The 57,671-nt window shown below is 32.3% G+C and carries 50 protein-coding genes and 1 pseudogene (1 of these 51 only partly in view); 8 read left to right on the top strand and 43 right to left on the bottom strand.

The window, feature by feature from the left end:
* The 4 genes in view from DW114_RS14895 to DW114_RS14880 are tightly spaced (at most 56 nt apart) and all read right to left on the bottom strand, a layout consistent with a single transcriptional unit that may run on beyond the window.
* Nucleotides 1–160: the 5' end (the start) of a PTS sugar transporter subunit IIA gene (locus DW114_RS14895; RefSeq protein WP_117454533.1), read on the bottom strand. It extends 308 nt beyond the left edge of the window; only the first 160 of its 468 coding nucleotides appear in the window; the start codon lies at nt 158–160; its stop codon lies off the left edge, out of view.
* A gap of 56 nt (nt 161–216) precedes the next feature.
* Nucleotides 217–519, bottom strand: a complete 303-nt coding sequence (locus DW114_RS14890; RefSeq protein ID WP_117454532.1) for a PTS sugar transporter subunit IIB — start codon at nt 517–519, stop codon at nt 217–219.
* A gap of 13 nt (nt 520–532) precedes the next feature.
* A complete protein-coding gene (locus tag DW114_RS14885) occupies nt 533–1,972 on the bottom strand; it encodes a hypothetical protein (RefSeq protein WP_117454531.1) in 1,440 nt (479 codons plus the stop codon).
* A 36-nt stretch (nt 1,973–2,008) separates the two neighbouring features.
* Nucleotides 2,009–3,364 (bottom strand): PTS transporter subunit IIC, encoded by a 1,356-nt coding sequence (locus DW114_RS14880; protein WP_117454530.1) that lies wholly within the window; start codon nt 3,362–3,364, stop codon nt 2,009–2,011.
* Between the two features lie 365 nt (nt 3,365–3,729).
* Here DW114_RS14880 and DW114_RS14875 point away from each other — a divergent pair, with 365 nt between their 5' ends.
* The 3 genes from DW114_RS14875 to DW114_RS14865 all read left to right on the top strand — a co-directional run bounded on the left by DW114_RS14875 (nt 3,730) and on the right by DW114_RS14865 (nt 5,915).
* The gene (locus tag DW114_RS14875) at nt 3,730–4,479 is read left to right on the top strand and encodes a DeoR/GlpR family DNA-binding transcription regulator (protein ID WP_117454529.1); all 750 of its coding nucleotides are present in this window, start codon (nt 3,730–3,732) and stop codon (nt 4,477–4,479) included.
* Between the two features lie 135 nt (nt 4,480–4,614).
* Entirely contained in the window at nt 4,615–5,121 is a 507-nt protein-coding gene (locus DW114_RS14870) for a hypothetical protein (protein ID WP_117454528.1), read from the top strand.
* Entirely contained in the window at nt 5,118–5,915 is a 798-nt protein-coding gene (locus DW114_RS14865; RefSeq protein ID WP_117454527.1) for a DeoR/GlpR family DNA-binding transcription regulator, read from the top strand. The genes DW114_RS14870 and DW114_RS14865 overlap by 4 nt, the downstream gene beginning before the upstream one ends.
* Before the next feature lie 432 nt (nt 5,916–6,347).
* On the opposite strand, the gene DW114_RS14860 is transcribed toward DW114_RS14865, so the two are convergent.
* The 3 genes from DW114_RS14860 to DW114_RS14850 all read right to left on the bottom strand — a co-directional run bounded on the left by DW114_RS14860 (nt 6,348) and on the right by DW114_RS14850 (nt 9,037).
* Nucleotides 6,348–6,932, bottom strand: a complete 585-nt coding sequence (locus DW114_RS14860; protein ID WP_117454526.1) for an SdpI family protein — start codon at nt 6,930–6,932, stop codon at nt 6,348–6,350.
* A 90-nt stretch (nt 6,933–7,022) separates the two neighbouring features.
* Entirely contained in the window at nt 7,023–8,315 is a 1,293-nt protein-coding gene (locus tag DW114_RS14855; protein ID WP_117454525.1) for a GHKL domain-containing protein, read from the bottom strand.
* Nucleotides 8,316–8,332: 17 nt separating this feature from the next.
* Nucleotides 8,333–9,037, bottom strand: coding sequence for a LytR/AlgR family response regulator transcription factor (locus DW114_RS14850; protein WP_117454524.1), 705 nt, complete (start codon nt 9,035–9,037; stop codon nt 8,333–8,335).
* A 194-nt stretch (nt 9,038–9,231) separates the two neighbouring features.
* Here DW114_RS14850 and DW114_RS14845 point away from each other — a divergent pair, with 194 nt between their 5' ends.
* Both DW114_RS14845 and DW114_RS14835 read left to right on the top strand, forming a co-directional pair.
* Complete coding sequence (locus DW114_RS14845; RefSeq protein WP_117454523.1) at nt 9,232–9,933, top strand: ABC transporter ATP-binding protein; 702 nt, start codon at nt 9,232–9,234, stop codon at nt 9,931–9,933.
* A 1,280-nt stretch (nt 9,934–11,213) separates the two neighbouring features.
* Complete coding sequence (locus DW114_RS14835) at nt 11,214–12,602, top strand: ATP-binding protein (RefSeq protein ID WP_117454521.1); 1,389 nt, start codon at nt 11,214–11,216, stop codon at nt 12,600–12,602.
* A 64-nt stretch (nt 12,603–12,666) separates the two neighbouring features.
* Here DW114_RS14835 and DW114_RS14830 read toward each other — a convergent pair whose 3' ends face one another.
* The 3 genes from DW114_RS14830 to licT all read right to left on the bottom strand — a co-directional run bounded on the left by DW114_RS14830 (nt 12,667) and on the right by licT (nt 16,941).
* Nucleotides 12,667–14,082: a glycoside hydrolase family 1 protein gene (locus tag DW114_RS14830; protein ID WP_117454520.1), complete on the bottom strand. Its 1,416-nt coding sequence runs from the start codon at nt 14,080–14,082 to the stop codon at nt 12,667–12,669.
* Between the two features lie 13 nt (nt 14,083–14,095).
* Nucleotides 14,096–15,955: a beta-glucoside-specific PTS transporter subunit IIABC gene (locus DW114_RS14825; protein WP_117454519.1), complete on the bottom strand. Its 1,860-nt coding sequence runs from the start codon at nt 15,953–15,955 to the stop codon at nt 14,096–14,098.
* Nucleotides 15,956–16,089: 134 nt separating this feature from the next.
* A complete protein-coding gene (gene licT / locus DW114_RS14820) occupies nt 16,090–16,941 on the bottom strand; it encodes a BglG family transcription antiterminator LicT (protein WP_117454518.1) in 852 nt (283 codons plus the stop codon).
* Between the two features lie 357 nt (nt 16,942–17,298).
* Between licT and DW114_RS14815 the strand changes: the two genes are divergently transcribed.
* Nucleotides 17,299–19,179: a BglG family transcription antiterminator gene (locus tag DW114_RS14815; protein ID WP_117454517.1), complete on the top strand. Its 1,881-nt coding sequence runs from the start codon at nt 17,299–17,301 to the stop codon at nt 19,177–19,179.
* Between the two features lie 79 nt (nt 19,180–19,258).
* Here DW114_RS14815 and DW114_RS14810 read toward each other — a convergent pair whose 3' ends face one another.
* The 13 genes and pseudogenes from DW114_RS14810 to DW114_RS14750 form a co-directional block, all read right to left on the bottom strand.
* Nucleotides 19,259–20,050, bottom strand: coding sequence for a Nif3-like dinuclear metal center hexameric protein (locus tag DW114_RS14810; protein ID WP_117454516.1), 792 nt, complete (start codon nt 20,048–20,050; stop codon nt 19,259–19,261).
* A gap of 27 nt (nt 20,051–20,077) precedes the next feature.
* Nucleotides 20,078–21,382 (bottom strand): PTS sugar transporter subunit IIC, encoded by a 1,305-nt coding sequence (locus tag DW114_RS14805; RefSeq protein ID WP_117454515.1) that lies wholly within the window; start codon nt 21,380–21,382, stop codon nt 20,078–20,080.
* Nucleotides 21,383–21,401: 19 nt separating this feature from the next.
* Complete coding sequence (locus tag DW114_RS14800) at nt 21,402–21,692, bottom strand: PTS sugar transporter subunit IIB (protein ID WP_117454514.1); 291 nt, start codon at nt 21,690–21,692, stop codon at nt 21,402–21,404.
* 15 nt (nt 21,693–21,707) lie between these two features.
* Entirely contained in the window at nt 21,708–23,102 is a 1,395-nt protein-coding gene (locus DW114_RS14795; RefSeq protein WP_233511375.1) for a glycoside hydrolase family 1 protein, read from the bottom strand.
* 1 nt (nt 23,103) lies between these two features.
* Entirely contained in the window at nt 23,104–23,415 is a 312-nt protein-coding gene (locus DW114_RS14790; RefSeq protein ID WP_117454513.1) for a PTS lactose/cellobiose transporter subunit IIA, read from the bottom strand.
* A gap of 163 nt (nt 23,416–23,578) precedes the next feature.
* Entirely contained in the window at nt 23,579–23,950 is a 372-nt protein-coding gene (locus DW114_RS14785) for a DUF7668 domain-containing protein (RefSeq protein WP_117454512.1), read from the bottom strand.
* Between the two features lie 44 nt (nt 23,951–23,994).
* Nucleotides 23,995–24,744 carry a ChbG/HpnK family deacetylase gene (locus DW114_RS14780; protein ID WP_117454511.1) on the bottom strand — a complete coding sequence of 250 codons (750 nt, stop codon included), beginning with the start codon at nt 24,742–24,744 and terminating at the stop codon, nt 23,995–23,997.
* Nucleotides 24,745–24,765: 21 nt separating this feature from the next.
* Nucleotides 24,766–26,175: a PTS transporter subunit EIIC gene (locus DW114_RS14775; protein WP_117454510.1), complete on the bottom strand. Its 1,410-nt coding sequence runs from the start codon at nt 26,173–26,175 to the stop codon at nt 24,766–24,768.
* A 77-nt stretch (nt 26,176–26,252) separates the two neighbouring features.
* Nucleotides 26,253–27,089, bottom strand: coding sequence for a PRD domain-containing protein (locus tag DW114_RS14770; RefSeq protein WP_117454509.1), 837 nt, complete (start codon nt 27,087–27,089; stop codon nt 26,253–26,255).
* Nucleotides 27,090–27,334: 245 nt separating this feature from the next.
* Nucleotides 27,335–27,964, bottom strand: a complete 630-nt coding sequence (locus DW114_RS14765) for a helix-turn-helix transcriptional regulator (protein ID WP_117454508.1) — start codon at nt 27,962–27,964, stop codon at nt 27,335–27,337.
* Nucleotides 27,942–28,621 (bottom strand): annotated as a pseudogene (locus DW114_RS14760) (DUF3990 domain-containing protein). The gene DW114_RS14765 and the pseudogene DW114_RS14760 overlap by 23 nt, the downstream one beginning before the upstream one ends.
* A 104-nt stretch (nt 28,622–28,725) precedes the next feature.
* Complete coding sequence (locus DW114_RS14755; protein ID WP_117454507.1) at nt 28,726–29,586, bottom strand: DUF362 domain-containing protein; 861 nt, start codon at nt 29,584–29,586, stop codon at nt 28,726–28,728.
* Nucleotides 29,587–29,637: 51 nt separating this feature from the next.
* A complete protein-coding gene (locus tag DW114_RS14750; protein WP_117454506.1) occupies nt 29,638–30,270 on the bottom strand; it encodes a heavy metal-binding domain-containing protein in 633 nt (210 codons plus the stop codon).
* Between the two features lie 589 nt (nt 30,271–30,859).
* Between DW114_RS14750 and DW114_RS14745 the strand changes: the two genes are divergently transcribed.
* Nucleotides 30,860–31,975, top strand: coding sequence for a PD-(D/E)XK nuclease family transposase (locus DW114_RS14745; RefSeq protein WP_158552296.1), 1,116 nt, complete (start codon nt 30,860–30,862; stop codon nt 31,973–31,975).
* 59 nt (nt 31,976–32,034) lie between these two features.
* On the opposite strand, the gene DW114_RS14740 is transcribed toward DW114_RS14745, so the two are convergent.
* The 17 genes from DW114_RS14740 to DW114_RS14665 form a co-directional block, all read right to left on the bottom strand.
* The gene (locus tag DW114_RS14740; protein ID WP_117454504.1) at nt 32,035–33,471 is read right to left on the bottom strand and encodes a glycoside hydrolase family 1 protein; all 1,437 of its coding nucleotides are present in this window, start codon (nt 33,469–33,471) and stop codon (nt 32,035–32,037) included.
* Between the two features lie 118 nt (nt 33,472–33,589).
* Nucleotides 33,590–35,038, bottom strand: a complete 1,449-nt coding sequence (locus tag DW114_RS14735; protein WP_117454503.1) for a glycoside hydrolase family 1 protein — start codon at nt 35,036–35,038, stop codon at nt 33,590–33,592.
* 89 nt (nt 35,039–35,127) lie between these two features.
* Nucleotides 35,128–36,504 carry a PTS transporter subunit EIIC gene (locus DW114_RS14730; RefSeq protein ID WP_117454502.1) on the bottom strand — a complete coding sequence of 459 codons (1,377 nt, stop codon included), beginning with the start codon at nt 36,502–36,504 and terminating at the stop codon, nt 35,128–35,130.
* A 75-nt stretch (nt 36,505–36,579) separates the two neighbouring features.
* Nucleotides 36,580–38,088: a sulfatase-like hydrolase/transferase gene (locus DW114_RS14725; protein ID WP_117454501.1), complete on the bottom strand. Its 1,509-nt coding sequence runs from the start codon at nt 38,086–38,088 to the stop codon at nt 36,580–36,582.
* Nucleotides 38,089–38,173: 85 nt separating this feature from the next.
* Entirely contained in the window at nt 38,174–39,010 is an 837-nt protein-coding gene (locus tag DW114_RS14720) for a PRD domain-containing protein (RefSeq protein WP_117454500.1), read from the bottom strand.
* Between the two features lie 22 nt (nt 39,011–39,032).
* The gene (locus DW114_RS14715; protein WP_117454499.1) at nt 39,033–39,512 is read right to left on the bottom strand and encodes a PTS sugar transporter subunit IIA; all 480 of its coding nucleotides are present in this window, start codon (nt 39,510–39,512) and stop codon (nt 39,033–39,035) included.
* A 260-nt stretch (nt 39,513–39,772) separates the two neighbouring features.
* A complete protein-coding gene (locus tag DW114_RS14710) occupies nt 39,773–40,228 on the bottom strand; it encodes a hypothetical protein (RefSeq protein WP_117454498.1) in 456 nt (151 codons plus the stop codon).
* A complete protein-coding gene (locus DW114_RS14705; RefSeq protein WP_117454497.1) occupies nt 40,221–43,814 on the bottom strand; it encodes a carboxypeptidase regulatory-like domain-containing protein in 3,594 nt (1,197 codons plus the stop codon). Before DW114_RS14705 ends, DW114_RS14710 begins: the two co-directional genes overlap by 8 nt.
* Before the next feature lie 147 nt (nt 43,815–43,961).
* The gene (locus tag DW114_RS14700) at nt 43,962–45,317 is read right to left on the bottom strand and encodes an MATE family efflux transporter (protein WP_117454496.1); all 1,356 of its coding nucleotides are present in this window, start codon (nt 45,315–45,317) and stop codon (nt 43,962–43,964) included.
* Nucleotides 45,318–45,497: 180 nt separating this feature from the next.
* Nucleotides 45,498–46,535, bottom strand: a complete 1,038-nt coding sequence (locus tag DW114_RS22020; protein ID WP_255411923.1) for an ATP-binding protein — start codon at nt 46,533–46,535, stop codon at nt 45,498–45,500.
* Nucleotides 46,484–46,774, bottom strand: coding sequence for an AAA family ATPase (locus DW114_RS21765; protein WP_255411924.1), 291 nt, complete (start codon nt 46,772–46,774; stop codon nt 46,484–46,486). Before DW114_RS21765 ends, DW114_RS22020 begins: the two co-directional genes overlap by 52 nt.
* Nucleotides 46,775–47,006: 232 nt before the next feature.
* Complete coding sequence (locus tag DW114_RS14690) at nt 47,007–47,471, bottom strand: S-ribosylhomocysteine lyase (RefSeq protein ID WP_117454495.1); 465 nt, start codon at nt 47,469–47,471, stop codon at nt 47,007–47,009.
* Nucleotides 47,472–47,473: 2 nt separating this feature from the next.
* Nucleotides 47,474–48,025 (bottom strand): hypothetical protein, encoded by a 552-nt coding sequence (locus DW114_RS14685; RefSeq protein ID WP_117454494.1) that lies wholly within the window; start codon nt 48,023–48,025, stop codon nt 47,474–47,476.
* A 3-nt stretch (nt 48,026–48,028) separates the two neighbouring features.
* On the bottom strand, nt 48,029–49,273 hold the full coding sequence (locus DW114_RS14680; protein WP_117454493.1) for an AAA family ATPase: 1,245 nt from the start codon (nt 49,271–49,273) through the stop codon (nt 48,029–48,031).
* A gap of 107 nt (nt 49,274–49,380) precedes the next feature.
* On the bottom strand, nt 49,381–49,677 hold the full coding sequence (locus DW114_RS14675; protein WP_117454555.1) for a hypothetical protein: 297 nt from the start codon (nt 49,675–49,677) through the stop codon (nt 49,381–49,383).
* A gap of 108 nt (nt 49,678–49,785) precedes the next feature.
* A complete protein-coding gene (locus tag DW114_RS14670; RefSeq protein WP_117454492.1) occupies nt 49,786–50,337 on the bottom strand; it encodes a PadR family transcriptional regulator in 552 nt (183 codons plus the stop codon).
* Between the two features lie 157 nt (nt 50,338–50,494).
* Nucleotides 50,495–51,721: an Mbeg1-like protein gene (locus DW114_RS14665; protein WP_117454491.1), complete on the bottom strand. Its 1,227-nt coding sequence runs from the start codon at nt 51,719–51,721 to the stop codon at nt 50,495–50,497.
* A 196-nt stretch (nt 51,722–51,917) separates the two neighbouring features.
* On the opposite strand from DW114_RS14665, the gene DW114_RS14660 reads away from it, so the two are divergent.
* Nucleotides 51,918–53,474, top strand: a complete 1,557-nt coding sequence (locus tag DW114_RS14660; protein WP_117454490.1) for a glucosaminidase domain-containing protein — start codon at nt 51,918–51,920, stop codon at nt 53,472–53,474.
* 301 nt (nt 53,475–53,775) lie between these two features.
* On the opposite strand, the gene DW114_RS14655 is transcribed toward DW114_RS14660, so the two are convergent.
* The 3 genes from DW114_RS14655 to DW114_RS14645 all read right to left on the bottom strand — a co-directional run bounded on the left by DW114_RS14655 (nt 53,776) and on the right by DW114_RS14645 (nt 57,104).
* Nucleotides 53,776–54,522 carry an NERD domain-containing protein gene (locus DW114_RS14655; RefSeq protein ID WP_117454489.1) on the bottom strand — a complete coding sequence of 249 codons (747 nt, stop codon included), beginning with the start codon at nt 54,520–54,522 and terminating at the stop codon, nt 53,776–53,778.
* Nucleotides 54,523–54,991: 469 nt separating this feature from the next.
* Nucleotides 54,992–56,086 carry an SLC13 family permease gene (locus DW114_RS14650; protein WP_117454488.1) on the bottom strand — a complete coding sequence of 365 codons (1,095 nt, stop codon included), beginning with the start codon at nt 56,084–56,086 and terminating at the stop codon, nt 54,992–54,994.
* A 79-nt stretch (nt 56,087–56,165) separates the two neighbouring features.
* A complete protein-coding gene (locus DW114_RS14645) occupies nt 56,166–57,104 on the bottom strand; it encodes an alpha/beta hydrolase (protein WP_117454487.1) in 939 nt (312 codons plus the stop codon).
* Nucleotides 57,105–57,671: the final 567 nt, after the last annotated feature.

Here is a 57,671-nt window from a genome sequence, read left to right as displayed (position 1 = left end):
GTCCATATTTTGCGATACAAGCAAAAATAGAAACAATATATCCTTGATCAATAATGCCTTTTTCAAGCATTGGCTGACAGCTTGCGGTTATAGAATCTCTCCAATCATCAAAACCATCATAAAAAGAAACCAATCCTTTATCTATAAGTTCTTTAAACATAAAAACCTCCAATCCTTTATGATAAAGTGAAGCAGCGAAAATTCGCTGCTTCTGTTTTATTTGTGCAATTCTTCTGGAAAATGTTCTTTGATTGTATTCATCAATGTTTCACGAACACCCTCAAGATCTACAAGATTCTTTGTCTGAGCCAGAATTGCATTTGTTGGTGGAAGCATTGCTGTCCATTCTGGACTTGTTAACACAATATCTGTATTTTGTAAGTATGCAAGAGCTTCACCAAAAGCACATGATTCAACACTTGCATCAATGTTATTCTCATCACATATTCTTCTTACATTGATTTTTAAAATCGTACTTGTGCCCATACCATTACCACAGACACATAGAATATTCAACATAACGCTGTCCTCCTTAAGCAATCACTGCTTCCATTCCCATCAATTTCGCAAAATCAGCTAAATCCTGTGTATAATCTCCATATACCCATGCGAAGTGATGACCAAAATCTTCTTCTTTACGATGGAAATCTGTAGAATCTTTTACTTTAAATACAACCGCATGACGACATTCCTGAGTTAAGAAATCATCACATCCAGTAATCTCACCTTTTGCGATCATCATCTTATCCATTCTTGGACTTAAATTGATCATGGTAATTGCATTGCCTTTATCTTTTGCGAAGTCATAACGCATAGTTGTTCCCCAGTTTCCTCTTGTAAAGCTTACATAATCAATAGGTAAATCTGGTTCATCATAGCCTTTCATCTTCTTTGTACAAACATCATGTAAAATTCTCATGGTATTGTTTTCTAAGTCCTTCACATTTACCATACAGTTTCCCATATGTGGTGATTTTCTCGTTAAGTTCATTAAAATAGCCAAAGAAACAACAGAACCAACATCTGCGGCGCATGCTGCTGGAATGCCACCATCTTTCAGTAAAGAATTTGTTAAACAGAACGTTAAATGACGTTTATCCAGTTCTCTTGTAGCACACATTTCAAAACATGGAATCGTAAATGCACTACAATTGAATAAATCCAGCATTTTATTTACAGCAACATAGAAACGCGTATCATTTACTACATTTTCAGCAGGCATATGCATACAATTTGCATCTTTTACCAAACCATCCGCAATACGTTTTGCTTCATTGTTTTCTTCATCTGTGAATTCATCCATAATCTTAAAGAATTCTAGTCCATTAAAGTTTAAAATTTCCATTCCAAATCGATCAGTAATATCCTGTAAATTAATAAATGAACTAACACAACCAAATGAAATTACATTATCACGAAGGGCAAATAGCAATTTTGTATCATGAATAGCTTTTCTTGTTCTTAATAAACGGAACATTCTATTCAAATCGTCATAATTCAAAGCGTTATACATTTCTTTAAATCCTAATGCTTTCATATGTGCAGTAGAATCAATACCACCCAAACGTGAATATTTACTTGATGTTAACGGACAGAAGAATAATGGTTTATTTGTTCTTTTTGCCAAAATAGTGGAAACATATGCAATTAATCGTGTACCAGAAATCAAATATGCATCGACCTTCTGATTATTCTCAATTGCTTTTTCGACTTGATCATCAGGAACAGCAAAATCTTCATGCCATTCGATAAATTGAGTATCTAATAATTCCACAAGATTCGGATCGACATTTTCTGCGATTTCAGAATTAAATTCTGCCAAATCTTTTTCTGCTGCATTATGATCAAATTCATAACTCAGTTCTTCGCCAAACCCATAACGGCATGGTCCCATAAAACGATGCTGATGCATTAAACTGACAAATACTGGCTGTACAATCAACTTCTCATTTACTTTACTGTTTTTATGCATAATAACAACCTCCTTTTATTTTTTTATATCTGCAGGTTATGCTCCTACTGGTATACCTAACATAGATCCAATGGCCTTTAAAACACCAATTACTACAACCCAAATGGTTGCGTAGTCTGCACTACCTTGCCACCATGACAAGCCAGTCATCTGAACAGCTAACATAGAACCAAAGATCTGAATGATTCCATTCACTGTACAGATCACACCTGCAGCTTTCCAACCACCAAATTTATTAGCAAATATAGCGATTGTGGCGTTATCAAAGAACAAAGGAATAAATCCTGGAATCAGGAAAATTGGTGATTTAAAGATGATTAACCCTAATAGACCAATGACCTGTCCCAATGTACCAAATATCAAACCAAGAACAACAGATTTTGGTGCGAATGCAAATGTTGCGGCACAATCTACACCAGCAACTGCTCCTGGTAATAACTTTTCTGAAATACCTTTAAATGACATCATAATTTCACCAACAAACATACGAACACCTGCTAATAATACATAGATGTTGGCTGTCAATGTAATTGTGATCCAGAATAAGAATACAATGTTGTTTTTCAAACCTGCCTGCGCAAGACCATCAGCACCTCGCAGCCAGTCAATATTTTTTGAACCAACAACCAGCATAATAATAGCTACAGAAATAAACATAACCAATGCTGTCGCAATGATGTTATCCTGTAAGATATTTAAAGACGCCGGCAGTTTTTTCTTTTCAATATCATCCTTTTCAGGATGACCAATATAAGGTGCTAATTTATATGCCAAGAAGCTGATAAACATCTGTTGATGGGCAACTGTGAAATCTGCGCCGGTAATTAAATGCGTTGGTTTTATCAACATAGTTGAGAAGATTCCCCAATATAATGCTGTAATAATTGAAGCAATGATAATGGTTGGAACCATACCAGTACCTAAAAACTTCCAAACGATATAAGTTGAAATACCAGCCTGTACAATCATGGCATTACCAGTTAAGTAAACTGCTCTGATTTTCGTGAATTTACGTAAAGCGACGAAGATCAAGTTTAAGATAAATGCCACAAGTAATGTATAAATACCCCAGCTGGCTCCTGTTCCTGAGCCCAATATCGCATCCATCTTTTCATAAGCTGCTGTCATCGTAGGATAAGTATTCAGCCCAGCACCTGTGATGCCTGTTGCTGTTTGTATTGCCATAATTAACTTATTGAAATTCGCAATCAAAGCCCCGGAACCCATGCCCATAACAATTACACCGATAGCTGCTTTTAAGGCACCTGTTAAAGCTTTTGAGAATTTTTGATTCATTGCCAGATAACCAATCAGTACGATAATACCAATCAGTATGAATGGCTGTCCAAATATCTGATTTAACACTAAATCCAATAACCAATTGAAATTCATGTTACTCTCCTTTCTGTTTCTAAGCGATGTTATGTTATCTGTAGATCTTCCAAAGAACAATACGCTTAAGACTTTGATAGCGTTTGCAAACACTTTTCACTAAGATTATGCGCTTTGGTTTTTTTACCGTCAATGAATTTTATTGCGAATTATTCACTCTTTATGAACGTTATTTGATTTATTGATAAATTTGATATTTTTATGAAAACTTCAGCTTTTTGCTTGTTTTTCCCCATTTTTAATCAATAAAGCAATATAAATAAAATGAAAAAACTCGTATAATTGTGCGTTTTTATTGACCTTTGCTTCGCAAGGTTTATAATCAAATTAGACAACATATTGATATTTTTTAATTGGAGGCTATTATGAAAAGTGAACAGTCAAATATAGATAAGCGGCAACGCCTGATCATTGAAATATTGAAAACAAAACATACCATTACCGTAAAAGAATTATCTGATATCTTACATATAAATCCAATCACGATTCGCCGTGATTTAAGTGTTCTGGAAAAAGAAGGACATATAGAGAAGTATTATGGTGGTGCACGCCTTATACAAGGTAGCAATCAATATTCATATATAGATCATACAAAAATCGCACTAGCAGAATATGCGGCAAGCTTTATTGATGACTTTGATATTATTTTTATAAACTCCAGTTCTACCGCTTTATTAGTCATTCCATTTATAAAAAGAAAAGCCGTTACGATTATCACAAATAATGCAAATGTCTTGCATATGCAGCATGATGCTAATGTTTCTATTTTCTTAACAGGTGGTATTTTACATAATCCAAAGAAAAGCCTGATCGGTGATTTAGCATTAACCAATCTAAAAAAAGTGATGGCTACAAAATGCTTTATTGGTTGTGATGGTATTTCATATGAACATGGAATCACCACAAATATCTGTGAAGAAAATAATATAAATCAAATGATGATTGCACATAGTAAACAAACCTTTGTTATTACCGAGCATCAAAAAATAGGTAGAAAAAAAGATTTTATCACAAGTACCATATCAGATATTCATCATCTGATAACTGATCATAATTGCCCAACTGATCTTTTAAAGTCATTTGAAAAAGCTTCCATTACACTACATGTCATTTAACAGGTAGTGTTTTTTTGTTTTAGAATAACTTCGTTCATTTTATGTTCATTTATGTATATTTTATATCCTATATGATTGTTATATGCAAATTCCGGTGTTATCATGTCAGTGTACATGATACGAGGAGGAATCTATATGATATATTATTTAAATTTCACAGTTTCAATACTGATTATTCTAGCGTGTTTTTATATTATATATCTTGTATTTAAGCGTAATAAGAAAATCATTGTAAAAGGACATGATGATATATTCACGATTGCTTTGATCATGTTTTTTGTGATTATCATATTCCCAATCACGCAAACGATAACACTTATGGAAATCGTGCGTAATATATGTATTTATACATTCTTATTTTCAACTTTCGCTATAAAACGTGGTATCAGTGAGAAAGGTTTTGAGAAAGTATTCTTCACGGTTCCCTGGTCCACAATCGAAGAAATTGAAATATCCATATGTCAGACAGCAAAATTTCAGGTTGTATGTAATACAGGAAATTTTCACTTTAAGCTGATTTTTAAGAATATACAGCTAAAAAGAGTCCTTTGGGAATTAGATAAATATCATAAGAATATAAAAATTGAAAAAGCGTTACAAGATCTCCTTATCAAAGAGGGAAAGCAAAGGCAAACATTATGAAAACCAAGAAAGTTATCATTGATGCCCGTAGAGATGCTTTATTAAAAGAACTAAAAACGGCTGGACATCTAACTGTAGATGAATTGGTAGAACGCTTGCATGTTTCTCCTTTAACTATACGCAGAGATTTACAATATTTGAATGATCATGGCTTCATCGAAAGATTTTATGGTGGTGCCTCTATCATAGATTTTGTAGGAACTGAACATGACCCTGCATCTTCAAATGAGCCCTATAAACACGCTATCGCTAAATATGCGGCACAATATGTAAAGGATAATGATGTGTTATTTATTAATACCAGTTCTACTGCTTTGTTATTGTTATCGTATATAAAAGGTAAACGCGTGACGGTGGTCACAAATAATGGTAAAGCCATATTTATCGATCATGACCCAATGATAACAATTGTATTATGTGGTGGTGAATTACGTTTTCCCAAAGAATCTATGGTGGGTGATTTTGCCTTAAATAATTTAAATAAAGTAACTGTCAATAAATGTTTTCTAGGGTGTAGTGGGATTGATGTACATAGCGGCATCAGTACTTCCATTATTCAGGAAGTTTCTATCAATGAAGCAATGATTAGACGTTGCAATGGTCCTGTCTTTATACTGGCAGATAGTACGAAAGTTGGTCTTGTTCATCAATTTAATGCATGCGATATTCACGCAATTCAATATTTGATTACTGATAAGCGTCTAAAGCCTGAACAATTAGATGAATTTTTAGATGCCGGCATCAATACGATCTGTCTGGATCCTTTATATAATTTTGATTCAAAATACGCTTAAAATACTACCTCAAGGTATATGATTGATATATCTTATCTAATATACAGATAAACCAATATGAGGAGGTGCTATATACAAATCCTGTTATAGCACATAAGCATTCTCAAAGCAGGGGACAATCACAGTCATACCAGTCCATATGATGAGGCAATTGATTATCTCCCAATGATAGTAAATTAATCTCACAGATTTCTTATTCCTTTCAGTAAAGCTATGCGCAAATTAAGAATCTGCCTGTGTTTGAAGAAACAGCCTGCTTTGGGAAATGCTATATAATAAAATTATATTTCATGAGCACTCAACATAGTGATGATGTTGAATTTTGAGGTGTTGGTGCCTACCTGGATGATGCGCAAGAATCTGATGTGAATTTGTTTATTTAAATTATAAAAAATAACCAAGACGATTTAAGTTTGGTTATTTTTCTTTTAATTAATATTTTGCTTTTAAGAACATTTTGATCAAAGAAGCGATAGCTGGCAAGCCTATCCAAGCAATCATAATACATAATGTAAGCTTATCAAAATCATTGCATAAAGGTATTGCTATCAAATACATAATAGATAAAGGAATCGATAAATATCCTAATAAATGATTCGCCACAAACCATACCTCCTCATCCAACACAGTCCAAGGAAGCCTTAATCCAATGTGTTGATTAAATGGTATGTTTAATGTATAATAGCCTAATCCTATCATTATAACTATCACAAATATTGCAGCAATCCATTTCTCTTGTTTTTCTGTTTTTATAATTTGAAAATGAACCAGCATTGCAGCTATGACACCTAAAATTAACAATACAACACAAAAACGTATACTGCTTTTCATAATATCAAATTGAGGATTACTTTCTTCAATATGAGTTATATTTGTTAAATTTGTGTATAGTATCCATGCACACAATATAGATAAAACAATAAGAAGAACACCTCCTATAGTCGCAGTACCATTTAATAAAAATATGCTATATGCCAACACACTTAAACCTAATATAACAATTCTTTGCCTTGACATGAAAATACCTCCTAACAAACTTATGTTATCATGTTTAAATGTTAGTTGAAGTATTTTTGTTTATCATGCAATTATTTGGTCTATCATGCACTAAGAAACATGATTTTCAGGTAATATGATGGATGTATAAAATGTTTGAAGATTTGGATCATAGTCAAAGAGCATTCTACCGTGATGTTCTTCTACGATATTTTTTACTTTCTTTAAACCAAACCCATGTTGATCTTTATCATTTTTTAATGTTTGAGGAAATCCATCAATGATATTGGCATTTATACAAGAATTTATCATCTTTATGATAATGTATTTTTTATCTTCTTTTAATTTCAGTATTATATTTCGACAGTCTGTACATTTTATACAGCTTTCTATTGCATTTTCTAGCATATTACTGAAAATAATATTTTGCTCAAGAATGCTCAAACAAGACAAGTCAATTTCATCGATATCCAGTTTGATTCTAATATGTTCTTTTTCTAATATATTCACATACTGACTCATGACAATGTTTAAAATTTTTTGACTTGTTTGTACTGTATAATCTGTTTTTTCAACATCATGATTCAGTTCAGTAATATAAGATAAAAGAGCGTTATAATCATTTGATTTAATAAACTGACTCATGATATTAAGATGCTTTTTGATATCGTGAACAAAGGTTCTTGTTGCATCATATTTATTTTCTAAAAGCTGATAATTTAATTCATCGATTTTTTCGTAGGATTCTTTTAACTTCATATTACTGTTTTCTTCTACGATTTCTATAATATCGAAAAAGATATAAAATGATAATATATTAGATACTAATAAACCAATCAAAATCAAAAAGACTGTAAAATAATCACCTGATAATATATTATCAAAATTATCCATACTACTTATAAATAGAACTGAAGTAATTGGCAAGCATAGCAGCAGTATGGTTTTCTTTGGATACTTTGTATTCGATAACGTTTTTAAAAACTTTGAGAACATGGACATAACAATATATAAAAACGTATTGGAGGATATAATTCCAATTAAATTATAGATGTGATTTGCTTTTATATCATTATAATCCATATGAAATATATAATGAATAAGCAATAAAGAAAACATTTCAAGGATCATACCAAAACAAATATAAACGAAGGTTATATATATTTTTACAGACGATTTACCATCGTAACAACTGAATAATATCGCAATATTTATCGCCATCATCATGATTGCATTCAAAAATGGATATGGCAGGCTATTCACAACACACAAACAGATAAGCTCTGCTAAGAATAGGCAATATATACAATTTTGATTTAGCTTGGGTTGAAAAAGTCTGCTGATAATCAAGAAGAAAATGCCAATATTTAAAATATTTGAAACAAATAGATTAAAGAATTCCATACTGTTCTCCTTTCTTTTTAGATGTTATTGCTAATAAAATGAATATAATCATCGATAAAATGATCTTTGTAAAATCTTGATAATGGTATCGTGCTTTGTTGTTGATTCATATAAATTTCCTGATGATTGTAATCTTCGACATTTTGTAGATTCACATAAAATGCTTTATGTGACTGAGAAAAACAATATGGTTGTAATACATCCTTCCAATACGATAGTGTATAAGGTGTGATATACGTTTTATTTTTTGTATGCAAATAAGTTTTTCTTGCCAGTATTTCAACATATAAAATATCTTTGATATAAATCTTCTGCTTTACAACTTTAGGATCTAAAATAAAACTACTATTTCTTATATAATCTTGGATAACTTCCTGCATATCTATTTTGAATTCATTATAATCAATTGGTTTTGTGAAATAGCGTTCAGCTTTCACTTTATAACCATCTTTTAAGTATTCTGTATGCCCAGATACTAAAAACAGTTTATATTCATAATTCATATGATTAATATGTTTCGCAATTTCTATTCCATTTGCATCTTTTAATTCAATATCCAGAAAAATCATCTGATAGCTTGCGGCATTGTTTAATAAATCTCTTGCGGATGTGAACAGACGAATTTCAAAATCAATATTCGATGATTCAAAAAATTTTTTTACAATTTCATTTGTTATAGTGATATCTTTTTCATTATCATCACAAATCGCTATTTTTATCATTATATATAAACCTCCAAATCACTACCTTTTTCATTATGGTATTATATCAAAAAATTTTATGAATAGTGTTATGATTCATCGATTAAATAAATTTCAACTTGCATGATAGACAATAAATTTGAATGATAGACATTGATGTTTGCATTTTATATAGATATTCCATACAATGAAACTAATATGAAAGGAGTCTGTATATGATAGAATTGAAAAACATCTCATTTGCCTATCAAGATGTTTATATTTTAAATGATATCACGCTAACATTAGAAAGCAACAAAATCTATGGCTTGATTGGAAAAAATGGTGTTGGTAAAACCACTTTATTGAAGGTACTTTCCAGATATATCAACACAAATAACGGAAATATTATAATAGATGGTATTTCTATAAATCATACAGATTTTTTAGATACGAATATTGCTTATGTTTTTGATGAGTGTATTTGTTTTAATGAACTTACATTTGTAGAACATCTAATCCTCATAGCGAAATCATCAGGATTAAGCAAAGAATCATGTATGCGTTTCATACATAGCTTTATCATGAACCTCGATTTAGATAAATACAAAAACAATTATCCAAATACCCTTTCAAAAGGTACTTTACAACGATTAAATATTGGAATGGGATTAATTAGGCATGCTTCATACTTGCTTATGGATGAACCATTTAATGGTTTAGATCCTGTACAGACAACAAACTGTATAGCTCTTATAAAAAATTATCAGAAAGAGGTAAAAAACACAATTATTATTTCAAGCCATCAATTAGAAAATCTAAGCACTTTATGTGATGATTACCTGATTATGACTTCTTCGAGGATTTTAAAAATACAGAAAGATCAAATCAACGAGAAAGATATCATAGAGATGTTAAGCCATGACACAGTTGATTAATATTGCACCAGTCTTAATCAAGATACAATGGAGAAAATTTATCGGTTTTATAAAGCGAAGAAAATTAGTACTTTTATTCATTACCGGTTTAATTATCCTCTTGTTTCTGAGTGATAAATTTACACGTATCCATATCACGTTATCAGATGATATATTATTCATTTTTTTATTGATTTCTTTCCAGCCATTATTTCAAGATATTCCCCAAGTCATCATCCATCCTAATCTTGTGCTATTAAAGTTGATTGATTTTAAAGTCTTTAAATGCATCTATTTCTTCAAAGCAATCATAAAACCAGTGATTTTTATCATTTTATCAAGCATATTTCTTCCAATGTTTTTTGATATTCATACAGCATCATTCATCATGATTCTATTGATTCGTTTATCCATAGCAAATCATACCTTTTTGAGATTTCAATTACATCATAAAAATACATCATTATCAATTATTTGTATTGTCTATCTTTGCGCTTATTATTTTCATAGTTTCTTTTTAATTAATACATTTATTCTTATCCAGATACTGTATGTATTGCTAAAGAAACAGTTATTTTATGAAAAAATCATTAGTATCTATCGATCTATTCTACGATTACAGCAAGGCTTTCAAACTGATTTTGAAGGATTCATAAAGGCTCAAGAAACGTTAACAAAAAAAACTTATCATAAACATAGAAATTATCTATTAGAAAATTATGATCATCCTTATTTCTTTTTTAAGATACAATATTCCAGATTTATGGCTGAACACTCCTTATATATATCAGAAAGCTTATTTTCTCTCTTTTTAGCATTATGTTTCCTTATTTTTAAGTTATATAAAGATATTCTCCTGACTGCTATTCTTTTCTTAGTGTTTCATTCATTATCACAATTATTAAATCCAATATATAGTAAGAAAGAACAAGGATTTTACTTAAAACTAAATAGAAAAATGATTTTTCAAATATTTATCCTTCCATCGTTTTTTGTAAGTTTACCATTTACATTATTCATACTGATGATTAGTAAAAATATCTTATGCGTAATCCTGTTACAATTTCTACTTTCTTTATCTTTTCTTATGAAAGAAAAATCTAAGATTATAAAATGTATATATGTAATTATTATGCTATGCCTTGTACTTATTTTATTCTTTCAATAAAAATCTCATCTATTAACAGTTCCTTAGATATTACTAAATCACTGATATTCTAGTATAATTTCGCATAAACTAGTGATATAATGTTAGTGAATCGTAATTATGCTAATCATGATTCGGTAAAGGAGTGAATCTTATGTTTATCGGTAGACAAAATGAGTTAAAACTACTTAATCAGTTATATGAAAGCAATTCTTTTGAATGTCTTATTCTATATGGAAGAAGGAGAATAGGAAAAACTTTTCTATTGGATGAGTTCGCAAAGAAAACAAATTCATTATACTTTCAGGCGCAAGAATCTACGGACCAATATAATCTAAGTCTGTTTTCACAAAAAGTATTAAGTAAATTTCCCGGTCCAAGTTATCTAAAAGAGTTTTCTAATTGGCATGATTGTTTTCAGTATTTATATGAAAACTTACAAAAAGAACCTTGTGTTCTAATGATTGATGAATTTCCTTATTTGGCCTATCAAAATTCTTCAACCCTTTCTTTATGGCAAGAATTTATTGACCACTCATTAAGAAAAACAAAAACTTTACTGATATTATGTGGTAGCTCTATCTCCTTTATGGAAAGTGAAGTGCTGGGATATCAATCACCCCTTTTTGGAAGAAGAACTGCCCAGTTAAAACTAGAGGAACTTACTTTTTTTGATGCGCAACCTTTTTATTCAAACTTTTGTTACGAGGATCAAATCAAGCTATACTGTACGCTTGGGGGCACTCCTTATTATCTTTCCATGATAAAATCTGATGAAAGTGCTGATGATAATATCAAACGACTATTCTTTAGTAATTATGGCTATATGTATAATGAAATGGGGATGCTTTTAAAACAAGAGCTACGCGAACCTGCTGTTTATAATAGAGTCATTCAGGCGATTGCCTGTGGTAAAACAAAAATGAATGAAATATGTGATTATGTAAATGAATCCAGCAGTAAAGTAAGTAAATATCTCAGTAATCTAATACAACTACAAATCATTGAAAAACATCTTCCCTTTGGTGAATCAGAAGGAAAAAGCCGCAAAGGGGTTTATCAATTATACGATTTGGGATTTCGTTTTTACTATCGTTTTGTATTTCAAAAACAAGCATCTATCAATACTGGTTTAGGAGATAATGTTTATGATCAAGATGTTAAACCATTTTTAAGTGATTATTTAGGATATGGCTTTGAGAAAATTTGTATTCAATATTTGGTGAAAGAAAATCTTAAAGGAAATCTACCTATTCAGTTTACACGTATAGGAAATTGGTGGGGAAATAATCCAAAAGAAAAAAAAGAAGAAGAAATTGATATTATGGCAGATGATAATATGAATCTGATCATTGGCGAATGTAAATATAAAAATGAAAAAGTAGAATTTTCTATCCTTCAACAGCAAATAGAAAGATCTAAATTATTTCCAAAATATAAGAACTACCATTATTTCATCTTTTCAAAATCAGGCTTTGATTTTGATATTCATACAGTAGATAAGGCGTTCCATTGTATAACCTTGGAAGAATTATGCAAATAACATTTAAAAACTAGTGAATTATGATTTGGCTAATCGTAATTCACTAGTTTTTTATACTTATATTTTATTTTTCTATCAGATTTAATCCTTGGCTGGCAATGACCTCTTTATACCAATAAAAAGATTTTTTACGATATCTTTTTAAAGTACCACTACCATCATTATTTCTATCTACATAAATAAAACCATATCTTTTTTTCATTTCTGCGGTAGAGGCACTGATTAAGTCTATGCACCCCCAGGCAGTATATCCCATGACATCTACTCCATCATCAATCGCTTTTTTCACTTCTAACAAATGATCATTCATATAAGCAATACGATAATCATCTTCAACACACATGCCCTGATCAGTTTGTACAAGCTCATCCATTGCGCCTAAACCATTTTCCACAATAAATAATGGCTTTTCATAACGTTCATAATACATGTTCAAAATATATCGTAACCCTTGAGGATCAATTTGCCATCCCCATTCACTTTCTTTTAGATAAGGATTTTTTACCCCTGTAGTTAAATTACCTTTCCCTTTTTCATATTGGGAATCATCTTTTGCCATACATTTTGACATATAATAACTAAAAGATAAGAAATCACAAGTATTTTTCAGAATTTCCATATCTTCATCTTCCATTTGAATGTGAATATTTTCCTTTTCAAACATTTGTTTTGTATAAAAAGGATAATGTCCTCTCATATGGATATCCGTAAAGAAAAAGCCTTTTCGATTTTCTTCCATCACTGCGATAATATCATCCGGATGGCAGGTTCTAGGATAATTAACCAGTCCCAGCACCATACATCCAACCATATTTTCAGGATCTATTTCATGGGCTAATTTCACTGTCATTGCGCTGGCAACAAGCTCATGATGCGCAGCCTGATATAAATCCTGTTTACTTAGTTTTTCTTTTGGTGTTAAAATTCCTGCGCCCATGTATGGAAAATGCCATAATGAATTTATTTCATTAAAAGTCAACCAGTATTTAACTTTTCCCTTATATCTAGTAAAGACTGTTTTCGCATAATGCGTATAAAATTCAATCATTTTTCTACTGCGCCAGCCATCATATGTTTTTGCCAGATGATATGGCGTTTCATAGTGAGATAAAGTGATTAATGGTTCTATTCTATATTTTCTGCATTCATCTATGACATCCTCATAAAACTTTAATCCAGCTTCATTTGGCTTCTCTTCATCTCCATTTGGGAAAATGCGACTCCATGCGATAGAAAATCGATAAACTTTAAATCCCATTTCTGCGAATAAGGCGATATCTTCTTTATAATGGTGATAATAATCAATGCCTTCTAGTTTTAGATTTCTTTCTTCTATTGTTTTTCCTGGTGGCTTCATCACGCCATCTGGCATAAAGTCTTGAATCGATAAACCTTTTCCATCTACGTTATAAGCACCTTCGCATTGATTTGCTGCTGTGGCACCGCCCCATAAAAAGTTCTTAGGAAATGCTGTTTTCATGTTTTCTACATCCTTATTTAAAAATTTTCATTAGTTCTTTTTCTGAACTTACTGTTTTTTCATTTGTTTCTATAATATCGATATATTCATCACTATTCGTGATGATCACTGGTGTTACTATATCATATCCTGCCTGTTTAATTGCTTCTATATCAAATGTTAATAATAAATCATTTGCTTTTACTACATCATTGTTTTTTACATGTGTTGTAAAACCTTTACCTTCTAATTCCACTGTATCTAAACCTACATGAACCATCACTTCCACGCCATCCTCACTTGTCATTCCAATTGCGTGTTTAGTAGGAAATACTGCATTAATCGTACCATTAAATGGTGCCCTTACTTCCCCGATGGTTGGTAATACTGCGACACCTTTTCCCATAATTGCTTTAGAGAAAACTTCATCTTTTACTTCACTTAAAGGTACAATGCTTCCTGTTAAAGGTGAAGCAATACTTACAGCTTTATTTAACTCTTTTTTTGTTTTTTCACTTTTGATATCTACTTGCGTCAGAGTTGTATTTTCTTCTTTAAATCCCATAACGAATGTCACAATAAATGTTACTACAAAGGCAATTACGATACAAATACAAGCATTTACCACATTGGAGAAATCATCACAAATATATACAGGTATTGCGGTTAATCCAGCTGTTGCACTGGCATATGTACGCATGTTTGTTAAGCCGCCCCATAATCCAGCAACTCCTCCACCAATCATAACCGCTAATAAAGGTTTCTTTAATCGCATCGTAACTCCGTATAAAGCAGGTTCTGTGATACCAAATAAAGCTGTTGTTCCTGCAGAAATTGCTGTTTGTTTCATATCTTTATCTTTAGAACGAATTGCGACTGCAAAACATGCTCCTGCCTGAGAAATATTACTTGCCAGCATACCTGGTCCTAACAATGTTCCATATCCCAATGTTGCATATTGAGCAAGTTGTACAGGCATTAAACTATAATGCATACCAGTCATGACTAGAAGTGGACAGAATGCACCCATTAATACAGGTATTACCCATCTAGCTTCATTGTTCAAGAAATTAAATACAACATATAATAGATCCCCTACCATAGAACCTAAAGGTCCAATCACGATTAAGGATAAAGGTGCCATAATCAGGAATACAATTAATGGTACTAAGAATACTTTAACAGCATTTGGACTGATTTTTTTTGCGAATTTTTCTACATAAGATTGGATTAAAACAATCAATATTGGTGGAACGACTGCACTTCCATAAGATACCAGACGAACTGGCAATCCTGCAAAAGAAAGTGGCTCCCCTGCTGCTACCAAACCAGTAAATGTAGGATGAATCAATACGGCACCTAAAACTGCCGCAAAATATGGATTACAATTAAATCTTTTTGCACTAGAGAATGCAAGGAAGATTGGCAAGAAATAGAATGCCGCATCCGCAAACATGCTTAATAAAATATATGTTTGTGAATCAGTTGTGACCAAGCTTGTCGCAGTAAGAATTGCCAATACTGCTTTTATCATACCAGCACCGCAAATAGCCGGAATAACTGGTTGGAATATTGCGGTAATTGCTCCTAAAACCTTATTCAAATGGGAAACCTTTTCATCTGTATTACCCGTTACTGTTTCATTAAAATTTCCCATTTTTCTAATTTCATCACAAACAAAAGACACATCTGATCCAATTACTACTTGGAATTGTCCTTTTTTGTTCACAACTCCCTGCACACCTTTCACACTCTGTAATTGTTCAATATTTGCCTTTTTCACATTCTTTAATGTAAAACGAAGTCTTGTCATACAATTAGTGACAGAATCGATGTTATCAATCCCGCCAACATACTCAACTACCTGCTGAGCAATTTCTTCATACTTACTCATAATATTACCTCCTGAAATTTCATCTATGTTTTCTGATGGCCATCAGTGAAAACCAAATTAAAAGCCTAAACCTGAACACTATAAAAACGTGTGTCATCGGTTTAGGCTTTGCCTACTGAAAGTTACAACCCTAATCAAGACGATTGACTAATTGCTCGATTACATACACGATTGATGTGAAGCATGAAATATACCATTTCTTCACGACTAATCGATATATGATAAAGCTCTTCTATATATCTTTTTACTTTAACTGTACATTTATACGACTCTGGATAGCGATCTTTGATTTGTTCAAATAACATTTCATCCTGTGTTTGTGCTATATCATTTGAAAATAATCTTCTGGCAAAATAGCGGATATGTGTCACAAACCGCATATAATTCATTGAATCTTCATCTAATTTAAATTGATAGTGAAACTCTACAATCTGCAATATATCTTCGACAATCTTTGTAACTGCAATTGTCTGGTTCATTTCTTCACCATCATGTTGAGCATTTACAAAATGCATCGCAATATAACCAGCTTCATCTTCATCTAATTGCACATGTGTTTCATATTCAATCATATCTAAAGCTTTCATTGCTAATTTGAATTCTTTAGGATAAAATTTCTTTATTTCCCATAATAATACATTCTTTAATTTCTCTTCTCTTTCATATCGATTTACAGCATAAGATATGTGATCCGTTAATGCGATATAAATATTGGGATCAAGTTTTACCTGAAGTTCATTTTGAACCATATCCACAATACTATCTGTTAATTCCAGATATTTAACTGGTATCTCGTCAAATAATTGTGAGAATTTCTGATTCAATTCTGTTGTATCAAATACAAACCGTTTTTGTATTTTTGTTTCATCAACTTTATCTCCCTGCTTTTTCTGGAAAGCAATGCCTTTCCCCATAAGAATGATTTCATTCTCATTTTCATCTTCAACCATGCAAGCATTGTTATTAAAAATCTTTTGAATAATCATGAAATCACTCCCTTCTACATAAAAAACACCTAAGCAATATTAAAATAATGAATAGCTATAATTCCTTAGTTTAATATCATCTAGGTGTTGCCTGCTTACCAGTTACAATCCTTATCACGCTGTTAGGATATCATGAAAAATATTAGTTGTCAACGATATTTTTTCAATTTTTATACGCTTTCACTAGATTATTTGTAAGCCTTTTCTATATATAAAGGAAAAATTAGTTTTTTACAAAATAATGCATCATACATCTGCATTTATCCTTTTTTGTATTCAATTAAAATCTTGTTCATAGCTTTCAATTTCATCAAAAACCCAGTATAATTTTAGTACATATAGAAAGGTTGAAAACACATGGAAACTTTTACGATCAGACAAATAAAATTGCTACAATGCTTTCATCCAAATGAAATCTTAACTGCCTCTCAACTATCTAAAGAGCTGAAAATTTCTGAGCGAACCATACGTAATGAAATCAGAACCATCAATGAACAATATCCAGAATTAATCCTTTCTATCAAAAGCAAAGGATATATGATAGATGATAAAAATCCAATTCTTTCCTTATTAGATGAAGATGGTTCCACAATTGGAAGGACTCGTTATCTTTATATCATTAAACAAATATTATCACAGAAGGAAACAGACTATTATCAATTATCCGATGAATTATATATTAGTGAAAGCACGCTGGATAAACAATTAAATAGTATTAATCAAATTATTGAACGAAGAAATCCTAACATGCAAATCCGTCGAAGAAACAACAAGCTCATTATCAATGGTAGTGAAGAAGAAAGAAGACAAATTTATACATATCTAATGAATCATGAAATGGACCAATATAACTTTAATTTAAATAATTATACCGAGTTTTTCAATTCTTGTAATATCAATGACTTAAAAGCATATTTTCTTGATTTTAGCGAGCATCATCATTTAAAACTGCGTGACTTTGAAATCATCTCTTTTATTTTACATATTGCGATTATGCTGGAACGTGTAAATAAAGGCAATGAAATAACAAATATTGAAGGTTATCATCCTAGTGCTGAAGCCGAGGCACTGGCTCATGATTTTTATAAAGGGTTATCAGAAAAGTTTCATGTTACTTTATCAGATATGGAATTAACATACTTATCATGTTTATTTTCCGGAAAAATCTCAGATATACAGGATCAAAAAATCCAAGAGTATCGCACCTTTATTTCAGAAATAATGAATGATATTCAACAACAATATGATTTAGACCTACATCAAGATCAAGATTTCCAAGAAAACCTATTAATACATTTTTTAGGTTTAGATAATCGTATCCGGTCAAACAGTTTTTTAAGTAATCCTCTGATTAAAGACATAAAGCTTCACTTTCCATTGTTGTATGACATCAGTGTTTATATTGCGATGAAAATGCAATCACGAACACATACCGTGTTATTAGAAGATGAAATTGGCTATATCACACTTCATATTATGAATGCTGTAGAGAAAATACAACATCATACTTATAAAAAAGTTGTTATCGTAAATCCTATGAGTACTGCTGTGGTATCTTTTCTAAAACAAAGATTGATGCGTTGTAGTGATCTAACGATTGATATCACTGGTACATTTTCTATTTTTGATATTGAGAAAGTGAAAGAATGTCAACCAGATATCGTAATTTCCTTCATTCCTCTTCCTGAAGCTTTAGATATCCCAGTATATGTATGTAAAGGATTTCCTAAAGATGATGATTTAAAACGTATTGTTCATTTACTGAAAACAAATATAACATCAAATCATATTGAACTACAGTCTTTTTTCCATCAAGATTTATTCTTCACAGATATTGATGTAGCAAGCAAAGAGGAAGCAATTCACTTTATTTGTGATAAGCTTCTTCAAAAAGGATACTGTTCTAGTGATTATGAAGAAAAGATTTTAGCAAGAGAAAAAATCGCACCTACAGCTTATGGCAATTATTTTGCTATCCCACATCCTATAGAAAAATGTGCCAAGGAAAATGCTGTATCTGTTTGTATATTAAAACATCCGATTACCTGGAATAATCGAAAAATACGTCTGATCTTCCTTTTTGCACTATCCCCGCAAAAAGATATCGCCTTTGATGAATTATTTGAAAAACTTGTTGGTTTATTAAATGATGCAAGCCGTGTAAAATTATTAATGAAGGAAAAAGATTATTCATCTTTTTTAAAGACCTTCACAGATAATGAAAGTCATGCAATCTAAAAGTAATGCAAAAAGCAACAGCACAAAATTTCTGTGTTGTTGCTTTTTTATATTTTATAGATTTAAGATGAGCGATGTGTTACTCACAAACATAATGTGTAACATCATATCCCTCTTTTAAATAGGAAACATCTAGCATTGGAAATACATGATGCAGATAGTTTTCCATAGCTTTCATACCCGGTATTTCACAACATGAATGATGTACTACAATCATGGGGATATCTACATCAATTGCATATTGTACAGCATCATAGTTTTTAATACCATCATCGCTAACGATCACAGCTTCAGGATGATGTGGAAGCATTTCATATATATTTGTTGCGGCACCTGTACCGATGGTTATTCTTTTCACAATCTTATCTGTGTTGCCAAAAACATAAACCCCTTGTTGTCCATCCTCTTTTAACACATTCATAACGTGATTGGCCAGTTCTTTTACACTCATTTCCGGAATCATGGCACTTTGATAATAAGAAGATACCTTTCTTTCCTCAAATGTAAAACCTAACCTTTTTGCCCATTGATCATGAACACCATATTCTGGTAAACAATCCCAAACATCATGACAGCGATAGACACATATATGATTTTGTTCTAATAACGCTTTCTTATCATTTGCTGCATCGATTGCAGCACTCATCATTCTTGTAGAGCATTGATAAAATGGATTTTCATGTGTAATAATAAAATGAATATCTTTTTTTATAGCTTCTTGGATTACTTGCTTTGTTGCTACCCAGCAAACACCAACACGTTCTATTTCCTGATGACTATCTCCAAATAATATATGATCTCTTGTTTGATATGCTCGATTGACCCATGTTCCCTGCTCTTCTAAATGTTGTATTACATCAATAATTTGCATGTTGCTCATCTCCTGTCACTTTCTATTTTACTCTTCTTCATCTTCCGTTTCCAGTTCCATTGCAACACATTGTTTTTCATGCATCTTAAAGAATGGATAGTAAATCAAAATATCCACAACTAATAGACCACATACAAGGAACATCGCTTTGATATCCATTGTGGATAAAAAGGCTCCGGGAATGTTTGGCATCTGCCAGGATAACATTGCAAATGTTCTTCCTATGATATTACTTTCCATCAAAACAAACGATACAATCGCATTAAATGTAGAAGCACATAAGAATGGTATTAAGTAATATGGGTTCAACATAACAGGAACACCAAATACAATTGGTTCACCAATTCCAAAGAAAGCTGGAATGATACCAATACGCCCTACGGTTTTTAACTGTTTAGATTTAGAACGTACTAATAAAATCGCTAATGCCAATAAAGAGCCACAGCCACCAATCGCTACAAAATATACCCAGAAAGGTGTTGTAAATACATGAGGCAATGCTTCTCCTGCTGCTTTTGCGGCTACATTGATAGATAAATTTCCATCACGAATTGGTGCAAGGATTCCAGATAAGGCTGCATCATGGATACCAAAGAACCAGAAGAAATGTACCAATAAAGTCATAATAACGATAAATAACAAGCTATCTGCAGCCTGTAAAGAAGGTGCCATTGAAGTATAAATAAATTCAGGGAAGGTTGTATCAAATGCATGGAATATCGCAAATATCGCAACATATCCAGAAATAATCACAAAACCTGGCACAAGGGAAGCAAATGTTTCACTTAATGATGCTGGTACACTTGGTGGAAGATTGATTCTTCCCCAATCATGTGAACGCATGAAATGATATGCTTCTACAGTTAGTATAGAAATTAAGATTGCTGGTAAAATACCCTTTCCATCCATATAAGATATTTCCACAACTTTTCCATCCCAGCCAAGTTGCTGCGGTGTCATTACTAACATCAAGAAACCACAAACACTTAACATTGCTGGTACTAGAAAATCATGTTTGAAATGGCGCGTTAAATAATATGTAATTGCGATACATACATAGATAGACATTCCACCTAATGTTAATGCACTGATCCAGTTTAACAGCATACTATTTTGTTGCACAAATGATGCCCAGGCTAATAAGAATCCATTTGTTGTTTCTTCTGTGACAGGTGCTGCACTGATTACTGCGGTTACACCACCCATTAATGTAATTGGCAATAATGAAATAAATGCATCTCGAATTGCTCGTAAATGACGCTGTGAACTAAGTTTATTTGCAATCGGTAAAATATGTTTTTCTATTTTTTCATTCATTGTTTGAAATGACATGATAATTTCCTCCTTTTATTTATTCTCCTAAAATTTTAATAATGTCTTTTAAAACTCCTTTTCCATCCATCATACCATAATGTTGTGGTGCGATTCCTTTTACAGGAATATTTACCTGTGCTTCAATTGTAGGAATCTGATGACGAATCTGTGGTCCTACTAAAATCAATTCTACACCATCCAAATGCTGCATAAATTCAGCTTCTCCATAAGCATGTACCTCAAATGCCCCTTTACTTGCATCCTGAATACGCTTTGCTAATATCCCTGTAGACATACCTGCATTACAAACCAACATTACTTTTTTCATATACGTTTCCTCTCCTTATTTTAAATTTTCTGCATTGCTGTTGATCATATCACGATACCATGTATAGCTTTTCTTTGGTTTTCTAATTCTGTCATGATCAAAATCGACAGCTACCAGTCCATATCTTTTTTCACATCCGTTTTTCCATGAATATAAATCAAAACTACTCCATGCAAAATAGCCTTTTATATTGGCGCCTTGCTCCATTGCTTCAAACATTGCTTTGATATGATCACGCATAAATGATATACGGTATTCATCATCAACTTGTGGAACAGTAACATCTTCATACATACCGATTCCATTTTCTGTAATATATATTGGCAAGCCATATTTCTGATGTACTTCTAATAAGCCATCTTTCAATCCCTTTGGATAAATTTCTGTATCCCATTCTGTATATGTACTATTTGGATCATGCATAACCTGCTCAAACCAGTGTTTCACAATAACTTTACTAGAGCCTTTTCCAGCTTTTCCACTGTTATTCACAACAAAGGTTGTTTCTCCACTTGTATAAGGTTTTACCAATGTTCTTGAATAATAATTTAACCCAAGAAAATCTACTGTATTTTCTTTTATTATCTTTAATTGTTCTGGTTTCATATAAGAAATATCATATTGTTTAGATAATTCACTTAATAGATCAATTGGAATTTCTCCTTTTGCGGCAGTATCTAAAATCCAGTTATTACAATAATTGTCTGCATAACGCATGGCAATCTTTGTTTCTATACGATCATCTACACCATTTACAGGAGTAAAACTATGTACAATACCGATTTCGCCTTCATATCCGCCTTCACGGAATTCTTTTACGCCTAATGCACTTGCATACATCACATGATAAGCAGCTTTGATTGTCTTAGATACATCCTGAATACAAGGAGGATAATTTCCAATCAGATATCCACTGCAAACAAACCATTTTGGTTCATTAAACGTTACCCATTTTCTAATTTTTGTATGGAAGTTTTCAAAGCAAACCTTTGCATACTGTGCAAATGCTGTACATACTTCTTCATTTAGCCAGCCACCAGTTTCTTCCCAATATTGTGGCAAATCCCAATGATATATCGTCACAAATGGCTCAATACCATTTTCATGACAACAATCTAAAATCTTATGATAAAATGCTAATCCTTTTTCATTGATTTCACCTTGTTTATTTTTTATGATTCTAGGCCAAGATAAAGAGAAACGATATGCTCTCTGTCCACCTTCTTTCATCATTCTGATATCTTCTTCAAAATGATGATAATGATCGCTTGCAATATCTCCATTCTCTAATCCTTCTTCGTGTAAGTAGTGATCCCACATGGATTCTACACGTTCATCTAAATCCCAGGCGCCTTCACATTGATAGGAAGCAGTAGCACTTCCCCAAAGAAAGTTTTTTAAATCCATCATATCATCCCTCCATTTTTTGATATAAATAAATAATTTCTTTTGTTAAATCCACGGTGACTGCTGATGAAGCGATGTGATCTTCAGCATGCATAAGAAGCAGATCTATTTTTATTTTTTCTTCATCGTTGGCCATAATGCGCAACATTTCCGCATGAATCTTTTGAGCTTCAATCAACTCCTTTTTTGATTCCTCCATCATAGAAAGACTTTCTTTAATTTGTTTTTCTTTTGCTTTTTCTAATGCTTCATAAGCAATACTTCTAGCATTTCCACTGTGTAAAATTAATTGAAATGCATATTGTTCTGATGTCATATTCCCACTCTCCTTTTGACACCATTATCATAATTAAAATCGCTGCATGTTTAAAATTTTTAATTTCCGTTAAGTAACGGCAAATCACGAAGATTCCTTTAAATACAAAAAAAGATTCATATCTGTCTTAGATATAAACCTCTTTCACAATCATTTATTATTTTTATAACGTACGCAAATCATTCAACACAACGAAATATCCATTTTCTTTTTTTATAAACTCAACTTGAAGCGTTAAATCATTTAGTTCTCCATCAGTCATCAAATCATAATCCATAAAATATCCACTGCTATCATCAAAGGCCTCCAGATAAATATCTTGTTTATTTTTCGTTGATGTTGGATCATCAATTTTCATCACTGGCTGTGTTTCATCTAAGTATCTAAGTGCCAAAATCAAGTCTTTTTTTGATAAACGACTGGTATCAAATAATGATAAGAAAGCATCATCGTCTTCAATAGACAACTTTGCCAGAGCTTGTTCAATATAAGCCACAAAACAATCTTTTTCTTTTCCTGTTTCTACTTTTATCATAAGCAGCCTCCTGATTTTAGCACGTTATTTATAAATGTTTTATCCTATAAATCCTCATAAGTAATCTGCATAACATCCTGTTCCTTTAACCATTGTTTTATTGCAGGATCACATGCCATATCCACTTCCATCGTTCTAGGAATTGTTAGAGATGAATGCTTTAAAATGTATCCATCTAAGTAACCCGGGTGACATACCATAACATCAGCTGCGCCATCATGTGCATGCATAACCATATCCTTTAGAAGTTTTTCAGGATCATAATCTGGATTCATACTATCCATCCACATATAAACCATTGTATTTCCAACCATCATTGGTTCACTTCCCGGAGCCATTCCATTGTATTTTAAACCATGACGATTTGCGACAATCTCTAAACCTTTGAAAAAGTTTTTACTGGAAACGGCATGCCCTTCAAAATATTGCGGTTGTCTACCTGTTAGTTCCACAAAGCGTTCATATTGCGCTTCAATTTCTAAAATCACTTCATCCAATACCACAAAATCTTCTTTGGCACTGCGATATTCTTTTGATGATTTAAACTCACCATGTTCGTTCGTAATGCTAGGGATCAATGATGGATCAACCAAAGGTTTTCCTACACAGATATTGGTATGTTGACCTAAACATACATCTACACCTTCTAATAATTTTAAACCATGTGCCACCGTTGGCATATTACTCATCACACCAACAGATTTAATAATGCCTTCCTTTACACTTTTTGCGATGCCATAGTTTACACCTTCACTATAGCCCAGATCATCTGCACGTATTAAGATTTTTTTCATCAAACTACCATCCTTTTTCTTTTATTTTGTTAATACAGGATCATCTTTTGCATATCCTGTAAAATAAGTTACAACTGCGGCAACCAAAAAACCAATTCCACAGCTGATTACACCATTTATCAAATTAGAAGCAGGACCGCCAGCAAAAGCTGTTAACCCAATAAAGCTTGCGACTGGAACCATAGCATAACATGCGACATGCATGATACCTGCATATAATCCACCAGCAAATCCTCCAATGATCAATCCAATAAATGGACGTTTATATTTTATACCATTACCATATAAACCAGGTTCTGTTACTCCACCTATTATTGAAGCAATGAAGTATCCAAAAGTCAATGATTTTTCTTCTGTATTTTTAATTTTCAAGAAAGAGCCCAACAACATGCCAGCAACAGATAAAGAAGCAATGGCACCACCGACAGACACTAAACTTTCTTGTCCAGCCTGTGCAAATGTCATGACTAATGCTGTGATAAATACAACATGCATACCACTCATAACAACAAACTCCCATAGTGCAGCTATGATTGCTACTGCCAAGAATCCAATGCCAGGAATCTGATCAAGTCCTAATAAGAAATTACAAATATAATTACCTAAGATAGAACCAATTGGTCCTAATACACATAAACAGATAGGAATCATTACTGCGATACTTAGGAATGGTACGAAAATCGTTTTTAATGCTTGTGGTAAAATACGTTTAAAGAATTTTTCTATATAACTCATTACCCAGATAGATAAGATGATTGGTAATAATGTAGATGCATAATTTTGTGCGTTACATGGAATACCATAAACAGTAAATAGTGTTCCTTCCGTAGCAATATTCACAAATGTCGGATGCATCATAATACATCCCAAGAACATACCTACAACTGGTGTTACATTGAACTTTTTAGATGCTGTATATCCTAATACAATTGGGAAGAAATAAAATCCTGCATCCCCAACAAAGGTAAATAGTGTATATAAATCATCTGTTTCTGATAGAACATTCAACATGCTTGGGCCTAAAACTGCGACTAGCATTTTAAACATAGATGCAGCCATCATCAATGGAATCAATGGCACAACACATCCAGATAAAGTTTCAAGAATATTACTTCCAACCTTTTTCAATGTTAGCTTTTCTTTTGTTTTTTCACTTGGTTCTTCAATGGAATCACTTAATGTAAATCCACCTTGTGTACATACTTCTTTATATACGTGTTCTACAGTCTGACCAATGATAACCTGAAACTGTCCACTAGAAAATTGACAGCCTAATACTCCCTTCATACTTTTGATATCATCTAATTTTACCTTACTTTGATCTTTTAAATTAAAACGTAATCTTGTCATGCAGTGTGCTACGAACGTAACATTTTCTTTACCTCCCACACCTGCTAAAATCTCACTTGCCATTTGTTCATATTTACTCATAATTTTATGTTCTCCTTTACATGAAAAACCCCCAACACAAAAACTACTTCTGTAATCTTTGCGCTGAGGGTGATGCTCTATTGATGACAATCCTCTCTTGCACATAATCGATTGATATGTAACATTAAGTATAATAAATCTTCTTCATGAAGACTCCAATTCATTTCATTTTGTAGATATTTTTTGATATGTAAAGCACACGCATATGTTTGCGGATTTTCATTCTTTACATATTCAAACATTTTTTTATTTTCACTGGTAATAGAATCCTTTTTCTCCTGACGTTTCAGAAGATATAAAAGATGTGACGTGAATCGGGAGTAGTTGAAACTGTTTTTATTGATATGAATTTGAAAATCTTCACCAATTAATTCTGTAATTTCCTCAATCACTTCATCGCTGTTTGGCATCTGTTGTGATATCGATGTCACAGTTTCTGCATTCACAAAATGCATGGCAATATTGCTTGCCTCTCCTTTTGGTAATCGAATATTCATCGTTTTCTGTATCAGCTTTACAGCTGTTTCTCCCAGTGCGAATTCTGTTTCATATAAATATTGGATATCGTTGTATAATGGTGCCTGTATATTGATGTTTTTCTTTACGCGTTCAATTGCGAATGCAATATGATCGGCTAATGTAAATACAACGTTAGGACTTAATTCACTTTTGATTTTCATCCTGGCAATATCCACAATTTTCGCAGCAGTTTCTAATACATCCACATCAATTTCATTCAACAGATTGAAATACATTGCATCTACATCATAGAAGGTTCTTTGTATTACATTTAAATCTTCTATCACATATGGACAAGGCTTAAAACCAATCCCTGTACCTACAGCAATTAATTCACGATCATTATCATCAACACATAATGCAATATTGTTGTTTATCTTTTTTATGACTTTCATGACCTGCCAGTTCCTCCCTTTTCTTATGATACATACAGATGTATCATTGTTTCTATTGATATCCCTTCTTTCTTTTATTTTAACATGGCTGAAACAAATAAAAAACTCTGCATATCACAAAACCTCAGTAAACAGAAATATTTGTTTCCTAAAGGTGATGCCTCCCGCAGAGTGACAATCCCGTTGTAGTAACTACATTTTAGCAAGCGGTTACAGCTTTGTCAATGCTTTATTTATAATTCTAATTATTCTAACAAATCTTCTATACTACATCCCAAAACCAAAGATAACGCTCTCACGATATTCACTTGTGCTTTATTGATTTCTGTTTCTCGCTGTTCATAAGCACGAATGGTTCTTTCTTTTACTTCTGCATATTGTGCTAACTGCTTTTGTGTTATTTCTGATTTTTTACGTAGTTTATAAAGGTTTGTAGGCGCTTTTTCTACCCTTTCCATAAGGACATCATAACCTTTTTTCACATCAGCTTCATGAAGTGGGTAATATAATGCAAAGATATCCGATGGCGCTATAGCTGAAAATATTGTAGAAAATTTAAATCCAGATTTCCATTGTACATAAGCAGTTATCCAACCCATCCAATACTCAGGCGTTTTGCCAAATCCTGTATCATATGTTATATAATCTGCTTCTAAATGATGGCTTTCTAAAACAAGCATTACCAATTCACTTCCACCTTTATTGATGTAATATGGATTTCCAATTTCAATACCATGACAAACAGGTGAATCTAAAAATAAAGCACCAAATGTATCAATATCCATATGTTGATTATTGACTGCATAATCAAACATTACAGCGAATTCTTCCATGACATCATCAAGATATACTTCATTGTAGCCTTTGATCATCATTTTTCATCTCCTCACGCAAAATATCAATGATATAAATATCGTTCTTATCAAACTTTTTATTTTTCAAATATGTACGATACTCGCTTCTTGCTTTATTATCCCTTTGTACTCTTCTACTGAAATACGCTTTATGATCAACTTTTTCATAACCTACAAATTTTATCGTTTGAAATGCTTTTTCTGATTTTAAAATAATTTGTTCGTCTAATTTTCCTAACCTCATTGCTTCACCTAATGTCTTTAAAGATATCGTTCCTTGAATGAAATCCTTTGCGAATTGAAAGTATGAATCATCCGCGCGATATCCTATGATTACATCATAATTTCTATAATCTGGAAGAAACGTATCAAGAATATATTGTTTAGCCTGCACCATTAATTCATCATTATTTAATTCAAAGCTTCTATTTTCTAAGAGAATCGCCAACCAATTTAACATATGATAATCATTTGTAAGATTTAAAATAGATAGATTTCTCATATCCAGTTGGTATTGATTTGCATATCCTTCTAAGTTTTCTGTACAAGCCCACTCTTTCGCAAGTTTTCTGTACAATAAAAACCTTGTCCATAATCATTATAATTTTTCCCAAGTCCATAAATTGGTTGAACAATTTTGTCTTTTGAGCCATGATAAATTGTCAAAATATTTTCCATATGCTACCTCTCTTTTCATTCATTATACCATTATATTGGCAGTTTATATCCATTTTGATATAAAAAATATGACCAACCTATCGCCAGCCATATTTTCATATATATTAGATAGAAATTAATTCATATTCTCTAGAACCAACACCTAGTTCTTCTGCTGCTTCAACGGTATGTACACCATTTCTTGATTCAATTCGTTCAATAAGATCTGCTTTACCAGGATCTTCACTTTGATAAACGAAATCTAAACATGCTTGATCAAGAGCAACAGGATCATTAGATGCCAAAATACCAATATCTTTAATTTTAGGATCTTCTGCCACAGCACAACAATCACAATCTACTGACATATTGCACATCACATTGATAAATACGATTTGACCTTTATAATAATCCATAATGGATTTTGATGCGTCGGCCATAGATTCTAAGAAGGCGTCATGATCTGCGGTCCAAAATTCATCTGGTTTACCTACACCATGTATATATGCCTTTCCATAGCTAGACGCAATACCAATAGAAATATTCTTTAATGCTCCGCCAAATCCACCCATAGGATGTCCTTTGAAGTGAGATAAAACCAGCATAGAATCATAATTTTTCATATGTGAACCTACATAATTTGTCTTAATTTGTTTACCATCTACACCTAATTCCATATCGCCATCTTCATCCAAGATATCAACTGGCGCAATATCTGTCCATCCATGAAGTTTCATTGTTTCCCAATGAGCTTTTGTCGTATTTCGTTTTCCTTCATATGCAGTGTTGCTTTCGACAATCGTACCATGCACATGATCAATAATCGGTTTCATAAACGGTGGACGTAAGAAATTTTGATTTCCTACTTCTCCTGAATGTAACTTGACAGCAACCTTGCCTTGAAGTGATACTTGTAAAGCTTCATACATTTTGACCATAGCTTCTGACGTGATTTCTTTTGTGAAATATACTTTTGATTTTCCCATATCATAACCCTCTTTCCAAGAGTTACTATATCACTTAGAGCAAACTCTAAGTCAATCGTTTTCTTTTATTTCTTCAATTTTTTCAATTTTTACTGCCGTTCCTGTTAAGATTACCCCGATCATATTACTATTGAACATAGTATATTCGATATCCACACCAACAATGGCATTTCCACCATTAAACAGGCATCGTTCAATGATACGTTTCTTAGCAGCAACTTTCGCATCCTGAAGTTTGGCGATAAATGCTTCTGATTCAGTACCTGTCATATCCGCAACAGATGCTTCCCAACTGCTGATAAAGCCTGTACCTAATACGCTTTCCCCACTGATGATGCCATGATAGGAAAGGATACGATAGCCTTCAAAAGTTGGACAAGTCGTCATCATAAATCCATCATCTTTTTTCGCATTTTCTTTTGCTTCTTTTTCCTGGATTCCTTCTTTGAACCATGCTTCTACATTATCAATAACATTTTGAGGATAATTGCGTTCTCGCATTTCTTGCATTGCTAAACGATATTTTTCCTTTAATATTTCTGATGTTTTTGCGCCTCTCCCATTCTTAAATGCTTTTAAACTTTCGTAACAATCTGTACACATATAGATATCTTTAAATTGTGTTGGATATGTTCCCAACCCTTCTGCACGTTTTCCGCACACACTGCACATTTTCTTTGCCATAGGAAAACCTCCTTTTCATTTTCTATACTATCATTATAAATTAGAAAGTTTGTTTCGGATACAAGATTTATTAAAAATTTAAACAAAAAGTAGAAAATAATAATCGTTATCATAAATTCTGGTTTCATAGTTACAGAATAGTGAGTTTCTATAATATTTTACTTATTCAAAAACATTAGAAAATCGTCATATTTATGATATTCATAGGATGTTTTACATATCTTTAAACTTTTCTAGTTTGTTCTTTTCAAAAAAGTTTAATAAGCTTTTTAAAGCGTCTTACTTTGAGATAAAAATAGACTTAAACATTAGCGTCATTTATAAGATGAAAATAAAGCCTGCTAGCGATGAAAAGTCTATTTATGAAATTCTTCTTTATACAATCAATAATTGAAATGAATATTGTTAAAATACTACTCTTTTTCTATGGCGCAATTTCACCAAAAGTGAAATATATTAAAGTTATGACAGTGCTTTAAGCTACATATAGGTTTTTTTTAAATTTTTCAAAAATAATTTAGGATTTTCATACCAAAAATACGTATGTAAATAATGTAGGCTTTCATAGCCTAGAAAGATGAGGACCTCTATGGGAAAAGAAAAATCAAAGAAAACAAAAGCTACAGTCACAAATCTTGAAAAGAAAGAAGAATTAAATGTTTTAGCTGAAAAGGAAGCTGTGAATGAGAATAATGAATCATCGGTATCCTTTACCAACGATGTATTTATGAAGTTTAGTTTAATTGGTGAAGATGCCACTTCTAATCTTCTGCGTAACTTCTTTTGTACAGTTGCAACACATTACAAGTACAAAATTGTACACACAAAAGTAGTGAATTCAGAAATTCTTCCTGAACAATTTGGCTTAAAACGTATCGTTATGGATGTTGTAGCGACAGATGATCAAGGCAGACGCCATAATATTGAGATTCAAAATCAATTCAAAGATGTAGATTTTAATCGTTGGGAGTTTTATGGTGCAAAAAATTTAAGTATGCAGTTAAAATCAGGAAATTACTATAATGTAATTCAACCAGAATATCAGATTATCTTAACATTCTTTACAGGTGAAGCAGCAGAAAGAAACAATAAACTAATCAATCATTATGTGATGCGAAATGAAGATGGTGAAGTAGAACAGGAGAATGCATTGATCAATCGTACATATGTTAATTTGAATGTGATTGATCGCATCGTAGAAGAAAAAGGCGTAGAAAACTTAAATGATTTCGAAAAGTTATGTTACCTATTTAAACACAACGAACCTTGTGATACAATAAACACAGGAAAGTTGGTGGATGCGATTATGAAAAAATATGATGATATGAAACAAAATGAAGAAGTATGGACAATGGCACAACGAATTGAAGAAGCAGAATTACGCGAGAAGTATCTTGAAGAAACGGCAAGGATCAAAAATGAAGAAGATCGAAAAAAAGCCCTAAAAGAAGGAAGAGAAGAAGGACTGAAAGAAGGGCTGAAAGAAGGTAAAAAAGAAGGACTAAAAAAAGGTCTAGAAGAAGGTAAAAAAGAAGGTCTTTTAGAAGGTCAGCTAAAAATCGTGAAATGCCAGATAATGAAAAAATATGGTCAGGACGCTTCTACTTGGCTATCATCTTTGACATCATCACAACTGGATAAAATCATTGAACTCATCTTAACATGTGACACATATGAAGAACTAAAACAACAAATACAAAAATAATTAAGCAATAAAAGATGGCTGGTTCTCTTAACGAAATCAGCCATCTTTTTTCCCTTTAATTAATCTAAATCTTTACCATTGCTTTCGATTACCTTCTTATACCAGTAGAAAGAATCTTTTCTGCTACGATCAAATGTACCATTACCTAAATCATCACTATCTACATACACAAAACCATAACGTTTTCCCATTTCACCAGTAGATGCACTTACTAAATCAATGCATCCCCAAGGTGTATAACCAATTAAATCGACACCATCATTTACAGCTTCTTCCATACAACGAATATGCTTTCTTAAATAATCAATACGATACTCATCATGGATGCTTCCATCGCTTTCAACCTTATCAAAAGCGCCTAAGCCATTTTCCACAACCATCAAAGGAATTTGATAACGTGCATATAATTCATTTAATGTATAACGGAGTCCATCAGGATCAATCTGCCATCCCCAATCACTAGATTCAAGATATGGATTCTTCACACCACCCATTAAGTTACCAGCTGTACCTTCTAAATTTGGATCATGTGATACACAATTGCTCATATAATAAGAGAAGCTATAGAAATCTACTGTCCCATTCTTTAAGATTTCCTCATCTCCAGGTTCCATTTTCACATGAATATCATTTTCTTCCCAATAACGTTTAGCGAAGTAAGGATACTCTCCACGAACCTGCACATCCCCACAATAGAAGTTACCCATTTCCTTCAACTTTTGACACTTTAATACATCCTGTGGATGACATGTATAAGGATAATTCTGCATATATGCAATCATACAGCCAATCTTAAACTCAGGATTGATACTGTGTCCTAATTGTACAGCTTTCGCACTTGCGATAAATTGATGATGTAACGCCTGAAAACGAAGCTGTGGAATATCTATCTGCTTTGTGAAATCTCTTGTGCCTTCATTTAAAATGCCAAGACTCAAATAATTTCCCATTGGCATCGTACCACAGTTAATTTCATTAAACGTCAACCAATATGTAACCTTATCTTTATAACGATTGAAGATCACTTCACAGTATCTAACAAACATATCAATGACTTCTCTGCTTACCCAGCTATCATAATTTTCCGTCAAGTAAAATGGCATTTCATAATGTGAAATTGTCACTAATGGCTCAATACCATATTTATGTAATTCATCAAATACGTTATCGTAAAATTTTAATCCTTCTTCATTTGGTTCTGTTTCATTACCTTTTGGAAATATTCTTGTCCATGCGATAGACATACGGAATGTTTTAAATCCCATTTCTGCCATCAACGCAATATCTTCTTTATAACGGTGATAGAAATCACTTGCTTTATGATTTGGATAATATAATCCTTCTTCTAGTGTGCGTGTGATCTGACGAGGTGTTGTATGTGTACCATTGCTCATCATATCCGCAGCACTTAATCCTTTTCCTCCTTCATTCCATCCACCTTCATATTGGTTGGCAGCTGTCGCACCACCCCATAAAAAGCCTTCTTTAAATCCCATAATATAAGTCCTCCTTATTTCCTGAATTGATTATAACATAGGCATTTTTCTTGTAGTTTTCAAAACATGTAAAATTGTGTACATTTAAATAAAAGGCCTGATTTCTCAGACCTCAGCTTTAATCTAAATCTTCACCATTGGATGCGATAACTTTTTTGTACCAGTAGAAAGAATCTTTGCGATAGCGTTGATATGTTCCGTTTCCTTCATCATCTGCATCTACATATACAAAACCATAACGTTTTGTCATCTGACAATCTCCACAACTTACCAAATCGATACATCCCCATGGTGTATATCCCATTACATTGCATCCATCTCCTATTGCTTCTTTTATGGCCTGAATATGGGCTCTTAAATATTCTATACGATAATTATCATGTACATTATTATCTGATGTTAATTCATCATGAGCGCCTAATCCATTTTCTACTATAAAAATCGGTACGCCATAGCGATCATTCATATCATTTAATGTAATTCTCAAACCTGTAGGATCTATTCCCCATCCCCAATCTGTCATTTTAATATATGGGTTCTCCAAGTTTCTGATGAAAGCACCAATTGGTTCTGCTTTATCTGGTTCTGCGCTAATAACTGCTGTATGATAGTAACTAATAGACGCAAAATCTACAGTCCCTTCTTTTAAAATACTTTCATATCCAGGATACCAGTCTATTTCAATACCTTTCTTGCGATAATAATTCAAAATTGATGTAGGATATGTACCTTTCACTTGAATATCCGTTGGGAAATAATTAAATTGACTTTGTTGTTGTGTTGCTAATACATCTTCTGGATTACAGGTATACGCATAGTTTTGAAGTCTACAAATCATATTACCAATCATTCCTTTTGATGTATGCTCACGAAAATATTTGACAGTTAAAGCACTTGCGATTAATTGATGATGTAATGCTTGATGAATACATGCTTCTGGCGTTTTTTTAGATTTCTCTACAAACATGCCTCCTCCTAGATAAGAAGAATTCATGATCATATTGATTTCATTAAAGGTAATCCAATAGTTTACTTCATCTTTATATTCATCAATCAAAAATTTTGTATAATGTAGAAAATAATCAATCATCTTAGGGCTTTCCCATCCATTGATAGTTTCTGTCAAATAAACTGGGATTTCATAATGAATCATCGTAACCAAAGGTTCGATGCCATATTTATGACATTCCTTAAATACATTATGATAAAACTGCACTCCATCTTCACATGGTTTTTCTTCTAAACCTGTAGGAAATAATCTACTCCATGAGATACTCATTCTGAAAGTCTTAAATCCCATTTCGCCTAATAAAGCGATATCTTCTTTATAATGATGATAGAAATCCACACCTCTTCTAAAAGCAAAATTATACTCATCTTCATGCTTTTTATGATCCTCAAACATATCAACTGTCACATTGATTGGAAATACTTTTTCTTTATCTGCTTTTTTTACTCTACGAATATAATCCATATGAGAAAGTCCTCTTCCACCTTCGTTATATCCTCCTTCAAACTGAGAAGCAGATGTTGCGCCTCCCCATAAAAACTTTTCATTAAACGCCATAGTATAGATCCTCCTTTTTTATTCCGCTAGCTTTTACTTCTTATTTTTTAAGAAATTAAAATGTTATACTGTGTATAAATATTTTTCATTTAGTCTTCTTTGAATCCTAAAATCCACGTCATTATAAATGAAATTACCATAGAAATAACTAATCCTATGATTCCATTTACTAAATTAGCACCTGTAGGTCCAATCAATGTAGGTAATACAAATAATCCTGTTGAACCAGGCATTGCATAAATAAATGTATGTGTAATACCAAAATAAGCACTAGCTACTGCATTTCCAATCATTGTGGCAATTAATGGTCTTTTTAATTTCATTAAGACTCCATATAATGCAGGCTCAGTAATACCACCAACTAAAGCTGTAGTGGCACATGTCATAGCAGTTGCTTTTGTATCTACTTTTTTTGATTTCAAAGAAACAGCAAGGCAGGATGCTGCTGAACCAAATACATAACCAATACCAGTAACAAAGAAGAATGTTTCATATCCATTTTCTGCAAAACTTGTTAAAGCAAAAGGAATTAAGGCTGTATGCATTCCAGTAAAAATTAATAATGGACGTAAAGCACCCATTACCGCCATACCAACAAATCCTAAAGTGTTATAAATCCACATCAAACCATCTGCAAGATATTTACCTAAAACTGTTCCTAAAGGCCCTAAAACACAAATTGCTAATGGTGCCATCACTAATAAAGTTAGAGTTGGTACAAGAACAGAGGATAATATCTGTGGAACATATTTTGTAAAGAACTTATGTACATAAGATAAAATCCATGTGATTAAAATAGCAGGCAAAACGCTACTTGCATAAGATGTAGCAGTAATAGGTAACCCAAATATTGTTGTAATAGTCCCTTCTGTTAATCCTGTTGTAAATGCAGGAAGTAAAAGAAAGGCACATAGCAATGTCGCCAATGGTAAACTTGTTTTAAAATGCTTAGAAGCATTTATACCCACATAAATCGGTAAGAAATAAAATCCAGCTTCTCCTATATTCTGTATGACAAGATAAGTTGAATTAGTTGCGTCTAAAATGTGAAATTGAAGTAAGAGCAATGCTATAACTTTAAACATACCAGCACCTATCAAAATAGGTAAAGCTGGCACCATAGAATTAACTACAGCTTGAACTATACCATTGCCAATCCCTTTTAATGAAATAGTTTTTTTCTCATCAAGATTTTCGTTAATTGCGGCTTTTACCTCAAATCCTGTTAAATCACAAAATTCACGATAAACTTCTCCTACATTCTGTCCAATAACAATTTGATATTGTTCACCCTGTATTTTTAAAGCAATAACTCCATCAATTGCTTCAATACTTTCTTTCTTTATTAAGCTTTTATCTTTAAACTCTAAACGTAATCTAGTTATGCAGTGAAAACAATTTGTTATATTGTCTTTGCCACCAACATTTTCTAATATTGCCTTTGCAATTTCTTTATTTCTTTTCATTTTGATTTCTCCTCTCACGTTCTTCAAAAATAAATATTGGGCCCTAAATATTTATTTTTTTTGTAGAAACTACATTTAACGTATATCCTTTCTGTCAGGAACTATATCTCCTGTTTCTACCATCCAATCTAATATCTTTAACTTCATATTTTTTATAATTTCTTGATACTCTGAATGCATTATTAAATTGTTTAATTCTTGTGGATCATTTTCTAAATCATATAATTCATCATTTTCATATAAACGATATACATACTTCCATTTGTCCATCCGACACATAATTGCTTTGGTATGTTCTGGTCCTTCTGAAGCTTGAGATGACAACCTTGGCCAATATTGTGAAGATGGACCATGTCCTAATTCCATCGCCCATGTTTCTCCATGAATCCTTCCACCCTCACTAAAAACTGCTTCTCGATGTTGTTCTTCTTTATCAAATAAATGCACAAGTGACTTTCCAAAATTAACATATTCTGTTTGAATACCTGATATTTCTTCAATTGTTGCAGTAATATCTACAAGTTCTACAAGTGCATTTGAAACACGGGGAATTACATGATATTGCTTTGCTGGTTTTATTAATAATGGAACATTTACAACTGGATCATCGAAACAGTTCTGAACTTTTTCCGCAATATCATAATCACCTGTATAATCTCCATGATCTGAGAAAACAAAGATATTTGTATCATCATATAAATTACACTCTTTTAACTTATCTCGTACCATGCCATAATGATGATCAAATCTAGATACCATCGCCAGATAAGTTGCCCGCATTTCTTGAAAGTTTTCTTCACCCCAATTGGATAAATTTTGTTTTTTAGCTATTTCCTTTAACATACTAGGTTTTCCTTCAAGCGTAATAGCACTTGGTCTTCTTTTTGCGACTTTTTTACGATCAATACTTGAAAACCATGGTTCCTCACACATATATTCTGGATGTGGATACATAAGTGTTATGTATAAGAAAAAGGGCTTGTGATTCTTTTCTTTACTTTTTTCTTCTATATAAGCTAAAGCCTGCTCAATGCAACTCCAATCATATTTAGCAAAAACAGTCTTATCATTGACATCATCTAAATCTACTTTCCCTACATAAAAGGAATAATAACCTGGTTCATCTGGCTTTAATTGTGATTCTTTTTTATTCTTCTTCATCATATCTTGTAAAGCAATAAACTCTCCACCTTTTATATCTTTTGAATCACCTGATCCAAATGGCCGATAATATCGATCACAAAATTCTTCTTTTGTTCTATTCCCTGGAATCACATCGTTTCTTCCTATCCAGATAACTTCATATCCATTATTTTTCATAGTCCTCAGGATATTAGGTTCTCCTTCATTTTGAAGATAATGAATTGTTCTGTGTCCAGTTGTATGAGGATATAATCCCGATAAAAAACTTATACGAGAAGGTACACAAACTGGATTTTGACAATACGCATGTGAAAATGATATCCCCTCTTGACTTAATTGATCTAGATTAGGAGTAATCGAAGCTTGATTTCCTAAATGAGCTAAAGCATCTGCTCGAAGCTGATCAGCTACAAAATACACAATATTTGATTTAACTGCCATAAAATTTTTCCTCCTTTATATAGAAAAACCCCAGCACATAACAAAAAGCAAATTGCTATTGTTATATACTGAGGTAATGCCCGCTTTACCGGTTACAATCCTCCCTACTGCATAATCGATTGATGTGCAGCATTAAATATAATAATTCTTCTTCACTCGGATTCCATTCTAAATGATCTTTTAGATATGTTTGAATATGACTAACACATTGATACGTTTTGCTATATTCGGCTTTCATCGAGTCAAATAATTTTTTATTTTCACTTGTAATTGATATATTAGTTTCCTGTCGTTTCATAAGGTATTGAAGATGCGTCACAAATCTAGAATAATTAAATCCTTCTCGATTTACACTCATTTCAAAATCTTTTTCAATCAAATTTGTGATATCACAAATCACTTTATTTTCATCTGATTCATCATTAGCATTTCTTTGCATATTCTCAGCATTTATAAAATGCAATGCAATACTAACCGCCTCATCCTTTGTTAGATAAACATTCATGCTTTTATTTATTAATTTAATCGCAAATAGTCCAATTTGCATCTCCGACTCATATAAGTGTTGTATATCATATACAAACGGCATTCTTATATCAAGATTTTTCTTAAATCGTTCTATCGCGAAATTGATATGATCAGCTAAAGTAAATACGATATTAGAATTAATTTGATTTTCTATTTTCATCTTTGCAAAATCTACAATTTTAATACTTAACTCGAATACCTCTTCTGGTATATCATTTAACAGTCCTAAATAACTGGGATTAATACCATAATAAGTACGCCAGATTTTACTCAAATCTGTAAGTTCATATGGGGTTTTAGGAAACCCAATTCCTTTTCCGAAAGCAATCAATTCATGACCATCATTATCCAGACAAACAGCAACATTGTTATTGATTTTCTTAATAACCTTCATGATTGATTCTCCCTTCTTTTATTTATTGAAATGTAATAACCTTGTTCTCCCCCATTATAACATGACTTCCTGCTTCTTCGATAACCATGGAAAATTCACTTGTATTTGTTACAACCATTGGCGTTGTTAATACCATCTGCTGTTCTTTCATAAATGCCATATCTATCTGTATCAGTGGCGTTCCTTTCTTAACTTTATCTCCAACATTTACTAGTGCTGTAAATCCTTTACCATTTAAACTTACTGTATCTAAACCGATATGGATTAAAATTTCTGCACCATTATCTGCGGTGATACCCACGGCATGCAATGTATGTGCGACCATAGTAATTTTTCCATTACAAGGTGCACAAATTGTATCCGTTTCTGGCATAAAAGCGATACCATCACCCATCATTTTTTGGGCAAACACTTGATCTGGAACATTTTCTAAAGCAACACTTGTGCCTGTCACTGGGGCATATAGTACTACTGGTTCTTTCTTTTTGAATATTTGAAACATCATCTTCATCCTTTCCACAAATAAAAAACTCTTCAGTTGATTACACAAAAAACAGAACTATTTCTGCTTTTTAGGTAATGCCTCCCGAAGAGTAACAAGCCTTTTTCTATTTGCACATTTATATTAGCATCGGCTGTAAGCGTTGTCAACAATATTTTTCACATTTTTTTATAACTACATTTTTGTGAAAGTCCTCTAAGTTATGAAAAAAAACATGTTATAGGAAAATTTTTTAATCTTTTTCCCTAACATGTTTTTATTTATTTTAAGGCATAAACAGGATATTTTTCAACTTGAATTAATAGTACTTCATCCTGTACATTCATTTTTGAATACATGGATACATCACACTTTGCCTCTATCGTTTCACCATTACGGATAATATCAACATAGTATCCTCTGGCGTTTTTTCCTTTTGTGGCTCTATGGTCTGTATGACGTTTCTTTTCTATAACAACACCATATGTCTTTTCATTCACTTTCCAAGAAAAACTTTTAAACCATCTTACAAAGCAACGTATCGTTAATAAAATGAAAATTACCATACATATGATGCCGAATATGATAGTTGATATTGATTCTCCTTCTAGACTTCCAGGCATCAGAAATAATACCCAAATAACAATCACATCAATGATGACCATTAAGATGCCTATCTGAAGCAAATCTTTTCTACGGATTTTAAACCATCTTTCAATTAATTGATCCTCATTCATTTACTTCACTTGCCACAGCACCATCTAGTGGTTTATCTATCACTTCACTGTTTTCTAAATCATCAGAAGCATTTGTTTTTATTTCTTCTTGATTTTCTACAATCGTTTTATCTTCCTGTACAGGAGCATCGTTTACAGGTGTTTCTGTTTCTTTTACAGGTTCAACTGGTTCACTGTCAGAGTTTGTTTCTTCTTTCTGAATATCTGCTTTTTCATAATCTTTTAACTCTGTTTTATCTTCAAGGCTGAATGTGCTAATGCTAGAATCTGTACCAACATCATACGCGTTTTCTTGATAAGACATGGTGTTGATTGGAATCAGTTTCTTGGTTTTAGCATCAAAATCAAACACATGCCATAAAGTTCCACTTCTGTTTGGTACATTGTATGTCGCAATTAATGTTTGTCCAGCATAAACTTTTACCTGTGCTCCTGAACTTGCCATTGCACTAGAATTATGTTCATATGAATTTGAATAGTTATGTACATAGAAACTGTATTTACCATTCTGATTCATTTTATAAATCGTAGTTGTTTCAGGTCCAGATCCATCCACATCATCTAGGTCTAAGAAAGAATTTATCACACCATTATTTTTATATGCTTTATTATGGAAATAGATATGGAAATTACCATCACCAGCTGCTTTTGGTCCTATTAAATGAGAATCTAAATCGCTTGGTTCCTTTCCCCAAGTCAACACAATTCGTAAGTCACCTGTTGGTATCTCGCTATTTTCATCAGGTACTAAAGTACCATGTTTATCCATATGTATACCTTTTGTGACTGCGATATTGATATGGTTTGTGACATAACCTGAATTTTCCATTAAAACTGTATAGTTGCCTAATGGTAAATCGACTTTATAACCACCAAATGGATCTGTCATTACTGTTTTTACTACATCTCCAGTCGTATGATTCCAGCCTTTTCTAATCGTCAATTTCGTATTCGGAATTGCGCTGCCTGTAACTGAATTTGTTACATGACCACCAATAGTACCAATCTCTTGTTCATCACCATTTACCATTAAATACGTTTCCAGATAAATCTTATTTTTATCCATAACAGTTTCTAAACTTTCAAATGGAATATATCCATCTTTTGAAATCTTCACGATATAGGTTCCACCTGGTACAGTGGCTGTATATTTACCATTTGCATCTGTTTTGACAGTAGCTGCTGTTTTCATATTTTCGCTATTAATAATTTCAATATTCGCATTTTTAATATATTGGGTATGAACATCTGCATCTGCGACGCTGCCTTCTATAGTACCACCATTTTCATATGTACATTCAGGAACAGCCTGCATATTTTCATAATGCTTTGATATCTTTAATGGACTGTTATTTTCATCCCAAATTGTGAATGTCATACCAATATCCAGCCAATCATCAAGAACTGAATATTCAAATGCATTTAATTCTGCATATAAACATAAAGTTACATCTGCACACACTAGACCTGTTGATCTAGCTTTTATGTAGCCACTGGCTTTTCCACCAGCTTCTGCAGAGAAACTGATTAAATTACATCCAAATAATTGTGCGCCAAGCTCTATCTGAGGTCCTACTGTAACGGAACCAGATAATCCTGCAGAGATAGAATTTTGTATTGCGGAAATATTTCTTGGCTTGTTATTAAGTACCTGTACACCAAATGTTCCTGATGAGTTATATTCAACTTCAAATTTGCCTTCTGCACTCATTACAAGATTTACTTCTACAATGATGCCTACGCCATATACACCTACAACTGGAACTTCACCTAATTTAATTCGTTTTTCTATTTTGTTTTCACAAATAAAACTGTCTGGTCCAGTTATTTCTGTACCCTTTCCAAAGCCTACATTTAAATCCGTTGATTCTTGTACTTTGATATATGCATTTTTTACATTTGGTTTGAAGTTATCAAAATCAACATCAAATTTATATCCTACTGTTGGCATGGAAGTTTCTAATGAATAATCGATACTCCAGTTATCACCTAAATCTATTTCTCCACTTAATTGTACAGAACCATTGATGCCAACATTATTTTCTGGTACATCAAAGAAATCATCCATTGCGCCATATGTCTGAATACCATTTGCGGCACTATTGTAATTTACTTGGACACCTTCAGCCGGTTGAAATCTTGAGAAATCTAATGGTGCCTGACCACCTACATTCATTGAATCTAAGAATTCGCTTAATTCAGGTTTTTCATATGTGATTTCTAAATTGTTTCCATTTTCTTTGATACTTTCCACCTTATAGGCATTTTCATATCCAATGACGATAATAGCGCCTTCTTTTAAATCTTTCACATCATCTGTTTTTTTGATAGTCAGAACACCATTTTCATCTTTATACTCAATAGAATCATCCAGAGTAGTTACACCATCTTTAAAATCATATCCTTCAGGTGTATCTCCTTGCGCATCTGTTGAACCAAAAATTTCAATCATTTTAGTAATAATCTGTTTTGCCTCTTTTTCATTTAATGCACGTTTTGGATAAAAGTTATTTTGTTCAAGATTCATCAAGCCAGTATCTACTGCTAAGAAAACTTCTTTCTTATATGTAATTTCTGATGCATCTTTACAATTAATTTCTTCACCTGATAAATAACCTAACGCACGAACGGCTGTAATAGCCGCAAACTCTCTTGTGGCTGGTTGTTCAGGCTGGAATGTTTCACTTTTTTCGATCAAGCCATATGTAAATGCTATTTCAATGGCATCCTTATATTCGCTATTTGCGATATCATTAAATACTTCATCACGCTGTGATGCGTTATCAGGATAACCGACTGCATCTACAAGCTTTTGAATCCATTCTCCTCTGGTATAAGTGACTTCAACTTCACCATTGTTTTTATCATACGTTACTTGAGATTTTATTGTAACATCTTTTCCATTTACCTTGACGGTTTTCTCAACTGTGATCAAACCTTTTGTATCCTGCTCATTTGCTTTGATATCAGAAGCAGGTAACAATGTTGCAGCCATCAATAAGCATAATAAGAAGGTAGTTGCCTTTTTCACTTTCTTATGTTTAACAGCATAAACAGCCATCATACATCCACTTGCGATCAATAATGAAAATAAGAACGTGATATTGGTGTGATCACCTGTATCTACATCATTTTTTGGTGTATCAACTTTTGTTGTATTTTCATTTTTGTTATTTGTATCCGTAATTGTAGAATTACCGTTATCCGTATTGCTTGGATTGTTATCTTCTGGTGTTATCATTCCACCATTTTGTTTCACATCAGCTTTAAATTCTGATGTAAGTGAAACGCTGTCCTTCCCATTTAATGCTGCGATATCCAAGCTAGCCTTGCTTGTATCTGCAAGCGTAAATCCTTCTGGTACAACCGTTTCGATATGGATGTTTTTCATCACCACATCATTTTGATTTTCAACTTTAACTTCTGCTTTCACTGCATCCGTTTCACCATAGGAATCTTTATCTGTTTCCAAGGTGACATTAAGTCCATCTTGTATGTTTTCTTGTGCGTATAAGATAGCTGAATTTAATCCAAAAGCCATCAATAACGTAAGAAAACAAATCCCAACTTTCTTGATAATTTTCATTTTCTCCTCCTAAAAAATGGTTTTCTTGCCATTTTTCAGTATTTTATCACAGGTTTTCTTTCTAACACATATAATTTTATAAAATTGGAAATGACTTCCTCATTTTGTACAAAACGTAAAAAAAGCAAAGGCCATTTCAATTTTTGCCTATGCTTTTTGTGAAATTTTCATAATAGTTTTAGCTTTTACTATCTTTAAATATATGTATGCAAGTATGCTGACAGCTGCTTCTGTAATAGGAAATGCCCACCACAACGCGTTCAATCCAAATTGATTTGCCAATAGATAGACAATTGGCAACAACAATACCATTTGTCTTAATAATGTAATCATCAATGATTTATTCGCATGATCAACGGATTGGAATACTGCACTCAACACTAAAGATATACCTGCAAATATAAAGGATAAGCTAATAATTCTTAATGCTGGTACACCGATATTCATCATCTCTTCGTTTGCATCAAACAGGTACATCAACTGTTGTGGGAAACATTGGAATATGATAGTTCCCGCAATCATAATGACACAAGCGACGATTAAAGAAAAGTGAATAGAATCTAAAATACGCTGTTTCTTTTTTGCGCCAAAATTGTATGAAATAATTGGAATCAAGGCATTATTCATGCCATTAACTGCCATAAATACAAACTGTTGAAGCTTGAAGTAGATACTGAATGCAGAAACCGCCAGCTCACTGAATGTCACGAGAATCATATTCATAAATACTGTCATAAAGCTCATAATGGATTGCATTAATATTGCTGGTATAGCGATACGATACATATCTTTTATCATTCGTAATTCTAAATGGAATTCACGTAAATGAATTTGTACCTCTTTGATTTTGGTTTGTGTAATGATAATTCCCAAGAGCATTGCCACTATCTGTCCAATCACTGTCGCAATCGCAGCTCCTGTAACTCCCATTGCAGGAAGTCCCAGCATACCAAAGATAAAGATTGGGTCAAGCATAATATTTACTAAAGCGCCAACACCCTGAATAATCATATTGTATACTGTATTTCCTGTAGATTGCATAATTCTTTCATAGGTGATCTGCATAAAGACACCAAAGGAAAAGATTGTACAAATCTTCATATAACTAATGCCCATAGCTACAATTTCTTGATCTGTAGAGAACAATCTTAAGAATGCCTCAGAAAAGAAAATTCCAATGATCGCAAATATCAGCCAGTTAACAATCGCTAAAAGGATACCATGTAAAGCGACCTGATTAGCCTCTTTTGGTTTTTTCTGTCCTAAATAACGTGATAGTAATGCATTCAATCCAACAGCCGTACCACAAGCCACTGCGACAATAATCATTTGAATTGGATAACACAGAGATACTGCGGCAAGTGCATTATCAGATACCCTTGCGACAAACATACTGTCTACGATGTTGTAAAGTGCCTGAACCAACATAGAAATCATGATTGGTAAAGACATTGTCATAATTAATTTTTTAATTTCCATAACGCCCATTTTATTTTCTTCCATATATAATCCTCTCTTTCCACAGAAAAAAGGAACCCCGGGTTCCTTTGTTTCACTTCGATAGTTTCTTATGTTTTATGCAAAGCGAGTGTACAGATGGTATGGGTTACACCACTGTTCGTTTCTATTGTAACGGTTTTTTTACGAAGAATCAATTGTTTATTTTGATTTTTATCAGCCTATTTATATAAACATTAACATATACAATGGATAATTCTTAATGATAGGATCTTGTGTATTCACATTATTACTTGAAAAACGATAAGCATATACTGGATGATATTTTTCTATATATGCTTTTAGGCTTTTAGATTTTGTATTTTCTGCACTTTTTACTTCTATTGGAATTGCACCATCATTGGTGTTTAGTATAAAGTCTATTTCGTTATGCGCTGATGGCTCAAAGTAATATAATTCATGATGTTCACTTAATACTTGTGCAGTTATATTTTCATATATAGCACCTTTATAGATTCCTAAATTACCTGTAAGAATCTTATTTGCACTATCGATACCAAACATGGAAACCAATAAACCTGTATCTCCCATATATACTTTAAAAATTGAAGTTTCACGATATGCCCTCAACGGCTGATCGATGACTTTTAATCTTGTACATTTTTGAATAATACCACTATCTGATAACCATTGTAGACTGCTTTCAAATATCTTTGCATTTCCACCTTCTCGTACAAGTTTATATTGAAATTTTTTATTTTCCTTTGATAACTGTTCTGGAATAGATATAAAACAATCATGTACTTTTATTTTATCACTATGTTCAGCATATTTTGCCATATCACGATAATAATCTTCCACAATTTGGTGTTGAACATTTTGTACTTTTATGAAATCCTTTGTTTCGCAATAAGTTTTTACTACTTCTGGCATACCTCCACAAATGATATATTTTTTAAACAAATCCATATAAATTTGATGAATGCTTTCCATGACTGGTTTTCCTCGATCAAAACACTCTTTTAAATATTCTATTTGTTTATCATTTATATGGTTCGCATATAAAAATTCTTTGAAATTCATTGGCCTCATAGTCAATGATTGCACATAGCCAACAGGATAAGAAGATGTATGGTGAATCGCCACACCAAATAAGCTACCACTTATAATATAGTCATGAGGTGTTTCAGATCCAAGGAACTTTATCGTTGTTAGTGCCTGTGGACATGCCTGTATTTCATCAAGAACAATTGCGATATCCAATGAAAAATCACTTCAGGAAATCTTGTTTGTAAATACATTATAATTTCATCTGGTCTGGCTATTTGATCAAATATGGATTTTATATCTAAATCTCGCTCAAAATTGATATAGATATAAGAAGCATATTGTTTTTTCACAAATTCTAAAATGCTGTACGTTTTACCTGTCTGACGCGCCCCAGATATTATAAGAGGCTTATGAAATTTATCGTTTTTCCATTTTTTCAAATCTTCTTCCATCTTATACCACACTATATAATCATATGTTCAAAAAATATAATTTTTGTTATTTTTTATGTTCATAAAATATTCTAAAGCACTATTTTTTTGAAGATATTGCGTAAATCGAATACTTTTTAGCTATAATTTGATTTTAATATCATATGTTGCATTTTAATATTTGTAATGTTAAAACAAATAAACAAAGTTAAGATCAGAAAAAAACAGGATCATAAAATCCTGTATTTTTTACTTATTCTGGATATACCATATCTTCCACTGTCCATTGCTTTATCACTTCCCTATAATCTTTCGCATATACATTTGCTTGTTCAAGATTATGATCTAAATAATTTCCACATTCTTTACTTTCCTGTGCTCCTGGAATGGCGTCATGGAAATCTGAGATAAAAGCCATCGCTTCCTGTAGAAGTTTTATCGTTTCTTCTTTACTCATCGTATCTCTTGTTAAAAAATAAAACCCTGTGCGACATCCCATGGGACCAACATAGATGATTTGTTCACTATATTTTGAATTTCTAACATATGTAGCTAATAGATGTTCAAATGTATGTAATCCTGCATTCTCTAAATAAACACCTGCATTAGGAACCACCATGCGCATATCATAGGTTATCACATCCCCGTCAATGCGTGAAACATATAAACCTTTTCCTAACTTATCGTGATCAATACAAAAACTTGTTATTTTATTCATTTTTATCCTTCCTTTTCTTCAACTTTTTTTATAAAAATATCAAATTGCTCTTTTGTATAAGTATGTGTATTTCTTAATATATATCCTTTTAATTTATCTAATGCAAATAGCTTTTTTTCTTTATTTGCCTGATTATATAACTGTGCATAAATTTTTTCTCTAGCGGGTTCCATTATCTTATTCTGATTATATACAAGATAATATTCAATGTGTTTTCTTGAAAAATCAATATTAGGAATAACGTTCATTTCCAATAACATAATAATGCTATCGTAAATCTTTCTATATATTTGTGTAGCATCAATATTACCATTTTTAAACTCAAAGAAGAACCAATGATTTTTATCTTGGACATATAAGGCATCATTTGAACAAGGCATTTGCGTTTTCGTAATTGCCTTACAATATTCTCTTGGTATTTTATCAAAATCAATCGCTGTAACAACACTATCTGTAAGATAGCATTTATGAATATCATCATATGATAATGTTTTAAGGCTTTTCATATGTCCAATCAGGGAACTTGGCAATGTCTGTATAATTTCATCTTTCATTTATCAATTCTCCTGATTTTCTAATTCATAACGAATTGTATTCAGAATATCCAAAGGACTGGCCATTTTTTGGTAAATTAAATCGATATGATCATTCACATTTTCTATTTTCGCAATACCTTCTTCTACCTCTGATAAATAATAATTGCATTTATTATCAATCTCATGTTTCTTGGAGAATAAAGAAATAGCATCTAGGAAATACGGGCTATGGGTAGTAACTACAATAGTTAAATCGAAGTATTTTTGCAGCAACATAATGGTTTCTGCATATACAACCTGCCATTGTGGATGTAAGTGTATTTCTGGTTCATCAAAGATGATAACATCTCTATTTTCTAACAAACCTCTTTCCAACAATAATTTCAATAATGCAAAAGACTTCAATCCGGTTGATAGGTTACAAACATTCAAAGGTTCAGAAGCACTATCATCTTTATAATAAAATTCTCCATCGTTTGTTTGTATCACATCTCCATTTATCGCGTTATTCATTATTTCAAAGATTTTTTTCAATTTATCTTTTGCCATAACTGATGTAAACAGATTATCATCTATTTCACTTTTCATATGCACTAAATCATAAATCATTTTATCAGTAGTTGATGTAATTTTGCTTGATGGATTTAATTCATCCATAATAAATGGATTATCAATCAAAATGGCTTTGTGTTGAATTTCAAAAGTTCTTTCATATTCTTCACATTCATTTTTCATAAATTTTAATCTAATAGGATTGTTCTTTATAGACAGGGAAATAATACTTTCACTATCACTATTATTTAAAGGATTGATTTGTCCATGAAACATTTCATAAAAATAGCGTCGAATCAATTCTAAACGTACACTTTCTTTTGGCGCCTTTAAAAGAATAAAAACTTTTTCTGTTAATTCATCAACATCTAAATCTTTTCTATTTTTTTCATAAATATTCAATGTTCTTTTAATAACATTTCTAACTTCAGCGAAATCATAAGATGGTACTAATTGTTTAAGTATATTTTTTGCTATTACGTACTTCTTTTCAAATTTGTATTGAAAACACCATCCAAGAATTGATATTTCTATTTGTGAATTGCGAAGTTCTTCTATACGCCCATCAATATCCTTTAAAGAATTAAACATAGAAAATAATATTTTTCCTATTGTGCTTTTACCTGTATTATTTTCACCAGCAATCACTGTAATGCCATCCAATTTAATGTTTGCTTCTTTGATTTTCGCAAAGTTACTAATTTTTAACTCCATACATATCCTCCCTTCTTTCTTTGTTTATCGTGTTTAGTATAGTCTATTTCCTACCATTTTACAATGAGAAACAGAAAGGACCTGCATCCAACAGATCCTCATCAATACTAATTGTTTACTTCAGAATATTTTCTACGTTCCGGACTTAAATTATCTACATAATAACGAATGGTTAAGCTGGCAGCACATTTGCTTTTGTTTTTAGGTTCTACGATAAACCCATCACCTTCCAGCATTGCATCCAGCATCGCTTTACAACAAACATTCTGATTTTTTACGCCTGGTTCACATTCCTCCAAAAGGTCTTTTGCGTTTACTTCAATGTAAAGCCATTGCTTATCATGTGCAACCTGCTTTTTATTTTGGATACATTCTAAGTAATCTTTCATCTCTAGTTTAGCCATATTCATCTTTCCTCCTTGCCTTGATGAAACCTTTATAACCGTATTATAGCACGTATACTATGTTACATGAAAGTAATTTTCTGTTTTTCCATAAAAATGAAAGTTGTATCAAATCTTTTCTTTTAATTTATCAATACACCAATTTGCCCATTTTATTTCATTTTGATAATACATAAAGCCATATGTCATGGTCATTCCCCAATAAAAAGACTCATTTTCTTTCTGTGCATATGCCTCAAATTCAGGCAGTTTGGCGATATCCTCATTCATCCCATCAATGATGGCACTACATTCCTGTTTATATTTTTCAAGCATTCGCATTGTTTGATCAATATCAATATTACTGGAGAAGAATACCTTAATCAATAATGGATTTTTATATTTCATAACCTCACTTAAATCAGCATCCGCAAGCCATTTATGAAGCTCCAGTCTGCCTTCTTCTGTAATATGATAAACTTTTTTATTCGGCTTATCACTTTGATATATAATATCATTTTCCACCCAGTTCTCTTTCAAACAGTTATTCAATTCTTTATAGATCTGTGATGTTTGTGCGTGCCAGAAGAAAGCAATACTGCTTTTGAAATAACGGTTAATATCATAACCAGTCATATCATGATAATTCAATAAACCTAAAATTGCATGTTTTAACGGCATATCGACCCTTCTTTCTATTGTTGTTATATTCTACTATTAGAATACAATGAATCAAGCTTTATTGCAATATTTCCATCTTACAATTTTATATTTCAAACAAGAATTCACATGTTTTATTAACAAAAACCACATGACAATTTCATCATGTGGCATATCATTATCCTTCCTTTTCTTCCTCATTTCTTATAGAGCGAATAGCGGAAATAATACGATCATTGTTACGATTTACAAGATCTTGTATTTGAGATTTTTTTGTATCAATCAATACCTCATAGTTATCTATGATTCCTTGTGTTATTTCTTTGATATTCACTTCATTTAACGTTTGTACTGCTTTTTCTTTTACCTTATTAATCAGATTTTTTGTCTTTCTACGTTCAATTAAATCCTGGAACGTAATGGTCTGTATTTCTTCATATGGGATATCCTCAAATAAGTTAGTATATAAGGATATATGATACAATAATACCTTATACAATTCAGATATAGATAATGCACTATGGAAGTAATCATCCATGGTAGATACAACGGCATGCAAACGTTCTTCTTTTAAATTCACGAAGAAATCATTTACAAAATGATACACAATTTTAGGAATGGCAGTCTTTTTCTCTGCCAGGATATAATGATTATCATCAAAATCCATCGCATATAACTGATGGTTATGATACAACTGTATCAGGTTATTACAAGGCATGCTGGAGCGTATATAATGTGGTTTTGTTAAATTCTCAAAGAATGACGATATACAATCATTTTCACATTCAAATATCGTTATTTTCTTCAAAAATTCAGGATCTGTAGCCCGCATTTGATAAACATCCAAAATACTTTTCGTAATTCCCGGTGCATTAAAACTTACTACTTGTTGCAGTTTTGAAAGTAGTTTAGCATTCATTGTTAATGCCACATACATCGCAAGATTTCCGCCTTTTGAATGCCCACATAAATAAAATGGAGCATCAATCTTTCGTTTTTGCAGTTCATGTAAAGATACTAATTGTTGGTACGTTGGTCCATCTAAGAACATATGAAAATTATCTGTCCAATCCTGCCATCCGGTTTTGTGATTGACATCATCTAATGCTTCAGAACCGCGAAATGCAAATATTTCACCTTCAGGACAGGTAAATACATAAAACACCACACCACTGTTGGCATTATCATCCACAAACTCTTTTACATAAATATCGCTATAGCGCCCTTTGGGTATCTTTGCAAGTGCTTCTTTATGATAAGGCAATGTGACATCGTTTGGATATTCTTCATCCATTACAGTATCCTCTAAAATCTGCTGGATCAAAGTATCTACACTTACACCCGGCTGATATGCATCAAAATAACTGATCATGGATAAATCATAAAATGTTTTTTCATCTAACACTCACATCACACCTTTCATTTCACGTTCTTTATTATAAAGCTTTTCTATGATTGGGTAAAGCAAAGTACGATTTTCACATAGTTTCACTTGATGCCTTTATTTTATCATTTGCGAATTCTATTTATTTTCTTAAAATTTCTTTGGTTTTATTTTCTTTTGTTTCAGCATATTGTAAAATGTAGAAAAGGGTGTGACTATGACAAAGAGAAAAAAGAAAAAACACGTTTCCTACTTTAAAATTATATCGGTAGGCTTATTAATTGCGGGTGTGATCATCGTGTTCTTATTATATTTAGATACTAAAACAGATTACCATTTAGTTATCATAGATAAAAACGGAGTAGCTTCAGAAATTCAGACATATGATTCCTTCAAACTCGCAAAAAGTAATATGCGAAAACTGGATCATCAGGAAAATGAAAATGTGGAAATTACCACAGATGATGGTACCCGTGTCGCTATTCGCTATGGAGTGCTTAATTTTAAAACCAAACAGTGTACAGTTAATACTGTTTATACATTTGATGATCGTGATGAAGAAGGCTATATCAATGGCTGTTATGGTGCGGATGCTGTATATCTTGATACCAGCAATGATGGTAAAAAATTCAAATTTATGATGAGTGGTGTTGTTGGCTGGGTAGATCGTAAGGATGTAGAATTATTAGACTATTATAATGAAAAAGAAGTTGCAAGCGTCAGTCATTACGTTGTAAAAGACAATACGTTCTTACATAAAGGTACAACAGATGTGAAATCAGGGAACTATGCCTTTTCTCTTGACGTCGGACTGCCATTCCAAGATACTTCTTATGCGTATTATTACAGTTATGATGGACATTATTTTTACCCTTCTTTTACCAGTATGAGTGATGACTATCAAAATAACACCCGTAAAAACAGCGTCAATTATGATCAGCCATATTATAATTATTATCAATTTTTATCACATCGCAGTATCTCTAACTATTCCACACAGGATATCAACAAATATATCACAAGTATTCTTGGCTATACTTCACAGCCTTCTTCTTATCCTATGGGTAATGAGGAATCTCTTTTATTTAATATGGGAAAGGCATTTGTGGATGCACAGAATCGATATAGTACCAATGCGATTATGATGATGGGTCTATCCGCTAATGAGAGTGCTTATGGAAGAAGTGAACTGGCTTATGCGAAAAACAATTTATTTGGCCATGCGGCATATGATGCTTCTCCAAGCCAAAGTGCTAATAAATACGCAAATCCTCAGGAAAGTATTCTTGTACATGCTTCCGTTTTCTTGAATCAGGGTTATTTGAATGCCTGCGATGGTTTTAAAGGCAGTGGGACTTGTGATAGTGAACAGGCAAATCGTTACCGTGGCGCTTATCTTGGGGACAAGGAAAGTGGTATGAATGTTCGTTATGCTTCTGATCCTTATTGGGGAGAAAAAGCCGCATCCTTTTATCGAAAATTCGATAAAGCCATGGGAATGAAGGATGCAAAGTTTGATATTTTGATCAAAGATGTTGATCATGCGCCAGTTTATCAAAAAGCAGATAAGAATTCTACGATATTATATCGAACACCAACGGTAAAAAACTATTCTATGTTAGTTTTAGATATTATAAAAAACGATCAGGGTACTTGGTATAAGATAAAAAGTGATGCACCAATCAATAAAGAGGGTAATCAAGTAGAAACTGAAAGTAGCGCTTACAATGTTAAAAAGTCCGTTGTTTTTATAAATGCAGACGATTTGAAGTAATATATTGCCAACAAACGGTTCAAAAACGTTTAAATCAAAAAAATGTATTGATTTTTGAATTTAAATAAGCTATATTATAATCGTTAGTGTTATCAGCCGTCTTGCCCTTTCTTCCCCCACCCATATAGGCAAGCCGGTATATCTTCCCCCAGATCGATAACACTAACGCTTTTTTATTTATTAATGACAGGTAATCTTATATTGCCTGTTTTTTATATATTTAATTAATATTATGAAATAAAGCACATATCACATTGATTTATAGGAAATCCTACTTAATTCATTTAATCTATTTATTATATTATTTTAAGTTTTTAGAATTAATTGTATAACGACATTTTGGATAATTACTACATCCATAGAAAGTGCCGTATTTCCCTTTACGTAAAACTAATGTTCCACCACATCTAGGGCAAATATTGCCTTTTATTTTTTCATTTGTCAGTTTAATATTTTTTCTAGTATTCGTTATATGATCCTTACGTTCCTGTTTTTCTTTTAATTGATTTTTCTCAATCACCTGTTTCATCACTCTTACTTGATCCATATCGTAACATTTATCTACACTCAACTGTTTTATACATTTCACAATATTCTTAATATAGATCACATGTTCTTTTTCAATATGAACTTTTAAATCTGCTTCTGTTGAAAATGCCACAATAGGAATGAATCGAACAGGTTCATCAAATAATGCTTCTAGTGCTTTTTGATGTCCATAATTTTGGCGTATTGGATTCTTAAACTGATGCTTATTTCCGTAGATATTTTGTGTCCAATACTCTCCTTTTTCATTTCCCGTTATCCATCCTTTATAGTTTTTTGTTTCAATTACAAAAATACCATACACTGATAAAACAACATGGTCAATCTGTGTAGTGCCTCTATCCGTTTTTAATAAGATGTCATTTAAAATGACATACTCGTTTTCTGGCAGCTTTTCGAGTTTTCTTGCGACACTTTTTTCTCCTATCATCCCTTTTATTTTAGGTTGAAATGCTTTGAATATTATTAATAACAAAAATAAAATGAAAAGATATTGCATCATATATTCCCCCTCAATTTTCTATATTATATCATTATATAAACAATAAAAACACAAGAAGCAGATATTTTGCCTGTTTCATTACTCCAGCATTTAAAACAAGCAATCTTTCCATCATTCAAGAATAAAAAAGTCCTTCCTTCTGAAAAGCTCATCATTCATTTCAGGAGAAAAGACTTTGTGTGATTTATAGCAACACAAGAAAAGGAAAATTGTAATATTAGTGTAATGAAAGGATTTTCGCAATGACCTTGTACTTGTGGGGCTACCTTTTTCTTTAAAACTTTTTTACCATAACGCAACAGCTACCAGCTCGTTGGTTAAGTATATATAACACAAATATTTCCTTTCGCAAGTGTTATTTGAAAATAATTCATAATTTTGTAAATTTCTTATGATTTATGTGTGTTTTTGAGTCAGAAATCACAGTCTATATATAAAAGCAGGCAATAAAAACATCTATTGCCTGCTTTTATATAAAAATAAATATGATTAATATAAGTAAGAAAATAAGATTATATCCTGTGAATACTTTTAAATATTTTCCAGTATCTGCATGAGGTTCATTTGCATAAAACTTAAATGATATCAGACTTGCAAGAGAAGCAATCAAAGTCCCAAGACCTCCAAGATTTGTGCCAATCAACAATCCTGATGCTTGATTTGTAAAACTTGATAACAACACTGCAGAAGGTACATTGCTGATTACCTGTGAACTTGCGATTGCCGTTGGTATTGCGTAATCTTTCATACAGCTTCCTAGAAATTCCTGCATCCAATCGATTTTTCCAATATTGCCAGAAAAGATAAAGAAACATACAAATGTTAATAATAATGCATAATCTACATCTTTTAAAACAACTGGTGATACCAATAACATTGTAACAACAACAATCAGAAATACCGCCTGATAGGGCAGGATATGCAAAACGCTGAGTAAAGAAAGTATAAATAACACAGCAAATAATATAACATCCCTTGGTTTGATCATATGGACTTTTTCAGGAAAACTTACCTCTAATGTTTCATTTTTCATCAACATACAGCACACAATCAATAACACAAGTGCAAGGAAGGTGAACTTTCCCATAATAGAGAAGAAATCCCCAATGGTTAGTCCATATTTTGTATATAGAAACAGATTTTGTGGATTACCAAACGGTGTGGCCATACTTCCAAGATTTGCTGCGATCGTTTGTAATGTTATGATAGGAATCAAGTATTGTTTACGATCAATCATATCCAATACCAATATCGCAAAAGGCACAAATGTAATCAATGCGACATCATTGGTTATGAACATAGATGAGAAAAACGGTAATAGCACCAAAATCAGAAAGAATACACGTAATTGTTTTCTTCCAGATAATAAACGCTGTGCGAATACGATAAATACGTTACATTGTTTTAATCCTGCGATTACTGCCATTAAACAAAATAATAAAGCTAGTACACGTACATCAATAAAAGATAATGTTCCCATGCTAGGTGGTACGAAAATCATAGATATGAATGCGCAGATAGCTGCTATACATAACACTTTTTCTTTTTTTATAAATTCAATCATGCAATCCCTCAATTCTTGCCTTTATGATTTTACCATGTTTTTTCATAATCGCAACTAAAAAAAGCAGCGTTACACTGCTTTATTTCATATATGTTTCAATAAAAGAATCTATTTTATCCCAATACGTCTTTGGATCTACTTCTTTACTTTTTCCATGCCCTGGGCCTTCGATAATCAAAATATCTTTTTCACAGACTGCGGCATCGTATAATGGATATACCATGCTGGTTGGCACAAAATCATCAGCATCCCCATGAATAAATAAGGTCGGCGTTTTAGATTTTTTCACTGCTTCCAAAGCATCTGCATCTTTCAGATTATATCCACCACGTATCATTGTGACAATATTTGCGGCATCTAGTGCAGGAAAGGATGGCAAGCCAAATAAATCATCTAATTGGTAAGAAAATTCATCCCATGCGGAGGTATATCCACAATCTTCAATTGCGACTTTTACATTTTCCGGTAGATTATGTCCTGTAGTCATCATGACAGTACTAGCTCCCATAGACACACCATATAATGCAATTTCCGCTTTTGGATTATCCTTGATGATTTCATTGATCCATTCCACGATATCATCACTATCCCAGGCACCCATACCTATAGCAGTTCCCTCACTTTGTCCATGACTTCTTAAATCTGGCACTAATACATTGTACCCCATATCATAAAACCGATTACCGCTCGCTAACATATCTCTGCCTTGTCCCATGTAGCCATGTACTGCGATAAGCCATTTATTTGCGTTTTGACTTGCTTCATAAGCATGTAAACGATAGCCATCTTGATTTGTGATCCAGCGATCTTTTCCATGTTTCATAAAGGCAGCCTCTGCCTCACTTTTGGCTTTTTCTGCGACAGAATCATTTTCACTGCTTCCAAATACGACTGACTTATCACTGGTGGAATCGATTGCCAGGGTATAGAAATAATTTCCAGCATAGCCAATAACACCTGTGATTATAATCAATATTGTAATACATATTCCAATAATTATTTTCGTTCTTTTCTTCATATAAACACCTTTTCTTTCAAGACTCGCCTATTATACCAAAAATATTTTGATTGTCAAATGATTTTGTAAATCAAAATAACACTACTTACAGTATATGTAAGTAGTGCATCCCATGAATCGATATAATTATTTCGTTAATCTATTTGCTGATTATTCACTTGCCATTTCCTATGTTTAAAATAAACCTTATACAAGGTGGTCTGAAAGTTTAATTACATTTTTTACCAGTATTCTAATAAGCAGATATACTTTTTTATACCTATACCATATCCACTCACTTTTATGATAAAACGTTTATGGTTTTTCCTGTTTTGATAATAACTTAATAGCTGTATAAATATCTGTATCTTTATCCTTTTGATAATTATATATAGGTTTTTTTGCTTTTTGTAAAAGTTTTTTAGGATTTTTGGACCTTTTTTACGTATGTAAATATTATAAGGGTACAATACCCTGGAAAGTTAGAGGACAACAATGAAATATCTCAAAAAAAGCAAAAAGAAAAACCTGAATAGGCGTCAAAAGAAATTTGAAAGAAGATTAAAGAGAATTGTAGTTACTTATGAT

The sequence above is a fragment of the Absiella sp. AM09-50 genome, from assembly GCF_003433845.1.
Classification (GTDB): domain Bacteria; phylum Bacillota_I; class Bacilli_A; order Erysipelotrichales; family Erysipelotrichaceae; genus Hoskinsella; species Hoskinsella hominis.
This window is presented reverse-complemented; position numbering and strand designations above follow the sequence as displayed.

Bases quoted from the DNA above. Each gene is read 5' to 3' on its own strand.
- DW114_RS14890 (WP_117454532.1), bottom strand. From the start codon at position 519: ATGTTGAATATTCTATGTGTCTGTGGTAATGGTATGGGCACAAGTACG.
- DW114_RS14885 (WP_117454531.1), bottom strand. From the start codon at position 1,972: ATGCATAAAAACAGTAAAGTAAATGAGAAGTTGATTGTACAGCCAGTA.
- DW114_RS14880 (WP_117454530.1), bottom strand. From the start codon at position 3,364: ATGAATTTCAATTGGTTATTGGATTTAGTGTTAAATCAGATATTTGGA.
- DW114_RS14875 (WP_117454529.1), top strand. From the start codon at position 3,730: ATGAAAAGTGAACAGTCAAATATAGATAAGCGGCAACGCCTGATCATT.
- DW114_RS14870 (WP_117454528.1), top strand. From the start codon at position 4,615: ATGATATATTATTTAAATTTCACAGTTTCAATACTGATTATTCTAGCG.
- DW114_RS14865 (WP_117454527.1), top strand. From the start codon at position 5,118: ATGAAAACCAAGAAAGTTATCATTGATGCCCGTAGAGATGCTTTATTA.
- DW114_RS14860 (WP_117454526.1), bottom strand. From the start codon at position 6,932: ATGTCAAGGCAAAGAATTGTTATATTAGGTTTAAGTGTGTTGGCATAT.
- DW114_RS14855 (WP_117454525.1), bottom strand. From the start codon at position 8,315: ATGGAATTCTTTAATCTATTTGTTTCAAATATTTTAAATATTGGCATT.
- DW114_RS14850 (WP_117454524.1), bottom strand. From the start codon at position 9,037: ATGATAAAAATAGCGATTTGTGATGATAATGAAAAAGATATCACTATA.
- DW114_RS14845 (WP_117454523.1), top strand. From the start codon at position 9,232: ATGATAGAATTGAAAAACATCTCATTTGCCTATCAAGATGTTTATATT.
- DW114_RS14835 (WP_117454521.1), top strand. From the start codon at position 11,214: ATGTTTATCGGTAGACAAAATGAGTTAAAACTACTTAATCAGTTATAT.
- DW114_RS14830 (WP_117454520.1), bottom strand. From the start codon at position 14,082: ATGAAAACAGCATTTCCTAAGAACTTTTTATGGGGCGGTGCCACAGCA.
- DW114_RS14825 (WP_117454519.1), bottom strand. From the start codon at position 15,955: ATGAGTAAGTATGAAGAAATTGCTCAGCAGGTAGTTGAGTATGTTGGC.
- licT (WP_117454518.1), bottom strand. From the start codon at position 16,941: ATGATTATTCAAAAGATTTTTAATAACAATGCTTGCATGGTTGAAGAT.
- DW114_RS14815 (WP_117454517.1), top strand. From the start codon at position 17,299: ATGGAAACTTTTACGATCAGACAAATAAAATTGCTACAATGCTTTCAT.
- DW114_RS14810 (WP_117454516.1), bottom strand. From the start codon at position 20,050: ATGCAAATTATTGATGTAATACAACATTTAGAAGAGCAGGGAACATGG.
- DW114_RS14805 (WP_117454515.1), bottom strand. From the start codon at position 21,382: ATGTCATTTCAAACAATGAATGAAAAAATAGAAAAACATATTTTACCG.
- DW114_RS14800 (WP_117454514.1), bottom strand. From the start codon at position 21,692: ATGAAAAAAGTAATGTTGGTTTGTAATGCAGGTATGTCTACAGGGATA.
- DW114_RS14795 (WP_233511375.1), bottom strand. From the start codon at position 23,102: ATGATGGATTTAAAAAACTTTCTTTGGGGAAGTGCTACTGCTTCCTAT.
- DW114_RS14790 (WP_117454513.1), bottom strand. From the start codon at position 23,415: ATGACATCAGAACAATATGCATTTCAATTAATTTTACACAGTGGAAAT.
- DW114_RS14785 (WP_117454512.1), bottom strand. From the start codon at position 23,950: ATGATAAAAGTAGAAACAGGAAAAGAAAAAGATTGTTTTGTGGCTTAT.
- DW114_RS14780 (WP_117454511.1), bottom strand. From the start codon at position 24,744: ATGAAAAAAATCTTAATACGTGCAGATGATCTGGGCTATAGTGAAGGT.
- DW114_RS14775 (WP_117454510.1), bottom strand. From the start codon at position 26,175: ATGAGTAAATATGAACAAATGGCAAGTGAGATTTTAGCAGGTGTGGGA.
- DW114_RS14770 (WP_117454509.1), bottom strand. From the start codon at position 27,089: ATGAAAGTCATAAAAAAGATAAACAACAATATTGCATTATGTGTTGAT.
- DW114_RS14765 (WP_117454508.1), bottom strand. From the start codon at position 27,964: ATGATGATCAAAGGCTACAATGAAGTATATCTTGATGATGTCATGGAA.
- DW114_RS14755 (WP_117454507.1), bottom strand. From the start codon at position 29,586: ATGGGAAAATCAAAAGTATATTTCACAAAAGAAATCACGTCAGAAGCT.
- DW114_RS14750 (WP_117454506.1), bottom strand. From the start codon at position 30,270: ATGGCAAAGAAAATGTGCAGTGTGTGCGGAAAACGTGCAGAAGGGTTG.
- DW114_RS14745 (WP_158552296.1), top strand. From the start codon at position 30,860: ATGGGAAAAGAAAAATCAAAGAAAACAAAAGCTACAGTCACAAATCTT.
- DW114_RS14740 (WP_117454504.1), bottom strand. From the start codon at position 33,471: ATGGGATTTAAAGAAGGCTTTTTATGGGGTGGTGCGACAGCTGCCAAC.
- DW114_RS14735 (WP_117454503.1), bottom strand. From the start codon at position 35,038: ATGGCGTTTAATGAAAAGTTTTTATGGGGAGGCGCAACATCTGCTTCT.
- DW114_RS14730 (WP_117454502.1), bottom strand. From the start codon at position 36,504: ATGAAAAGAAATAAAGAAATTGCAAAGGCAATATTAGAAAATGTTGGT.
- DW114_RS14725 (WP_117454501.1), bottom strand. From the start codon at position 38,088: ATGGCAGTTAAATCAAATATTGTGTATTTTGTAGCTGATCAGCTTCGA.
- DW114_RS14720 (WP_117454500.1), bottom strand. From the start codon at position 39,010: ATGAAGGTTATTAAGAAAATCAATAACAATGTTGCTGTTTGTCTGGAT.
- DW114_RS14715 (WP_117454499.1), bottom strand. From the start codon at position 39,512: ATGTTTCAAATATTCAAAAAGAAAGAACCAGTAGTACTATATGCCCCA.
- DW114_RS14710 (WP_117454498.1), bottom strand. From the start codon at position 40,228: ATGAATGAGGATCAATTAATTGAAAGATGGTTTAAAATCCGTAGAAAA.
- DW114_RS14705 (WP_117454497.1), bottom strand. From the start codon at position 43,814: ATGAAAATTATCAAGAAAGTTGGGATTTGTTTTCTTACGTTATTGATG.
- DW114_RS14700 (WP_117454496.1), bottom strand. From the start codon at position 45,317: ATGGAAGAAAATAAAATGGGCGTTATGGAAATTAAAAAATTAATTATG.
- DW114_RS21765 (WP_255411924.1), bottom strand. From the start codon at position 46,774: ATGGAAGAAGATTTGAAAAAATGGAAAAACGATAAATTTCATAAGCCT.
- DW114_RS14690 (WP_117454495.1), bottom strand. From the start codon at position 47,471: ATGAATAAAATAACAAGTTTTTGTATTGATCACGATAAGTTAGGAAAA.
- DW114_RS14685 (WP_117454494.1), bottom strand. From the start codon at position 48,025: ATGAAAGATGAAATTATACAGACATTGCCAAGTTCCCTGATTGGACAT.
- DW114_RS14680 (WP_117454493.1), bottom strand. From the start codon at position 49,273: ATGGAGTTAAAAATTAGTAACTTTGCGAAAATCAAAGAAGCAAACATT.
- DW114_RS14675 (WP_117454555.1), bottom strand. From the start codon at position 49,677: ATGGCTAAACTAGAGATGAAAGATTACTTAGAATGTATCCAAAATAAA.
- DW114_RS14670 (WP_117454492.1), bottom strand. From the start codon at position 50,337: ATGCCGTTAAAACATGCAATTTTAGGTTTATTGAATTATCATGATATG.
- DW114_RS14660 (WP_117454490.1), top strand. From the start codon at position 51,918: ATGACAAAGAGAAAAAAGAAAAAACACGTTTCCTACTTTAAAATTATA.
- DW114_RS14655 (WP_117454489.1), bottom strand. From the start codon at position 54,522: ATGATGCAATATCTTTTCATTTTATTTTTGTTATTAATAATATTCAAA.
- DW114_RS14650 (WP_117454488.1), bottom strand. From the start codon at position 56,086: ATGATTGAATTTATAAAAAAAGAAAAAGTGTTATGTATAGCAGCTATC.
- DW114_RS14645 (WP_117454487.1), bottom strand. From the start codon at position 57,104: ATGAAGAAAAGAACGAAAATAATTATTGGAATATGTATTACAATATTG.